Raw genomic sequence first — 50,568 nt, forward strand, 5'->3', positions numbered from 1 at the left:
CTCAGCCCCGGGCCCGGAGCCGGTCGGTGCTGTCCTCGCTCGGCTGGACGACGACGAATCCCTGGCCGGAGAACCCGATCTGGTACGCCTCGCCGCTGCCCCGCCCGATCATGGAGGAGGCCTTGAAGCTGCGCTTCCCCTTCATCTTGAGACCGGTGGACCAGGCGACGAGCGCGTCCGGGTCGACATAGGTCTCGTCCTCACCGCTGCCGCAGTCGACCACGATCGGGGTGCCGCGGGAGGTCAGGGCGACCCATCCGGTGCCGGAGACACCGACGTTGAACAGTCCCTGCCCGGCGAATTTGGCCATGCCCTTGACCCGCTGGACGCCCCACTGGAGATGGGCGTCGAAGGCGAGCAGGTTGGTGCCGTTCACCGAGAGGGCGTCGTTGTCGAGGTTGAGGCAGACGACGTCGGCGCCGTAGTCGGCGAGAAAGAGCAGGCCGTCACCGCTGCACTTCATCAGCGGGGCACCCTCGCCGGTGAGCCACTGCGACGCCATCTGACGGACGGCGGGCGGGTTCGGCTCGTACTGGACGAAGCCCTCGTACGCGACCATCGAGCCGGTGCGTGCGAAGAGGTCCTGGCCGCTCTGCATGGCGACCTTGAGCATGCTGCGCCCGTGGTTCTCCATCCGGGCTGCCATCGGGGCCGGGGCGCAGCCCGCGATCAGTTGCTGGTCCATGACGGGCTCCTTCAGACCTCGTAGGGCTGGACGACGATGAAATTGCCGGGGGCTCCGCGGAACTGGAGGTTCACGGTCTCACCGCTGTGGCCCGGGTAGGCGTGCCGGCTGATCCGCACCTGGCTGGAGATGATCACCTGCGCGGCCGCGGACCAGGCGACGATGGCGTTGCTGTCGGCGAAGGTGGTGGGGGTGACCGGCAGGACCACCGGAACCCCTTGGGTCTTCACCACGACGGTGCCGGTGCCGTGGAACTGCATGGTGAACAGGGCACCGCCGGGGATGCCGTGGCCCTCGATGCGGCGCACCTCGTGCTGCAGGGTCTCGTCGAAGGCGAGGACGTTCTCGGCGGAGACGCAGATCGCGTCGCCCTGGAGCTCGATCGGGTGGATGTGCGCGCCGTTCTCGGCGAAGAACACCTGGCCCCGGCCGGAGCAGCGCATGAGCTGCATCTCCTGGCCGGTGGCATTGCCGATGACCCGGCCGCGGAAGCCCGCGCCCTTGTAACCGAAGTCGACCTTGCCCTGGTACAGCACCATGCTGCCCTGACGGGCGAGGACGGGCTGCGCGTCGGCGCCGAGGTCGACCCTGATGAGCTGCTGGTTCTGCAGGGCCCAGCGCTGGCCGGTGGGTGCCTCACGGAACTTCTGGAGCCCCGCACCGAGACCGGGGCCACCGCCGGCCGGCGGCATGCCGGGCACCTGGCCGGGCAGGCCCGACGCCATGGGCTGGGCGGGCTGTCCGTAGGGAGCCGGAGCGGGGACACCCGGCTGACCGTAGGGGGCCGGAGCAGGAGCGCCGGGCTGACCGTACGGGCCCGGCTGAGCGGGGAACTGGCCGGGCACACCGTGCGGGGCCTGGGGAGCCATCGGGGTCTGGGGAGGTTGCGGGGCCTGGGGAGCCTGCGGTGCCTGGGTGGCGCCCGGCGCCTGGCCGTACGGCTGCTGCCCGGGGTACGGCCCGGGCTGGGCGGGCGGCGGAAGCTGGTCGCCGGGTGCGGTGTGGCCCGGCGGCGATGCCAGCGGAGCGGCCACGGTGGGGGCTGCGTGCACCGGCTGGGACACGGGCGGAGCGGCGGGGGCCGGATCGGGCTGGGTGGGGGCGACGGGGGCGGGTGCAGGGGCAGGAGCCGGAGACTGAGCCGGGGCCGGGGCGGGGGACGCCGGTGGGGCGAATCCCGGTGCGGGCGCGGCGTCCTGCGGCGGCGCGAAAGCCGGTGCGGCCGCGGGCTGCTGCTCGGGGGACTCCTCCTCCAGCACCTCGCCGCCGAAGTGCTTCAGCAGCGCCTCCAGACCGCCGTCGAAGCCCTGGCCGACCGCCGCGAACCGCCAGCCGTCCTTCCGGTAGAAGTCGCCCAGCATCACCGCGCGTTCGGTGCTGAACTCCGCTCCGGTGAAGGAGTAGCGGACGACTTCCTCGCCGCCTGCCACGATGCGGATGTAACCCGGCCCGACCTGCGACATCTGCCCGGCACCGTCGAGTGTGGCGGTGAAGGAGAGCTTGTGGATGCTCTCCGGGACGGCGTCGAGGGTGACCCGGAAGGACTCGGTGTCCCCGGCCTGCGCCCCGAGCAGCTGTATCGACTCCTCGGGCGACTTGGGCTGGTTGAAGAAGACGAAGTACCGGTCGTCCGACAGCCGTTCATCGGCGTCGATGCCGAAGCAGCTGATGTCGAAGGACAGCCCGGGGCCCGATATCTGAACCCCGATGTACAGATCTGTCCCCGCTGTCAGATCACTGACCCTGGCCTTGTGGCCGCGTTGGAATTCCCTGGCCATACGTAACGACCGTCCCCCATCCGAGCTGTGAAGTGCGTTGCGTCAGGCTAACGGCTCGGGCCGAGAGGGAGCGATCCCTGTGGACAACGGCTGCTCGCCCGCGGCCTACTCGTTCCCGCCCGCGTCCAGTTGCGGCAGCCGGCCGGCCGCGGCCACGCCTTCGAGATAGCCGCGGGCGCGCTCGGTGCGCGGATAGGCCTTCAGCAGTTCCCAGAAGCGGGCACCGTGGCCCGGCACCAGCAGATGGGCCAGTTCGTGGAGGAGGACGTAGTCGATGACGTATCCGGGCATTCCCTTGAGCCGGTGGGACAGCCGGATGCTGCCCTCGGCGGGGGTACAGGATCCCCAGCGGGTGTTCTGATTGGTGACCCAGCGGACGCTCACGGGCCGGGCCCGGCCGTCCAGATACTGGTTCGACAGCTGGTCGGCCCGGTCCGCGAGCTCGCTGTCGCTCAGCAGCCGCTTGCTCTCCTGCGCCGCCAGCTTGTCCAGCATGGTGGTCACCCAGCGCCGCTCCTCGGCCTCGGACATGCGGGCCGGAATCAGGACGATGGTGCGGTCGCCCTCGCGATAGGCGGAGACCGTACGCCGCCGGCGGGCACTTCTGCGGACCTCGACCGGGCCCGTCCCCGAAGCGGGGTCGGTCCGGCCGGAGGGGAGGCGCGGTGCGCTTCCGGAGCGGTGCAGTGGATCGGCGGGCACGTGCCGAACGGTACCGGCTGGACTGGGACGGCGTCTCTCCCCCGGAACGGTTCGCGAAGGATCACCCCACGGCGTGCACCGTTTGAACGACTAATACCCACCGCCTGTGGATAACTTTGCGCGGCGTTCGGCCGGTCACGGCATGCTGTGTGCGGTCGGCCGGGCTTTCGGCCGAGCGATCCGACGGGGGGCGAGTGATGCATCCGATGCTCAAGCCCGCGCTGCGGCGCGGCTGGCGCAACCGCGAGAGCGTCCAGTTCGGTGTGACGCCGGCGCATGCGGTGCTGCTGGGGCCGGTGGACACGGCAACGGGCAGCTTCCTGAATCTGCTCGACGGCACGCGGGGGCTGCCACTGCTGCGGCAGCAAGCCGAGGCCATGGGCCTGACGGCACAGCGGGCGGACGAAGTGGTGCGCCGATTGTGCGCTGCCGGCCTGCTGGACGACCCCACCGCGGACGCGGACGGGACCACCGGCTCCACCGACGGAACGGGTCCTTCCGGCCCTGCGGACCTCACGGACGCAGCGGGCTCCACGGGATACGGGGAGGCAACGGATCGGGGCGGCTCCGCGGACTCCGTGGCCGCTGCGGGCCGCCCGGAGACGGTGCGCTCCGCGGCATGCGCGGACCGTGCGGGCGGGGCGGGCCCCGCGAGCCGAACGGATGCCTCCGGTACGACGGATCGGTGGCGTACCCCGTTGGCCCCACCTCCGGGGCATCCGGCCGACTCATCCTCCAGGAATGGACCCGCCGGCTCGGCCCCCGGGCCCGGTCGGGCCGGCTCAGGTCCGCCCCAGGGGCCTACGGGCTCAACTCCCGCAACTGCTGGTGCCGATGTCACTCATCGGGCCGCATCCGCCCGCAGGCCCGGCGCCGTGAGACGAAGGGCCGGTTCGGCCGGCGCTCCCTCCTCCGGCCCGGCTGCCTGCCTCGACCGGGTCTCGGTCCGGGACCGCTTACGCCCGGACCTGGCCTCGCTGTCGGTGGTGCACCCGGAGCCGGGCGCGGCGGTGCGCCGTATGCGGGCCCGAGCGGCCATACGCGTGCACGTCCGGGGAGCGGGCCGGGTGGGGACCGCGATCGCCGCGGCGCTGTCCGCCTCCGGAGTGGGCGAGGTCGAGGTCACGGACGGCGGCTGTGTCGAACCGTGGGACGTGGGGCCGTCCGGGATCCCCGCCGAAGCCATCGGCGAGCGGCGCAGCATCGCCGCGCGACGGGTGGTACGGGCCTGTGCACCCGGTCCCCGGCCACGACGGTCCGGCTCGGCCGCCGCGGGAGGAACGGGTGCGGGGGCCGCGCTCGTTGTCCTCGCCCCACGCGACGGCCTCGCCGCCTACGCTCCCGACCCGGCCTCCGCCGAGGAGCTGATGGCGGCGGGCACACCCCATCTGTACGCGGGCGTGATCGAGGGGACCGGTGTCGTCGGTCCGCTGGTGCTGCCGGGCGGCTCGGCGTGTGCCCAGTGCCTGGCTCTGGGCCGGGCCGAACAGGAGCCCGCATGGCCCCGCATGCTGGCCCAGTGGCGGTCGGGGCGCACCGGCGCGGCCGCGGTGGCCTGTGACACCGGACTCGCCACCCTGGTCGCCGGCCTGACCGCCTCCCATGCGCTGACCTTTCTCGACGGAAGGCTCCCGGTGTGCGCGGGGGCGCGGCTGGAGTTCGCCCTGCCCGATCTGGCCTGGGAGCCACGGCCGGTGGCTCCGCATCCGAGCTGCGCCTGCGGGGCCCGACCGACCGCCCCGGCGCCGGCCGCGGCAGCCGGATCAGGGGAAGGTGCCTCCGCGGAACCGGCACCGCGCGGGAAAATGACCACGTACCGCGGTGCGCGGCGTGGCCCCGGGGGTAACCCTCCGGGAGAGTGCAGTGGAGTTGGAGGGGCGCATGTCTGATCTTCCCCGCAAGGCGGTCACCCGTACCGCCAAGTTGGCAGCACTGCCCCTGGGTTTCGCCGGACGTGCCACCTGGGGGCTGGGCAAGCGGATCGGTGGCCGTTCGGCGGAGATCGTCGGACGGGAGCTGCAACAGCGCACTGCCGAGCAGCTGTTCAAGGTTCTGGGTGAACTCAAGGGCGGTGCCATGAAGTTCGGGCAGGCGCTCTCGGTCTTCGAGTCCGCGCTGCCGGAGGAAGTGGCCGGGCCCTACCGGGCCGCCCTGACCAAGCTCCAGGAAGCGGCGCCTCCGATGCCGGTCCGGACGGTCCACTCGGTTCTCCAGGAGCGGCTGGGCGAGGACTGGCGGGAGCTCTTCGAGGAGTTCGAGGACAAGCCGGCCGCCGCGGCGTCCATCGGGCAGGTGCACCGCGCCGTGTGGCACGACGGACGCGAAGTCGCCGTCAAGGTGCAGTACCCGGGCGCGGGCGAGGCCCTGCTGTCGGACCTCAACCAGTTGGGGCGTTTCGCCCGGATACTGGGACCGCTGATTCCCGGGATGGACGTCAAGCCGCTCATCACCGAGCTGCGTGACCGGGTGTCGGAGGAGCTGGACTACGCCCTGGAGGCAGAGGCCCAGCGTGCGCACGCGGCGGAATTCGCCGACGACCCGGATGTGGTCGTACCCGATGTGGTGTTCCAGGGGGACGAGGTACTCATCACCGAGTGGATGGACGGGGTACCGCTCTCCGAGGTCATAACCAGCGGCAGCCAGGCGGAGCGGGACCGCGCCGGCCAGTTGCTGGCCCGCTTCCTCTTCTCCGGAACGGCTCGGACGGGTCTGCTGCACGCGGATCCGCACCCGGGCAACTTCCGTCTGCTGGTCGGTGACGCCCCCGACGGCCCACCCGAGAAGTGGCGGCTGGGGGTGATGGACTTCGGCACTGTCGACCGGCTGCCGGACGGCTTGCCTCCGACCATCGGCACCGCGCTGCGGATGACCCTGGAGGGCGACGCCGAGTCGGTCCACGCCATGCTCTGCGACGAGGGCTTCGTCAAGCCGACGATCGACCTTCAGCCGGACGCCGTACTGGACTATCTGCTGCCGATCATCGAGCCGGCCCGGGTGGAGGAATTCACCTTCACCCGCAGCTGGATGCGGACGCAGGCCGCACGGGTCGCCGACCCCAGGTCCCCCGCCTATCAGTTGGGCCGCCAGCTCAATCTGCCGCCGGCCTATCTGCTGATCCACCGAGTGACCCTGAGCACCATCGGCGTGCTCTGCCAGCTGGGTGCTGCCGTACGGCTGCGGGATGAGCTCACCGCCTGGGTGCCCGGATTCGATGCCGAGGAAGAGCCGGCGGAAGCACAAGAGCCGGAGAGCGACGGACTGGATGGAAGCGATCTCGAGGAGGCCTGCGCACAGGGTGGGCAGCCGGAGAACCGAGCGGACGAGGGCACGGCCGAGGCAGCGGACCGCGTCGGCGCCGCAGAGGGCGAACCCGAGGAGAACCGAACCTCCGGGACGGGCTGACCGGCAGGCCCGAGACCGCACCGGGCAGGTCAACGGAGTCGACGCGGCGGACGACGGGTGAACGGCAAGCTCGGCGGGAGGGCTACCCCGAGGGCATCCTGGGGCGTGTCGGGGCGGCACGGGCTGGTCTCGGCCCGCTCTGCCATCGCCACCGTCCACGGCGGCTTCTCACCCGTACGGCGGGCGCCCGGCCGGGCCAACGGCCCGGCACGCCGCGGTCACCACCAGGACGAGTCGAGGCGTCCTTCGATGGCGCGGAGGTTGTCCCGGGCGCAGTCGTCGCAGAAGTAGTGCCGGCTGCCGTTCTCCACGGAGCAGGTCCACGTCACCGGGGGCTGAGGCCCGGCCGCCTCGGTGCCGCACCGGGAGCACACCATGGTCTGCTTCTCGGCACCCTGCTGCGCAGCGTGATGAGTCTGCTGGTTCACCTTTCGACGATATCCCCGTGGAAGGCCCGGGGCAGGCGCAACGCACCGCCGGACCGACCCGACGCCCACCGCACGGCAGGCACACCGCACGGCGGGAAGAGCGCATGGCAAGAAGAGCCCACGGCGGGTGCACAACGCACCGCGGGGCCGGTTCGGCGAACCGGCCCCGCTCAGTGGCATGACGCCGCTCTGGTCACTGCATGACGGCCATGGCCAGGGCACGCCGGGCCCGCAGCGAGGCACGCTCGGCCCGGCGCTGCATGCGGCGGGCGGCGACCAGGCGCAGGGCCGGGCGTTCGGACTCGGCCTCGTGCAGTCGGTCTTGCATATGAGCACGGGCCAGGGCTTCTGGGATGAGTTGCATGTCGCGGGTCCTGTTCTGGCGCGAGGTCTTCACCCCGGCGGCGGTACGGGCTGGGCTTTCGGTGACGGACGGCTCGTGGGCGGACGGCTTCATCGTCGGGACCTGCTTCGTGGGTTCGTGCTTACGGGGACGGTCGATCGTTCCGAGGGTGGTCATGCTGCGACCGGGTTCTTCCGCGGGCGACCACGCGGCCGCTTCCTCGGTACGACGACGCCCTGGACGAAGAGCTCACCGCCCCAGACGCCCCACGGCTCACGCCGGTCCTTGGCGCCCGCGAGGCAGGCCTCACGCAGCGGACAGGTCTGGCAGAGCGACTTGGCGTATTCGACGTCGGCCGGGGACTCGGCGAAGAAGACCTCCGGGTCGTACGAGCGGCAGGGAATGAGCTCACCGAGGCGCTCGATCTGGTCGTCGAGCGCGGTGAGCTGGGTCAGCTGAGTCAAGGGGACCTCCGAAGGGCCGGGCGGCGGGATCACAGGGTCGTGCGGTACGGACGGGGCGTGCGCGGGGCTGGGCACGGGCGGTGTCTTCCTCGTCTGTCGGCCCGGCCTGGTGGGCCGGGGTGTTCGGTCGGTACCGGGTGACTTCCGCATCCGGCGCCGGAGACGTTGTGTTCTCAGGCAACGGAAAGGGCCGCGGATCCCGGTTCGGGTTCCGCGGCCCTGGAAGGTGCCGACCTGATCTTGCGATCAGGCTGGATCTCTCCAGGGTTCGAGGCCACGGAAGGCCCGCATCTTGTGGTGCTCGGCCGCAGAGGTCGTGCCGCCGGCGAAACCGCCGTCGGCCCACTTCTGCTGGAGGTCGGCACCCTTGGCCGTGAAGGCATAGGCCGATGCCTGTGCCTCTACTGCCGCCGGTGCCTGGGTCGGTCGCTCATTGCGCACAGCAATGTGACGCTCGTCGAGACGTGCTTCGGCGCCACCGGACAGACCGGAAATGCTCAGCTCGCGGAAGCCCTGGGGGATACCGGCGAGGAGCGGGACGGACCGAAGCTCGGAGACGCTCGACAGGCAGGAGGCGACGACCTCACGACCGGCCAGGCTGGTGATGCTGATCATTTGGAATCGCCTCCTCTCGGCGTCTCGGGGACTGGTCGGACCAGTCCGTCGGGGCTCAGGACAACACGGCTGCAAGGGCTTGGAGAAGCCCTTGCCTCCGTGTTCGGAAGGCTATGGGGATTCCTGCGGCCCGCGCAAACTATTTTTTCGACGAGTTCGTATCAGTCGTCCGCGACGTCCTCGGAGCTGTGCCGGAGTCGGTCGTCCGGCGCGTCGCCGACGTCGGTTCCGGCGTCCGCGGCAGGGGATTGCGCCGGGGCGTCCCCCGCGCACAGTGCCAGGACATCCGCACCGAACCGGTCGAGCTTGCGCCGTCCCACTCCGGCGATGGTGACGAGTTCCGACGCCTCGCCCGGCACTGCTTCGGCGATGGCCATCAGCGTCTTGTCGGTGAAGACGCAGTAGGCGGGCTGTCCGAGCTCCGCCGCTCGCTCCGAGCGCCACTCGCGCAGGCGCTCGTACAGCGCCTCGTCGAGTTCGGAGGGGCAGCCCTCGCAGCGCATCAGCTTCATCTCACCCGCGTCGGTGAGCGTGCGCCCGCACACCCGGCAGCGGACCGGTCCGCGTTTCACCCGCCTCGACGCGCCGGTGCCGCCCCGCACCACGCCGCCGGCGCTGCCGCCGCGGGACGCCGCGCCCCGTGCGACAGGGCCCCGGAGCTCCTGGACGAAGCGGCTGGGCCGACGGTTCGCGCGCCCGCCCGGCGACCGCGAGAGGGACCAGGAGAGGCCGAGGTGGATCCGCGCCCGGGTGACCCCTACATAGAGGAGACGGCGTTCCTCCTCGATCTGTTCGTCGGTCTTCGCGTAGGTGATCGGCACGATGCCCTCGGTGAGACCGGCCAGGAACACGGCGTCCCACTCCAGGCCCTTCGCCGCGTGCAGGGAGGCGAGGGTGACGCCCTCGACCGTCGGGGCGTGCTGGGCACCGGCCCGTTCGTCGAGCTCCGTGACGAGGTCGGCGAGGGTCGGGGGCCCGGCGCCCGCAGCGGCACGGGCGGCGGAGAACTGCTCGGCCAGCCGGACCAGCGCCGCCAGGGACTCCCAGCGGTCCCGTACGGCGCCGGAGCCGGCCGGCGGCTCCGGGGTCCAGCCCTTGGTGCCCAGCACGGCGCGCACCTGGGAGGGCAGATCGGCCGCGTCCTCCAAGAGGGGGTCGTTGCCTCCCGCCCGCGCGGCCCCCCGCAGGGCGACGCCTGCCTCGCGGACCTCCGGGCGCTCGAAGAACCGTTCCGCGCCCCGCAGCTGATACGGGATGCCGTGGTCGGCGAGGGCCTGCTCGTAGACCTCCGACTGGGCGTTGATGCGGTAGAGCACCGCGATCTCACTCGCCGGGACACCGCCGCCCCCCTGCTCGCGCGGTGTCATCAGCTCCCGGATACGGCGGGCGATGCCCTCCGCCTCGGCCGGTTCGTCGGTGTACTCGGTGTGGACCGGCTCGGGGCCGGGTCCGCGCTGCGAGACCAGCTCCAGGCGGTGTTCGGCGGCCCGCCCCCTGGCGCGGCCCATCAGGTTGTTGGCGAGGTGCACGACCTGGGGGGTGGAGCGGTAGTCGCGGACGAGCCTGACGACGGTGGCGTGCGGGTGCCGGGTACGGAAGTTGAGCAGATGGTCGGGGGTGGCGCCGGTGAACGAGTAGATCGTCTGACCGGCGTCGCCGACCACGCAGAGGCTGTCCCGGTCACCGAGCCACAGGTCGAGCAGCCGCTGCTGGAGCGGGCTGACGTCCTGGTACTCGTCGACGACGAAGTGCTGGTACTGGCTGCGCACGGTGTCCGCGATGTCGTGCCGGTCCTGCAGCACGCCGACGGTCAGCAGCAGCACGTCCTCGAAGTCGATGACGCCGCGGTCCCGCTTCAGCTGCTCGTACGTGCCGTAGATCCCGGCGATCTCGGCGGGATCGCGCGGGGCCTCCCGGCCGGACTTGGTGACGGCGGCGGGGTAGTCCTCGGGCACCGTCTGGGTGACCTTCGCCCACTCGACCTCACCGGTGACGTCCCGCAGCTCGTTCCGGTCCAGGCGGATCCGGCAGCGGGCGGCCGCCTCCGCGACCAGCTGGACCTTGCGCTCCAGCAGCCGCGGCAGCTCACCGCCGACCGCGCGCGGCCAGAAGTACTGGAGCTGACGCAGCGCGGCCGAGTGGAACGTGCGGGCCTGGACCCCGGCCGCCCCGAGCTGGCGGAGCCGTCCGCGCATCTCCCCGGCCGCCCGGTTGGTGAAGGTGACGGCGAGCACACTGGACGGCTGGAGCACTCCGGACCGCACGCCGTAGGCGATGCGATGAGTGATCGCCCGGGTCTTGCCGGTGCCCGCGCCGGCCAGTACGCAGACCGGTCCGTGCAGGGCGGTGGCGACCTCGCGCTGCTCGGGGTCGAGTCCGTCGAGCACCGCGTCGGCCGAGTCGGGAACCGCCGGGAAGAGGGGGGTGAGGCTTCCCGTGCCGGGCGCGGCGGAGGCGAGAGGACCGTTGCTTGCTGTCACCCCGCCATGCTGCCAGGTCGCCCGGAGCGGCCGGGAGGGTTGTCCACAGCCGCAGCCGCCCGGTCGTACCGGGAGCCGAGGGGTGTGGCTGCGGGGCGCGGGGGTGGTGAGGTGTGGGAGATGCTGCGGTGAGCGAGGACGGGGCCTCCCACCCGGGCGGGGACAACGTCCGGCTCCCGGAACCGCCCGATAACCGGACCACCCCCGACCGCCCCACCCCCCGAAGCACGACTCCCTCCACCGACCCGCCCCGCCCCGCATGTGCCGTTGCTCACGGTCCGCCCGCGCGGCGCTGGTCCGCCGCTGATCCGCCGACGCGCCCGGAGCCGCCCCGTCACGGGCCTCTGCCGCGTTCATGCCCCTTCGCGGCGCCGTCGTGTAGCGTCCCGCGGATATCCCGGAGGGGAATGCCCCGCAATGGTTGAGCGTTCCACTACCGACCGTCACATCCGACCACAAGGAGCGCGAGGACCGATGCAGGGCACTGTGACGATGTACAGCACGACGTGGTGCGGCTACTGCCGCCGGCTGAAGAGCCAGATGGACCGCGAAGGCATTGCGTACACCGAGATCAACATCGAGCTGGACCCCGAGTCGGCCTCCTTCGTGGAGAAGGTCAACAACGGCAACCAGCTCGTGCCGACCGTGCTCTTCCCCGACGGTTCCGCTCTCCCGAACCCGTCCCTGGCCCAGGTCAAGGAGAAGATCGGCGCCTGACCGGGAGCGCAGCCGCGCCCCGGACGACCCGGAAGGCGGCGGCCCGGAAGGCGGCGGCCCGGGGTACCCCGAAGCCGGGCCGGGCGGCCGGGCCAACGGCCGCCCCCGGAGCCACCCTCCGGCCGGCACCGCCCCGGGGCCGGCCGGTCGCACGGCGACACGTGCGGACCTCACCGCCTCTCCGCACCTCACTGCCCGTGGGCGGCCCGCTCAGCGCGGGCAGCCCGCGGGCAGCGGCTTTCCGTACCAGAGCTCCACCAGCCGGGCGGCGATCGAGATACCGGACGGCGGCAGCACCTCGCCCGACTCGAACGCCGCGGTCAGCTCGTCGCGGGAGAACCATCGCGCCTCGTGTATCTCCTCGCCGTCGACCTGGATGCGCGGGGAAGTGGCGCGTGCCATGAAGCCGAGCATCAGGCTGGACGGGAAGGGCCACGGCTGGCTGGCGACGTACTCCACCTCACCGACCGTGACACCCGCCTCCTCGTAGACCTCCCGCGCCACCGCGTGCTCGATCGACTCACCCGGCTCCACGAACCCCGCCAGCGTCGAGAACCGGCCCTCCGGCCAGTGCATCTGGCGGCCGAGCAGCGCCCGGTCCTCGGCATCCGTGACCAGCATGATCACTGCGGGGTCGGTGCGGGGGTAGTGCTCCGCGCAGCACGCCGGGCAGCGCCGGACGTGGCCCGCGGCCGCGACCACCGTGCGCTCCCCGCAGCGCGAACAGAAGCGGTGCAGCCGCTGCCAGTTCTCCAGCGCGACGGCGTGCGCCATCAGCGCGCCGTCCCGCTCGGACAGCAGCGCCCCCGCCTCGCGCAGGCCGGCCGGGCGCGCCGACTGGTCCATCCGCCCCGGGAGCCCGTCCTTCTGCAGCGCGAAGTAGCGGACCCCGTCCGCGTCGGTGCCAAGGAAGTAGCGGTGCGTCTCGGTCGGCGGCGCCTCGAACGCAGGTGTCATGACGAGTTCGGTGCGGCCGTCGGGGGTGTCGTCGATCAGGGCCTGCCCACCGGAGACCACGAAGACCCGCGTCGTGGGATGGCTCCACGCCGCGGCCAGCCACGCCTCGTCCAGACGGTGGTGCGCCGCGCGGTCGATACCGCTCGCGCCGGTGAGGCTGATCTGCGGAACTGCGGTGCGGTCGGTCCAGGTGGTCACAGCTGCTTCCAACTCCCCATACGGGACATGTGGTTCGACGGGACTGCGCGTCACCGGCGCGAGGCGCCGGGCGCAGCCTGCGAGCGCCCATTCTCCGCCAGATCGGTCCAGAGGTACGCGGCGGTTTCGACGCCCTTCATCAGCAGGTCCAGCTCGACCTTCTCGTCGGGGGCGTGCCAGCCGTCCGACGGCACGGAGATGCCCAGGAAGAGCACCGGCGCCCCGAGCACGTCCTGGAGGTCGGCGGCCGGTCCGGAACCGCCCTCACGGGTGAAACGGATCTTCTGTTCGAAGGCGCGGCCCATGGCCCGGACGACGGACTGGAGCGCCGGATGGTCCAGCGGGGTGAGGCAGGGCCGGGTGGCGCCCCAGAAGGTGATCTCGTGCCGGATACCGGCCGGGAGCCGCGCCGCGACCCACTCCCGTACGGCCTGCTGGACCTTCTCCGTGTCCATGCCGGCCACCAGCCGGAAGGACAGCTTCAGCTGGGCGCGGGACGGCACGATCGTCTTGCCGCCGGGGCCCTGGTAGCCGCCGCCGATGCCGTTGACCTCGGCCGTCGGACGGGCCCAGATCCGCTCCAGGGTGGTGTGGCCCGCTTCGCCGAGCGTCGCTCCGGAGTGGGCGGTGCGCAGCCACCGCTCCTCGTCGAAGGGCAGCTCGGCGAAGAGCTCCCGCTCCCGGTCGGTCAGCTCGATCACCCCGTCGTAGAAGCCGGGGATCGCGACGCGGCGGTCCGCGTCGTGCAGGGCGGCGGCGAGCCGGGCGGCCTCGGTGGCCGGGTTCGGGACCGCGCCGCCGAAGGAACCCGAGTGGATGTCCTGGGCGGGCCCGTACAGGTCGATCTGGCAGTCCGCGAGCCCGCGCATCCCGGTGCACACGGTGGGGGTGTCCGCGGACCACATGCCGGTGTCGGAGACGATCACGGCGTCGCAGCCGAGCCGTCCGGCGTGCTCACGGATCAGGGCGGGGAAGTTCGGCGAACCGGACTCCTCCTCGCCCTCGATCAGCAGCTTGAGGTTGACGGCCGGGGCGGTGCGGCCGGTGGCGGCGAGGTGCGCGCGGACGCCCAGGGTGTGGAAGAAGACCTGACCCTTGTCGTCCGCGGCGCCCCGGGCGTGCAGCCGGCCGTCGCGGATGACGGGCTCGAACGGTTCGGTGTGCCAGCCGTCCTCGCGGGCGGCGGGCTGGACGTCGTGATGGCCGTAGACGAGGACGGTCGGGGCGTCCGGGTCGCCCGACGGCCACTCGGCGAAGACCGCGGGGGCGGCGGGACCGTCCTCACCGGCCGGCGGTGTCCAGACCTCGGCGACCGGGAAACCCGTCTCACGGAGCTTCGCGGCCAGCCACTCGGCGCTGCGCCGCACGTCCTCCGCGCGGGCCGGGTCGGCCGACACGGAGGGGATGCGCAGCCACTCCACGAGGTCGTCGAGGAAGGCGGTGCGGTGCTCTTCTATGTACGCGCGGACGGCGCTGTCCGGGAAGGTCATGTCTGCGAGCCTATCCGGCCCGGTGAACCGCCCTTCTCACGGTTCCGGCGGGATCCGGCGGCTCATTCCGGGCCCCCGGGCACGGGCTGCGCCGCCCCGCTCAGCAGCAGGCGCTCCAGCGCGGCGCGGTCCGGCAGCCCGGACGGCCGGACCACCTCGCCGCTGCGGACGTGCAGGAACGACGCGGTCACCGCGGACAGCGGCAGGCCGTGCCGTTCGGCCCAGGCCAGGCGGTAGACGGCCAGCTGGAGCGGGTCGGCGGTCCGGCCGCGGCCGGTCTTCCAGTCGACGATCTCGTAGCGGTCGCCGTCCTGCCCGCGCTCCCGGTACACGGCGTCGATCCGGCCCCGGATCAGCCGCCCGGCGAGCGTCAGCTGGAACGGCTCCTCGACCCGGTACGGGGTGCGGTGGGCGTAGGGCGTCCGCTCGAAGGCCTCCTTGAGGGCGGTCAGATCGTGCTCGTCGCTGATGTCCGGGTCCGTGCGGTCGTCGGGGCCGTCGAGGCCGCCGGGGAGCTCGTCGGGGCCGAGCATCGGCAGCGGGAGCTCCTCGAAGCGCGACTCCACCCAGGCGTGGAAGCGGGTGCCGCGGCGCGCGGCGGGCTGCGGGGGGCGGGGCATGGGACGGGCGAGCTCCTGGGCGAAGCCGTCCGGGTCGGCGGCGAGCCGGAGCAGCTGGGACGTGCTGAGCGCCGGGGGCACCGGCACGTCCCGGACGGCCGCGCGGGCCCGCCGCAGCTCGCCGGTGAGGGCCTCCAGGTCCCGGTCCCAGGAGGCGACGGCCCGCGCCTCCTCGGGGCTGAGGGCATGGTGGTCGTCGGGGCCGGGGCCGTTTTCGGGGCCGGAGCCGTCTTCGGGGCCGGGGCCGTTTCCGGGGCCAAGGCCGTCGTCGGGGCCTGGGCCGATTCCGGAGCCGGAGCCGTCATCGGGGCCTGGGCCGTTTCCGGGCCCTGGGCCGTCCTCAAGACCGAACCCACCGTTCCGGACCGGCTCCGGCTCGCGGGCCGCGGTCCGGCGCAGCTGGTGCGGCACAGCGCCGTGGAGCGCCTGCGCGGCGCCCGCCCCGGCATCGGGGGTCGCGGTGTCGACGGTCCCGGCACCGGGGGTCCCGGTGCCGGTAGCGGCTTCGTCGAACGCGAACGGGTCCCCGGCGACGGGTCCGGCATCGGACAGGCCCGCGTCGAAGGGATCGGGGCCGAAGCCATCGGTGTCGAAGGGGTCGGCGTCGAAGGGGTCGGCGTCGAAGGGGTCGGCGTCGAAGGGGTCGGCGTCGAGCGAGTCGGCCTCGAAGGGGTCGTACGGGCCGTCCTCCGGGGGCACCCAGCCCTCCGGATCGTCCTCGGGCGGCGGGGGCCATTCCGGATCGTGCACGCCCCGGGCCCTGACCCCGCCTCCGACACCCGCACCCGCTCCGGCGCCGGCCCCGGCATCAACCCCGGCCCCGACCCCGCCCGCGCCGGGCTCCGCCCCCGGCCCTCCGGGCCCGCGCGCCGCGGGCACGCCCCCCGAGCGGGCGAGGATCCGGTCCAGGTGGGTGCGCACGGCATCGGCGGCCCTGCGGCGCAGTGCCAGCGCCTCGGGGTCCAGCGGCAGCGGCCAGGCGCGGTCCGCCACCGCCTCCTCCAGGGCCGGGTTCTCCGCCCCCTCCTCGGGTGTGTCGGCCCAGGCCTCGACCTCGCCGTGGCCCGCCTCGCAGTGCTGCCGCAGCGCCTCCAGGAAGGCGGACGGGCCCCGTGGCTTCCGCTGCGTCGGTCCCCACCAGTGGCCGGATCCGAGCAGCAGGGAGCGGGGCCGGGTGAACGTCACATAGCCCAGCCGGAGTTCCTCCGTGGCCTGGTGCTCCTTCATCGCCGTCTTGAAGGCGGCCATGCCCTTGGCGGTCCACTCCCCCATCTCCGGCAGGGTGTCGGCGTCGCCGCGCAGCGCGTGCGGCAGCACCTTGGCGTTGGCCGTCCAGGACTCGCGCGCCTGCTCGCTGGGGAACTGCCGCCCCACCAGCCCCGGAACCACGACCACGTCCCACTCCAGCCCCTTGGACTTGTGGGCGGTCAGCACCTTGACCGTGTTGTCGCCGCCGGGCAGGGCGTTGTCCAGGCCCTTCTCGTGCCGGACGGCCGTGCGCAGGAAGCCGAGGAAGGCGAGCAGCGTCGCCTCGCCGTCCAGGGCGGCGAACGAGGCGGCGATGTCGAGGAAGTTGCCGAGGGTCTCCCGGCGCCGGGCGGCCAGCGCGTGCGGGGACGCGGACAGTTCGACGTCCAGGCCGGTGGTGGCCAGCACCCGGTGCAGTACGTCCATGAGCGGGTCGGCCAGGCATCGCCGCAGGTCACGCAGTTCCGCGGCGAGCCGGGCGAACCGGATGCGGGCCGGCGCGGAGAACGGCAGCCCGTCGTCCGGCCCGTCCGCCAGCAGGAAGGTGTCGAGCGCGTCGGAGAGCGAGACGAGCTCGGCCGTGTCCACCCCCGCGACCGCCTCGGCGAGCCGCGCGTCCGGGTCCGGGTCGGTGTCGTCGGTGGCCGTGCGGACGAGGGTCCGGGCGCGGCGGCCCAGCAGGGCGAGGTCCCGGGGGCCGATGCGCCAGCGCGGCCCGGTCAGCAGCCGGACCAGGGGGGCGTTGGCCGTCGGGTCCTGGAGCGCCTCGCACACCGCGACGAGGTCCGCGACCTCCGGCAGGTGCAGCAGGCCGGACAGCCCGACCACCTCCACCGGAACGTCCCGCTCCACCAGCGCGCCCTGGATCTGCGGGAAGTCCCCGGCGGTGCGGCACAGCACCGCGATCTCCCCCGGCGGGGTGCCCGTGCGCACCAGGTGGGCGACGGAGTCGGCGAGCCACGCCAGCTCCTCGGCGTGGGTGGGCAGCAGGGCGCATCGTACGACGCCGTCCCGTTCGGCGCCGGGGGCCGGGCGCAGCGCCTCCACTCCCTCGTGGAGCGAACGCAGCGGGCCCGCGAGCCCGTTGGCGAGGTCCAGGAGGCGGCCGCCGCTGCGCCGGTTCTCGCTGAGCGCGAAGCGCTGCGCGGGGCGGCCGTCGGACCGCGGGAAGTGCGCGGGGAAGTCGTCGAGGTTGGCGACGGAGGCACCGCGCCAGCCGTAGATGGCCTGGCAGGGGTCGCCGACGGCGGTCACGGCGTGCCCCGTGCCGTCGCCGAAGAGTCCCGCGAGCAGCAGCCGCTGGGCGACGGAGGTGTCCTGGTACTCGTCGAGCAGGACGACCGAGAACTGCTCGCGCAGGATCCGGCCCACCTCGGGGTGGCTGCGCGCGAGCGTCGCGGACAGGGCGATCTGGTCGCCGAAGTCGAGGAGGTCCCGGCGCTGCTTCTCCGCCCGGTAGGCGCGGACGAGGTCCAGCAGCTCCAGGCGGGCGCGGGCGGCTTCGGGGGCCTTGCGCAGATCGGCGTTGCCGAGTTTCGCGCCGTCGAGGGTACGCAGCAGCGCCGTGTCGTACGCCTGCAGCCGCTCGGCGGGGACGAGGTGTTCGGAGATCTCGGCGTCGAGGGCGAGCAGGTCCTCGACGAGGGCGGGCAGCGACTTGGTGAGCGCCGGATAGGGCCCCGGGGCGGAGCGCAGCACCTGGGCGGCGAGCTGGAAGCGGGTGGCGTCGGCGAGGAGCCGGGCGCTGGGCTCCAGCCCGATACGCAGGCCGTGGTCGGTGAGGAGCTGCCCGGCGAAGGCGTGGTAGGTCGAGATGCGCGGCTCGCCCGGTACGTCCTCGGCCGGTACGTGCCCGCCCCGCACGTCCTCCGCCGGCGCGTACCCGCCTCGCCCGTCCCCGACCGGAACGCCCCCGGCGGGAACGTCCCCGACCGGAGCAGCACGCTCCGGGGGAACGCCGAGGGATCCCGGGCCGCCTGCCGGAGGGGCCGGCACCGGCGGGAGCCCGTCCGGATCCGTGACCCCCGCGGCCACCAGCGCCTTGCGGACCCGCTCGGCGAGCTCTCCCGCGGCCTTGTTGGTGAAGGTGAGGCCCAGCACCTGGTCGGGTGCGACCTGGCCGGTGCCGACGAGCCAGACGACGCGGGCTGCCATCACCGTGGTCTTCCCGGAGCCCGCCCCGGCGACGATCACCTGCGGGGCGGGCGGCGCGGTGATGCACGCCGTCTGCTCCGGGGTGAACGGGATGCCCAGGAGCTCCTTGAGCTCCTCGGGGTCGGTGATACGCGCTGCCATCCGAGTGAGGCTAACGGCCGCCACCGACATCGGGGGCGGGGCGGGGGCCGGGCCACGCTTGCCGTGGGCATGCTCCCGGCGACCGAGCCCCGCGGCCGCGTCCGCCGGAGCGGTCCGGCTCCCGGGCGGGTCCGGCCGCGGCCGGCCGCGGCACCCGCCCCCGGTCACTCCACGACGTGGCGCCCCTCCGGCTGCGCGGTGCAGGCGTTGCGGAACGCGCAGTGCTGGCAGTGCCGGCCCGTGCTGGGGGCGAAGCGTTCGTCGAGGACCCGGCCCGCCGCGGTGGCGAGAAGTTCGCCGGCCCAGTCGCCGGTCACCGGCTCCTGCGCCTGGACGGCGGGCAGGGCGTCGCCGCCCTCCTTCTTCGGGGCACCGAGGCGCAGATGAACCAGCTCCGCGCCCCCCTGCTCGGGCGTCCGCCCCTCGAACGCGCCGTCCACCGCACCCTCGCGCACGGCGAGCTGGTAGACCGCGAGCTGTGGGTGCCGGGCGACCTCGGGGCCGGTCGGCTTGGCCTTGCCGGTCTTGAAGTCGACGACGTAGGCGCGCCCCGCGTCGTCCGTCTCGACCCGGTCCATGCTGCCGCGGATGCGGACCGAGCAGGAGCCGGCCTCCAGCGTGACGTCGAAGTCGTGCTCCGTCGCGACGGCGGCCCGGCCGGCCCGGTCCATGACGTGCCAGCGCAGGAAGCGCTCCAGGGCGGCGCGCGCGTGCTCCTTCTCCTGCCGCGACTTCCAGGGCGCGTCGAAGGCGAGCGCGTCCCAGACGGAGTCCAGCCGCTCCATGAGCACGGCGAGATCGGCCGGCGTGCGGCCGGAGGCGACCTCGTCGGCGAGGACGTGCACCACGTTGCCGAAGCCCTGGGCCGCGGTCGCGGGCGTGTCGGCCTTCACCTCGCGGCCCAGGAACCACTGGAGCGAGCAGGTGTTGGCCAGCTGGTCGAGGGCGCTGCCGGAGAGCGCCACGGGGCGGTCCGGATCGTGCAGCGGTACCGCGCTGTGCGTCGGCTCGTACAGGCCCCACCAGCGGTCCGGGTCGGCCGCCGGGACCAGGGGCTGACCGGTTCCGTCCGCCGGGCCGTCGTCGTCCCGGAGCGCCGCCAGCCGCGCCAGCCGGCGGGCCGCGGCGTCGCGCAGGGCCGGGGAGACGGCCGGATCGACGGTGGTGGCCCGCAGCTCCGCGACCAGCGCGGCGACGGAGAGCGGACGCCGGGGCCGGTGCGCGACGTCGACCGGGTCGACGCCGAGTTCGGTGAGGAACCGGGACGGCTGGTCGCCGTCGTCGGCGGGGGCCTTGACGGCGGTGACCACCAGGCGTTCCTTCGCGCGGGTGGCGGCGACGTAGAACAGCCGGCGCTCCTCGGCGAGCAGCGCGCCGGGGGTGAGCGGTGCGGCGAGGCCGTCGCGGCCGATGCGGTCCGCCTCCAGGAGCGAGCCGCGGCGCCGCAGATCGGGCCAGAGCCCCTCCTGGACGCCCGCGACCACGACGAGCCTCCACTGAAGCCCCTTGGAGCGGTGCGCGGTCATCAGCCGTACGGCGTCGGGCCGTACCGTGCGTCGGGAGAGGGTGTCGGCGGCGATGTCCTGGGCGTCCAGTTCCTCGATGAAGTTGAGGGCGCCCCGCCCGCCGGAACGCTCCTCGGCGCGCGCCGCGGTCTCGAACAGGGCGCAGACGGCGTCGAGGTCGCGGTCCGCGTTGCGCCCGGCCGCGCCGCCGCGCCGCGCCGCCCGCTCCAGCCGCTGCGGCCAGGAGGTGCCGTTCCACAGCGCCCACAGCGCCTCCTCGGCGGTCCCGCCGCCCGCCAGCAGCTCGCGGGCGTCGCGCAGCAGACCGCCGAGGCGCTGGGCCGCGCGGGCGTACGCCGGGTCGTGCGCGGTGAGCCGCTCGGGCTCGGCGAGGGCCTCGGCGATGAGCACATCGGACGGGCGGGGCACCGTACGTCCGGCCGCCCGCTCCTCCTCGCGCAGCGCCCGGCCGAGCCGGCGGAGGTCGGTGCTGTCCAGGCCGCCGAGGGGCGAGGTGAGCAGACCGATGGCGGTCTCCACGTCCAGAGCGGCGCCCTCCGGTGCGAGGGCCGCGTCCTCGGGCGCGGACGCGTCGACCTCGGGCGCGGGCAGGTCGGCCCCCGGGACGGGCACGTCGGCCTCGGGGACGGGCACGTCGGCCTCGGGCACCGGTGAGTCGTCCATGGGCACGGGCACGTCGACCCCCGGCACGGGCACGTCGGCCCCCGGCACGGGCACGTCGATCTCAGGCACCGGTACGTCGTCCTCCGGCGCGGGCGCGTCGTCCACGCCCCCGGAGCCCACTCCCCCCGAGTCCGAGTCCCCGGTGTCCCCGGACTCGCCACCCCCGTCCGCCGCCCCGGCCCCCCACACCGGCTCCGGACCGCCCCGCAGCGCGGCCGTGGCCGTCGTCTTCAGCGCCGTGAGCAGCGGCCCCACGGCCGGCTCGTGTCGCAGCGGCAGATCGTTGCCGTCGATCTCCAGCGGGACTCCCGCCGAGGTGAGCGCACGGCGTACGGCCGGTATCGAGCGCCCCCCGGCGCGCACCAGCACTGCCATCTCGCGCCACGGCACGCCGTCCTCCAGGTGCGCGCGGCGCAGCAGGTCGGCGATGTTGTCCAGCTCCGCGCCGGGCGTCGGGTAGGTGAACACCTCGGCCCGGCCGCCGTCGCGCACCGCCGCGAGATCCCGGTGGGCCCGCACCGCGTCGGCCGGCAGCCGGGTGAGCGGCATCCGGCGGGTGAGCAGCCGGGTCGCGGCCAGCAGCCCGGCGCCGGAGCGGCGCGAGGTGCCGAGCACGGCGACCTCGGCCGGGGCGCCGTCGGCCTGCCGGAAGGTCTGCGGGAAGTCCAGGATCCCGTTGATGTCGGAGCCTCGGAACGCGTAGATCGACTGGTCGGGGTCGCCGAAGGCCACCAGCGTGCGGCCCGGGTGCGGAGCGCCGCCCCGCACCCCTCCCGGCGGCCGGGTGCCGGAACGCAACCCTCCGCCCGCTACCGCGTTCCCGGCCAGCGCGTGGAGGAGCCGCACCTGCGCCGCGTCGGTGTCCTGGTACTCGTCCACGAAGACCGCGTCGTAGCGCCCCGCCAGGTCCGCCGCCACCTCCGGCCGCCGCGCCAGCAGCACCGCCCGGTGCACCAGCTCCGCGTAGTCCAGTACGCCCTTCATGTCCATGACGTCCAGGTACTCCGCCAGGAACGAGGCGGCGGCCCGCCAGTCCGGCCGTCCCTGCCGGGCCGCGAAGGCGTCCAGCGCGCCGGGGCCGAGCCCCAGCTCCCGGCTGCGGGCCAGCACCGCCCGCACCTCGTCGGCGAACCCGCGGGTCGTCAGGCAGGCCCGCAGCTCGTCCGGCCAGCGCCCGCCCCCGCGCCCCTCCCGCGCCAGCTCGATCTGTCCGGCCAGCATTTCGCGGACCGCGACGTCCTGTTCGGGGCCGGTCAGCAGCCGCAGCGGATCGACGAAGAGCTCCACGTCCTGGTGGGCGCGGACCAGGGCGTAGCAGTACGAGTGGAACGTCGTCGCCTGCGGGCCCGCCCCGCCGAGCCGGGCGGCCATCCGGTCCCGCAGCTCGACCGCCGCCTTGCGGCTGAAGGTGAGCACCAGGATCCGCTCCGGGGCGGTGCCCGAGGCCACCCGCCGGGCCACCGCTTCGACCAGCGTCGTCGTCTTCCCGGTGCCCGGTCCGGCGAGGACGAGCAGCGGTCCGCCGGGGTGCTCAACCACCGCCCGCTGACGTGCGTCCAGAACAGGAGGGTCGACCGGCGCCGGCGGGGTACGCACCAGTCGGTACGCGCCGTGGACCGACGGCCGTACCTGCCCGTGCGGCGCGGGGGACGCGAAGGAGGAGCTCACGTGGATCGCCGGTCCTGGTGGGTGTGCTGGTTGCGGTGCTGGGCGGGCCCGCCCGGTGAACCGTGCGACGGGCCGCGGGGCCGTCACGCCGGTCCCGGGGGTGGGTGTGCTGCGAGCTGACGAGGCTACGCCCTCGCGCGGGCGGCGCGGCACGGGTCCCCGGCGCGGCCGGGACACTCCGCGGGATACTCCGAAGGGGTCCTCGGTCACCTCATCGGAGGTCCGATGGCGGAAGCTGTCAGATATGAGCTTCTTCGTCCGCGCCGTCACCGGCGCCGCCGTCCCAGCGGGCCCGGGCCATGTCGATCCTCGGCAGCCGGCCGGCCGCCGAGGACCCGGCGGCCCGGAGCGGAGTGCCCTCGTCCCGGTAGTGGCCGAGCGCCCGCTGCTCGTGTCCGGGCAGCAGGGCGCCGTCCGCGCGGACGACCCGCCACCAGGGCACCGCGCCGCCGTAGAGCGCCATGACCCGGCCGACCTGCCGGGGGCCTCCCGCGCCGAGCCACTCGGCGACATCGCCGTACGTCATGACCCGGCCCGGCGGAATCAGCTCAGCGACCTCGAGGACCCGCTCCGCGTACTCCGGCAGCCCGGCCGACACGTTCTCCCGACTCATCCGGCCCATCCTGCCGCACCGCACCGACATCGGCACGGGCCGCTCACGGACCGTCCCCGTCGCAGGGCACGGGCCTGCCGCACGGTCCCCACGGCCCCGCAACGCACCCTGATGACCCCCGCAGGGGTCGGGCCATGCCACCATCTTCCGGGCGGTGACTGGTGATACGAGATCAAAAAGAGACGACCGGGCAGCAGAGTGCCGAGCCTCCGCAGGGAGAGGCCCGCACCTCTGACGCGCCGTCGCGCCCGGACACGGCCGCGTCCCCCGCTGACGCCGCCGGGCCGCACGACGACCGGTCGCCCGCCGGGGTGCCGCCGTCCCCCACCGACCCCGCACCGCACGACGCCATGACAGCGCACGACGAGCCGGCACCGGACGCAGAGCCGGCACCGCACGGCGACCGGGCACCGCGTCTTCCGCACGACGGTCCTCCGCACGACGAGGCAGCACCGCAGCAGGGCTCCGGCGCGCAAGGCCACTCCGGCGGCCACTCGGGCTCGCAAGACCACTCCGGCTCGGACGGCGGCTCCGGCTCACGAAACGACGCGGACGACGCCGCCCCGGAACCGAACGGCACGCCCGGGAACGGCCCGGCGACCGGGAACGGCCCGGCAGCCGAAAACGGCGACCCGGCGGCCGGCGGACCGTCGGACCCCGGCGGACCGTCGGACGCCGGCGGCACCCCGCCCCCCTCCGGCACGGGCGGCGCGCCCCCGTCCGGGGACGGCGACGGTGCCGGTCCGCCGCCACCCGGCCCCGGCCCCGAGGGCTGCAACGGGGACAGCGCGCACGTCGACCGGGTCTCCGGCGACGAGCCGCTGCTCCCGGCCCGGGTGCACCGCCCGGCCGACCTGGTCCGGCTGCTGCTCGGCGTCCTCGGCGTCGCCGTCGTCCTGGCCATCGCCGCCTTCGCCCACGGCACCACCGAGGGTCTGGAGAAGGACGTCGGCAAGGGCGCCGGCCAGGCTCCCGCGCTGCTCATCAGCTTCACCGGCTTCGCGTCCAGCGTCGCCGTACTGATCGTCCCCGTGGCGTTCGCCCTGGAACGGCTGATCAAGCGCGACGGGCTGCGGATCGCGGACGGCGTGCTCGCGGCCGTCCTGGCCCACGGCGTGGCGCTCGCCACCGATCTGTGGGTCGCCCAGGCGGCCCCGGCCTCCATCCAGGACGCCCTCACCCAGCAGGCGCCGAACGGTGAGATCACCGACCCGGTGCACGGCTATCTCGCCCCCGTCATCGCCTATATGACGGCGGTCGGGATGGCGCACCGGCCGCGCTGGCGCGTCCTGCTCTGGGGCGTGCTCACCCTCCAGGTGTTCGCCGTCCTCATCGGCGGCTTCGCCACGCCCTTCTCGATCATCCTCACCGTGCTCATCGGCTGGACGGTGGCGTACGGGACGCTGTACACGGTCGGTTCGCCGAACGTGCGGCCCACCGGCCAGAACCTCCTCGCCGGGCTGCGCCGGGTCGGCTTCCGGCCCGTCAGCGCGCTGCGCGCGGAGGAGGACGCCGACGCGGACGCCGAGCGCCAGGAGCGGGGCCGCCGCTACATCGTCACCCTGGAGGACGGCCCGCCGCTCGATGTGACCGTGGTCGACCGGGAGCAGCAGGCCCAGGGCTTCTTCTACCGGGTCTGGCGGCGGCTGGCGCTGCGCGGCATCACCCAGCGCCGCAGCCTCCAGTCGCTCCGGCAGGCCCTGGAACAGGAGGCGCTGCTGGCCTACGCGGCGATCGCCGCCGGCGCCAACGCCCCCAAGCTGATCGCCACCTCCGAGCTCGGCCCGGACGCCGTGATGCTCGTCTACGAGCACGTCGGCGGGCGCACCCTGGACGCCCTGTCCGACGAGGAACTGACCGACGCGATGCTGCGCGGCACCTGGCAGCAGGTGCAGGCGCTCCAGTCGCGGCGCATCGCGCACCGCCGGCTCGTCGGTGACGCGGTCATGGTGGACCACGACGGCGCGGTCGTCCTCACCGATCTGCGCGGCGGCGAGATCGCCGCCGGTGACCTGGTGCTCCGGATGGACATCGCCCAGCTGCTGACCACCCTCGGCCTGCGGGTCGGCGCGGAGCGGTCGGTGGCCGCCGCGGTGGAGGTCCTCGGGCCGGACGCGGTGGCCGACAGCCTGCCGCTGCTCCAGCCCATCGCCCTCAGCCGCGGCACCCGGGCCACGCTGCGGCACCAGGCCAAGGAGCGGGCGCAGCGGGAGCGGGAGGCCGTGCTGGAGGCGTCCCGCGAGGCCCGGGAGGCGGAGGGCGAGGCCGCCGCCGGTGACCGCAAGTCCCTGCGGGCCGAGAAGAACGCCGAGAAGAAGGCGATCGACGAGGCCATCGAGGAGGCCCGCGAGGAGGATCTGCTGGCCCAGATCCGGCAGCAGATCCTGCTGATCCGGCCGCAGGCCACGGTCGAGCCGGCCCGGCTGGAACGGATCCGGCCGCGCACCCTGGTCAGCATCATCGCGGGCGCCTTCGCCGCGTACTTCCTGCTGTCCCAGCTCACCCATGTGAGCTTCAAGGACGTCATCGCCGAGGCGAACTGGGGCTGGGTGGCGGCCGCGCTGCTCTTCTCGGCGCTCAGCTATGTCGCCGCGGCCCTGAACCTGCTGGGGTTCGTGCCGGAGAAGGTGTCGTTCGTCCGTACGGTTATGGCCCAGGTCGCCGGCTCGTTCGTGAAGCTGGTCGCCCCCGCCGCGGTGGGCGGGGTCGCGCTCAACACCCGCTTCCTGCAGCGCGCGGGCGTCCGGCCGGGGCTGGCGGTGGCCAGTGTCGGCGCGTCCCAGCTGGTCGGGCTCGGGGTGCACATCGTGCTGCTGATGATCTTCGGCTATCTCACCGGGACCGAGCGCACCCCGTCGCTCTCCCCGTCCCGCACGGTGATCGCCGGGCTGCTGACGGCGGCCGTGCTGGCGCTGATCGTGACGGCGGTCCCGGCGCTGCGGAAGTTCATCTCGACCCGGGTCCGGTCCCTGTTCGCGGGTGTGGTGCCGCGGATGCTGGACATCATGCAGCGGCCGCAGAAGCTGGTCACCGGCATCGGCGGCATGCTGCTGCTGACGCTGGCCTTCGTGATGTGCCTGGACGCCTCGATCCGCGCGTTCGGCGGCGAGCTGAGCTACGCGAGCCTGGCCGTGGTCTTCCTCGCGGGCAACGCGCTGGGGTCGGCGGCGCCGACGCCGGGCGGTGTCGGCGCGGTCGAGGCCACGCTGACGCTGGGACTGATCGCCGCCGGGGTGCCGAAGGAGATCGCCACCCCCGCGGTGCTGCTGTTCCGGCTGATGACGTTCTGGCTGCCGGTCCTGCCGGGCTGGCTCTCGTTCACGCACCTCACCCGCAAGGAGGCCATCTGAGGCGGTGCCGGCAGGGCGCCCGCCGGGCCCGCTGGGGCCGGGTGCGACCGCCTTACGAGTCGTCCGACGCCGGGTACGGGCGGGCCACCGGGCGCGGGCCCGGCCCCGCGCACTCCGGGCACGGCCCGAGGCCCCGGGCGTGCCGTGCGACGGCCGGCCACCCGGCCGTTCCCGCACCCGCCGCGCCCCGCCGAACGGCCCCGGCGGCGGGGATCCGGTCGCCGGGCCGACGCCCGTCCCGGTGACCTAGAGTTCTTGAATGGCCAATGTGCACATACGGGCGGTGTCCCGGGCGGCACGATCCATACGGGCGCGGTCCCTGCGGGCGCTCGCCCTACGGGCGCGGCCGGAAGGCCCTCAGCCGAAGCGGCCGGAGTCGAAGCGGCCGGAACGGGAGGGCGGGCCCGGCCGCCCCGCCCCGATGACGGACGGCGCCGACGCCCCGCCCACGCGGCCTCAGTTCTCCCGGCCCCCGTCCTCTCGGCAGCGCTCCCGGCGCACCCGGATCCTGCGGGCGGGCGCACTGGCCGCCGCGGGCACCCTGGCCGCCACGGCCACCGCGGCGTGCGGCAGCGGGGACGCGAGCGCCCGGTCCGGCCCGCTCACCGAGCAGCGGCTCGACTGGGAGAGCTGCCCCGCCCCCTCCACGCTCCAGGGCGCCGGCGCGGGAGCACCCGAGCCCCTCCCGGACGGCGCCGCGTGGGAGTGCAGCACCCTCCAGGTGCCACTCGACTGGTCCAACCCGGACGGCAAGCGCATCGACGTCGCCCTGATCCGCGTGAAGGCGAAGGACCAGGACCGGCGGCTCGGCTCGCTCGTCTTCAACTTCGGCGGCCCCGGCGCCTCGGGCGTGGCCACGCTGCCGTCCGCCGCCAAGGAGGACTACACCACCCTCCACTCCCGCTACGACCTGGTCAGCTTCGACCCGCGGGGCGTCGGCGAGAGCGAGGCGGTGCGCTGCCTCGACGACAAGGGCCTGGACGCCCTGTACGCCACCGACAGCACCCCGGACAACGCCGCCGAGGTACGGACCGGGCTCGCCGACGCCAAGAAGTCCGTCGCCGCCTGTGTGCGGAACTCCGGCGCCGTCCTGCCGCATGTGGGCACCGAGAGCGCCGCCCGAGACCTGGACCTGCTGCGCGAGGTCCTGGGCGACGACAAGCTGAACTACTTCGGCATCTCCTACGGCACCGAACTCGGCGCCGCCTACGCCCATCTGTTCCCCCGGAAGGCCGGACGGATGGTGCTGGACGCCGTGGTCGACCCGACCGAGAACCCGGAACAGGGCGCCCTCGGCCAGGCCAAGGGCTTCCAGCTCGCGCTGGACAGCTTCCTGAAGGACTGTGCGCAGAAGGCGTCCTGCCCGACCGGCACCGACCCGGAGCAGGGCGAGCAGCGGATCAAGGATCTCCTGAAGCAGCTCGACTCCACGTCGCTGCCCACGGAGGACGGCCGCCGCCTCAACCAGACCCACGCCCTCAACGGCATCGTGCAGGCCCTCTACTCCCAGGACCTGTGGCCGTATCTGAAGCAGGGGCTGGAGGAGGCGCAGAACCTGCGGACCGGGAACCTGCTCCTCGCCCTCTCCGACTCGCTGACGGGCCGTGACCAGCAGGGGCACTACAACAACATCCAGTCCGCGAACACCGCGATCGTGTGCGCCGACGACAAGCGCCGCTACACTCCCGACGAAGTCCGGGCGAAGCTGCCGGAGTTCCGCGCGGCGTCCCCGGTCTTCGGCGACAACCTCGCCTGGGGACTGCTCCAGTGCACCGGCTGGCCGGTCACCGGGAAGGCGGACGGCGTGGACGTCTCCGCTCCGGACGCCGGCCCGATCCTCGTCGTCGGCAACACCGGCGACCCGGCCACGCCCTACGCGGGCGCGAAGCGGATGGCCGAGGGACTCGGCAAGGGCGTCGGCATCGAGGTCACCAACAAGGGCCAGGGCCACGGCGCCTACGGCAACGGGAGCTGCGTGACGAAGGTGATCAACGCCTATCTGCTCGACGGAAAGGTCCCCCGGAACGGCACCGTGTGCCCGACGTGACGGGGTCCCCGGAGTGACGGGCGCCTGAGGCGACGGGCTCCCCCGCAGGACGGACTGCTCGCCGGACACGCCGCCCCGGACCCACGACGGGCCGCCCACCATCGGTGGGCGGCCCGTCGCCGCGTTCGTACCCCGGCCGCTCGGCCCCGGCAGCTCGGCCCCGGCAGCTCGACCCCGGGGGCGAGGCCGACGGAGCCGGGTGCGGCAGCGTCGTCCAGTGGACGTGCCTCGTCCAGTGGACCGGCTTCGTCCAGTGGACCGGCTTCGTCTAGTAGACCGGCTTCGTCGGCTCGATCTGGTGGACCCAGCCGATCACGCCGCCGCCCACATGGACGGCGTCCGCGAAGCCGGCGTTCTTCAGGACCGCGAGAACTTCCGCGGAGCGGACACCCGTCTTGCAATGCAAGACGATCTTCTTGTCCTGCGGCAGGTCCTGGAGGGCGTTGCCCATCAGGAACTCGTTCTTCGGGACCAGCCGGGCGCCCGGGATCGAGACGATCTCGTACTCGTTCGGCTCCCGGACATCGATGATGTCGATGCTCTCGCCGCTGTCGATCCACTCCTTGAGCTGCGCCGGAGTGATGGTCGACCCGGCCGCGGCCTCCTGGGCCTCGTCGGAGACGACGCCGCAGAACGCCTCGTAGTCGATCAGCTCGGTGACCGTCGGGTTCTTCCCGCAGACCGCGCACTCGGGGTCCTTGCGGACCTTGACCTGCCGGTAGGTCATCTCCAGGGCGTCGTAGATCATCAGGCGGCCCACCAGCGGGTCACCGATGCCCGCGAGCAGCTTGATGGCCTCGTTGACCTGGATGGAGCCGATCGACGCGCACAGCACGCCGAGCACGCCGCCCTCAGCGCAGGACGGCACCATGCCCGGCGGCGGGGGCTCCGGGTAGAGGCACCGGTAGCAGGGGCCGTGCTCGGACCAGAAGACCGAGGCCTGACCGTCGAAGCGGTAGATCGAACCCCAGACGTACGGCTTGTTCAGCAGCACGCAGGCGTCGTTGACCAGGTACCGCGTGGCGAAGTTGTCGGTGCCGTCGACGATCAGGTCGTACTGGGAGAAGATCTCCATGACGTTGTCCGCCTCGAGGCGTCCCTCATGGATCACGACGTTCACATACGGGTTGATGCCCAGCACCGAGTCACGCGCCGACTCCGACTTGGGGCGGCCGATGTCCGACTGGCTGTGGATGATCTGGCGCTGCAGGTTCGACTCGTCCACCTCGTCGAACTCCACGATGCCGAGCGTGCCGACGCCCGCCGCGGCGAGGTACATCAGCGCCGGCGAGCCGAGGCCGCCTGCGCCGACGCACAGCACCTTGGCGTTCTTGAGCCGCTTCTGACCTTCCATTCCGACATCGGGAATGATCAGGTGGCGGGAGTACCTGCGGACCTCGTCGACGGTGAGCTCGGCAGCCGGCTCGACCAGGGGTGGCAGCGACACGGGGACTCCGGATCAGTAGGAGTACGGGTTGGTCTTCCCGTAACACTGCCACGCTCCGCCTCATTCCGAGACACCAGGTCCGATACGCGAGACGATGTCGTCCCAGTAGCCGGGCAGCGCCTCCCAGGGGGCGACGCCGTCCCCCCGGTCGGTGCGGTCCGTGAAATAGATGGTGCCGGCGCCCTGCCAGCGGGCGATGCGCATGGCCTCGTCCAGGTGGGTCCGCGGCACACCGTGCACCAGGTGGCAGAACCGCTCCGGAGGGTGCTCCGCCGTCCACTCCGCCACCTGTGACCAGCGGTATTCGGACCAGGGGCCGGAGAACGTCACCAGTTGGTCGGCGCAGTGGGCGTACCCCCGGTGCGGGTGTCCGCCGTGGCAGGACACCACATGGGCGCCCTCCAGGACCGCCCGGAGCGCGGTGACCAGCCGCCGGGTCTCCGGCAGCTCCGCCGGACCGGAGGGACAGCGCTGCAGGGAGAAGCCGGCCACCTTGTACCAGTCGACGAACCGGTGGGCCTCGGAGACCAGCTCGCCGAAAGGGCGGGTGCCGTACCGCAGATCCAGGTGGCCGAGGACCCGCACACCGGCGTTGGTCAGCCGGCCCGCCGCCTCCAGGCAGTGCGGATCGGGCAGCACGCCGGGCCCGCGGTCGACGTCGAGCACCGCCCAGTGCAGCGGGATCCCGGGCCGGGCGAGTTCGGCCCATTCGACCGGCGCCACCAGCGGATGGGCGTAGCCGGGCACCCCGAATCCCAGCCCGGTCCCGCCCGGCGCGCCCGGTCGGCGGCGGCCGGTGGAGATCAGATGCGACATGCCGCCTCCATCCAGATGTCGGCGAGGGACTCCTCCAGGTTGATCCGGGGGCGCCAGCCGAGCCGGTCCCGGGCGGTGCGCACATCGGCCTGCTGCCAGGAGCCGCAGCCGTCCGGATAGGGGAAGGCGGGCTGGAGACCGAGGTGGTCCCCGCCGGGCCCGGCCAGGCCGCCGCGCGGATGGCCCGGTTCCAGCTCGTGCACCGCACCGCCGTAGCCCGCGACCCGGCCCAGCAGAGCGGCGGCGTCCCGGAGGCGGACGGCGCGGCCGGTGCCGATGTTCACCACGCCCTGGGCCGCCGAGAGCGAGGCGGCGTGCACGGCCCGCGCGACGTCCCGGACGTCCACGAAGTCGCGCTGCACGCCCAGCCCGCTGAGCTTCAGCTCGCTGTCCCCGGCCTGCATCGCGCGGCGCATCGCCTCCGCGAGGCGGCCCAGCGGCGACCCGGCCGGGGTGCCGGGTCCGGCGGGCGAGAAGACCCGCAGCACCACGGCGTCGAGGTCGGAGCCGAGCACGAGCTCGGTCGCGGCGAGCTTGCTCACCCCGTACGGGCCGCCGGGGCGCGGTACGGCGTCCTCGGCGGTGGACGAGCCGGACTGCGACGGCCCGTACTCGGACGCGCAGCCGATCTGCACCAGCCGCGCGCCGCAGCTGCTGCGGCGCAGCGACTCGCAGACGGTGGCGACGGCGACCGTGTTGTGCCGGGTCAGCTCCCGGGCGCCGCCCCGCACGGCACCCGCGCAGTTGATCACCACGCCGGGGTGCACCGCGTTGAGGAAGCGGGTCAGCGCTCCGGGGCTCCCCGAAGCGAGGTCGAAGCGGACGTCGGCGTCGTCGCCGCGGCCGAGCGCGGTGAGCTGGACGGCCGGGTCGGCGAGGAGCCGGTCGGCGACGTGCCTGCCGAGATACCCGTTCGCACCGAGCAGCAGCACTCTCATCGTGCTGCCTCCCGCTGTGGACGGGACGGCTCCCCGGCGGGGCGCGTGCGGAGGTCGGTGGCCCTGCGGCGGTGGCATCGGGCCTCCGCCGTGGGGAGCTGTGCTCTCATTCTCGTTCTCCTAGGGGGAAGGGCCGGAGCTGTGGGGTGTGCCGGTTCAGGGCTCCGAGGGGTGTGCCCGTACGGCCCCGCGGGCGGTGCCGGACGCCGGCCGTGGGCCGTGGGCGGCGCGAAGTCATGCGCCGTGGGCGGCGCGGTGCCAGGCGCCGTGGGCGGCGCGGGCCGGGCGGCGTAGCGCTGCCGCGCGGGTCCAGCGGCGGGCGCACGTGCCACTGCGGCGGCGGAGCACCGTCGCGGGCGGGCGGTGGTGCGCGGGCCGGGACGAGGGGTGGTGCGGCGGGGGGTCACCGCGGCACCGTCGGCGTGCCGGAGTGGGCCGAGGCCCTGGTCAGGGTGGCGGCGGCGTGCACCAGCAGCGCCGCCGCCGCGAGCGAGCAGCCGGTGAGCGTTACGACCCCGGGGCCGTACGCCCGCACCGCGGCCTCCACCGGGGCCGCCAGGGCGGCGCAGCCGGGGAGCCGGGCCGCCGCCACGGACCCGAGCGCCGCGATCTCCACCGCGCAGGCGGCGGCGAGACCGGCGGCCCCGGCGGACGGACGGCCGTGGACGGTCGTCAGCCGGGCGACGAAGACCAGCACGCCCAGGGCGGCGGCCGGTGCGAGGCCGCCGGCCGGCCCCTCCGCCCCGAGGACGGCACGGGCCAGGACGAGGAGGGCCAGCAGCGCGCCCAGGAAGAGCCCGACGGTGACGGGCAGCAGCGGACGGACCCCGGCCCGGAAGTCCGCCAGCCCACGGCTGGCCGCCAGCTTCCGCCGGGCGCGGACCCCGAACCCGTGCGCGCACTCGGCCGCGGGGAGGACAGCGAAGGTCAGGGCGAGGGCGGCGGCCGCTGCCGCGGTGCCGGGCCACAGCCCCGACGTGCCGCCGCCGGCCAGTCGGCCGAGCACCGCCTCGCCCAGCAGCAGATGGCCGCCGAGCCAGCAGGTCCACAACGCGCCGCCACTCCCGGTCCGGCCGCGGCGGCTCAGCGGACCACGGCGCAGACACACCCGCAGCGCGATGGCCACCGCCATCGCGCCGAGGAGCCCCGCGCCCAGCCGGGAGACCGGCCCGGCCGGTTCGAGCAGGCCCACCCCGGCGACCGCGACGGCGCACACGGCGCCCGGCAGCAGGAACAGCGCCCGCATCGCGCCGGGGAGACCGCCCTCCCCGGCGGGGTCCGGGTCCGGTGCGCCCGCTGTCGGCGCTCCGGCCACCGGGGTGTCGGCGGCGTTGCGCGGCACACGGGCGTACAGCTCCTCGGCGAGCGAGAACACATCCCGGTGCCGGAAGCGGGCGGCGGTCCGGTCCGTGACCCCGTGGGCCTCCAGACCGGCGGCGATCTCCAGCGGATCGACGGCCCGGGCGCACAGCTCCCGGTGCCGGTGCAGCAGCGCCTTCACCGGATCGGCGGGCCCTCGACGGGCCGCGGGCCGCGCCGCCCCTCGCGCGGGAACGGCGCGGGCCGAGCCCGTGGCGGCCTCCGTGCCGACCCCGCCGCCGCCCGCCCCGGCACCGCCCGCAAGAACATCGCCGGGGAGGTCCGGGGAGCCCTCCTCAAGGGCAGCGGGACGGCGGGCGGGGCCCGCGGAACCGGGCGATCCGAGACCCGCACCCGATTCCGCACCCGGGCCCCCGTCGAGTTCCGGTTCCGGTTCCGGGATGCCATCAACCGATGCCCTCTCGCCCCCGGTTGCGCCACCGATTCCGAGCGCCTGGCGGGCTTCATTCACCTGGTCGGCTCCAAGCGCCCGGCCGACTCCGATTGCCCCCTCGTCAAGAGGGGCCCCATCAGCCCCGGTTGCCCCGCCGCCTCCGGTAACGCCTCCGCTTCGATGCTCCCCACCGTCTCCGCTCGCCCCGCCGATTCCGGTTGCCCCATCGGTTCCGCTCGCCCCGCCGATTCCGCTTGCCCCGTCGGTCCGAGCTGCACCGCCGGTCCGGGCTGCACCGCCGCTTCCGGCCGATCCATCGCTCCCGGCTGATCTGCCGCTAGCGGCTGCCCCACCGGTCACCGCCGCCCCGCCGTCGGCCGCGGCCGGTCCACCCGCGCGCGGCCCGGGCACCGGCTCCCGCCGCGACACCTGTTCCGGCCCCTCCGGCGGGACCTCCTCCGGCGTCCCGCCCTCGCCCGCATCGGGTGTCGCGGCGTACGGCGTTCCGGGGCCGGTCGGCAGCTCTGTCGTCCCGGGCGTGGTCATGACTCGGCCTTTCCGTGCCGGCCCGTCTCCGCGGGGGCACCGTCGTACGGGGTGTCCGCGGCGTACCGGCCGCTCTGCGCGCCCGCCCCGTGGGAGGCGCCGCAGAGCGCTCCGGCGGCATCGGGCCGAGCGGCGGCAGCCCCGGGCCGGGCGGCGGTGTCCCGTTCACCGGCGGGAAGGGTTCCCGGGGCCGCCCAGCGCGGCAGGGGTACGCGGCCGGCGGCCGCCCAGCGCCCCGGGACGTGAGCCTCCGCGGGCCGGGTGAAGGGCTGCGGGGCACCGTGCCCGCCGTCCTCCTCCCGCCGGACCGGGCTGTGCGACATCAGCTCCAGGTAGATGCCACGAAATGCCGCGACGTTCTGCTCAACGGTGAAGAGTTCGAGTGCCCGCGCCCGCGCCGCGGCCCCGAGCCGGGCCCGGCGCCGCGGGTCTCGCAGCAGTGCCACGCACGCGTCCGCCAGCGCGCGCGGATTGCGCGGCGGCACCACCAGGCCGGTGCCGCCGATGACTTCGCAGACCGCTCCGACGTCGGTGGAGACCGTCGCCCGCCCGCAGAACATCGCCTCGACCAGGCTGACGGGGAAGCCCTCGACGACGCTCGACGACAGCACCACGGTGGCCGACGCGTAGGCGTCCGTGACCTCGGGCACCTCCGGACTGCCGGGCTCCTCGAAGGAGACGGGGCAGTCGCCGACGCTCCGCGCGTCCCGGGCCTCGTCGGGGAAGAGCTGAGCGGCGAGCACCCGGCAGTGGGCCGCGTACGTCTCCGCCTCCGCGCCGCGCCCGGGCGCGCCCACGATCCGCAGCCGCGCCCGCGGGACCGCCGTCCGGATCCGCGCGAAGGCGTGCAGCAGCGCGATGAGGTCCTTGGCGGGCTCGATCCGCCCCACCCAGACGAGCGTCGGTTCGTCCTCGCCCTCACCGGCCGCCGGGAAGCCGGCCTGCCGGCCGGCCGACGTGCCGCCGGACTCCTCGCCGACCGCCGCGAACCGCCCCGCGTCCATGCCGGGATGAACCGTCCGCACCTTCTCCCGGGGGGCCCCGCACCGCTCCTGCCAGCGCCGGGCGTGGGTGTTGCCGGGGGTGACGAGGGACGCCCTGCCGTACACCTCGGCGGTCAACTGCCGCTGGAAGGAGGCGATCAGGGCCCGCACGGGCACGGTGAGGGGCGCGGTCGCGGAGCCGAGATAGTACTCGCGGAGCCGGACGCCGTACTCGGTGACCAGCAGCGGCACCCCGAAGAAGCGTTTGGCCAGCAGCCCGGGAAGGGCGGCCGCACCGCCGGACGTGGCGTGGCACAGATCGACACCGCCGAGCCCCTGGTCCCCCTCGCCGTACCAGTCGAGGGACAGCGGGCGCAGTGCGCGCTCCAGGACCTCCGACACGGTGAGGAGGTCGGACAGCTTCACTCCTTGAGCGCCGCGCAGCGCACCGGGGGCCCGGCAGGCGGTCTCCAGGGCCCGGACGGCGGCCTCGGAGCGGAGCGCCACCGGCAGCCCGCCGCGCCCCCGGGCGAGTTCGGCGAGCCCGTACAGGCCTGCGGCGAAACGGTCCGCCTGTCCCTGCGCGCCGTCCTCCGCGCCGCAGACCGCGGCGGCCAGTTCGCCCATGTGGCCGGCGAACCCCCGTCTCTCGCGCCGGCCGTACGCCCGCCCGGCCGCCCGCGCCGTGGCGCCGCCGGGCCGCCACTCCTCGTCCGTCCCCCAGAGCGGTGCCGTCCGCACCCGGTCGACCTGGGGCGGCAGTTCGACCCAGCCGGCCGACTCCTGACGCTCGCTGCGGCTGAGGGCGTAGATCTCGAACTCGTGCTGCGTGAGCCCGCGTACGAGCCGGTCGCACCACAGCCTCGCCTTACCGGTCGCATACGGGTACCCACCCTCCGTAAGCAGCCCAACGCGCATGTGTGCACCCCCGGTTCTCCGTGTTGTCGCCGCCGACCGGCAGCGGAAAGACCGTATGCGGGCATGCCGGTGGCGCGATGGACGGTTGTCCATCGCGCCACCGGAAGGGGTGAACGCTCGTGACTTTCCCGGCACGGCGGCGTTGGGACGCGCTAGGGCCGGGACGCGCCAGGGCCGCTCCCGTCCGCCGCCGGTGAGCACGCCTACGGGCCCCTGGGGTTCCGTACGCCTGCGGGGCAACGGGAGTCCGGCCTCCGGCACCGGAGGCGCCCTCGGGCGCACGGGAGCGCGCGGATGCGAAGGGCCGACCGACGAACCGGAGAAGCGCCGCGCACAGTCGGTGTACACGCGGTCGAGGCCCACGCGGTCGAGGAGTGGCCGACACGGCCCCGCCCCGGCCCACGCCATGCCCCGACCGGAACCACCGCGGGCCCGTCCGCCCGCGAGAAATCAGCTCCCGGCCATCATCCTCCGGGGGATCATCCCCCGGGACTCACCCCACGGGCCTCACTCCACGGGCCTCACTCCCGGGGCTCACCCCGCGGGACTCGCCCCACGGGCCTCATCCCTCGGGCCTCATCCCTCAGGAAAGGGCCAGGCGTTCGGCTTGCACACCACGCCGTCCGTGGCCAGGAACTTCGTCTGCTGCATCATCACCGGAGCGAGCGCGCCCTTCTCCTCGCACGACTCGTGGTTGCGCCCCAGCCGGTGGCCCACCTCGTGATTGATCAGCATCTCGCGGTAGGAGAACATCTTGTCCCCGTAGGTCTTGGCGCCCTGGGCCCACCGGTACGCGTTGATCATGATGCGCTCGGTGGACGCGGCGTCGCAGGAGACGTTGTCGATCGTGGTGTCCAGGCCCGCCTTGGCACACCAGGTCGCGGTGGTCCCCGGGCTCGCCAGCGTGATCACCCAGTCGGCGTCCTTGCCGGAGACCCGCTCGAAGGTGCGGGAGTCGCCGTGGCCCCAGCTCCGCTCGTCGTTGAGGGTCCGGTGCACGGCCCGCGCGAAGAGTTCCCGGTCGAGCGGGAGGTCCTTCTCCACGTCCACCCGGTACTTGATGACCTGGCCCTTGCCGGGCGCGGTGTCGCGCCCCGGCACGGCGACGAAGTCCCCGGATCCGGCGAGCCGGGCGTCCAGCGGGTAGCGGACCGCCATCCGGTCCCGGTACGAGGCGGCGGCCGCCGGCTTACGGGCCGGTGCGGGGCGCTCCTTCGAACGGGACGCCTCGTCGGCGTTCTTGCGTGCCAGGTCGTTGGCGGCCTGCGGGGTGGCGCTGTTCCGGCCGCCGTCGGCGACCTGTCCGGCCACCACCACGGCGAGCACGGTGGTCACCGCGGCGGCGGTGATCCCGGCGAGGGTGCGGCCCTTGCCGCCCCGGCCGTCCCCGCCGCGCTCCCCGGTCCGCCGGACCTCGGCCGGGGGCTCGTCGTCGTCCCCGCCCTGGCCCGCCGCCCGCTCCTCGAACGGCTCCTCGGAGGCCTTGGTGGCCGCCGACGGCGCTCCCGCGGCGAAGACGTCGTCCTCGAAGGCGTCGAGATACTCCTGGCGCGGCTTCGGTACGAGGCCACTCGCCCCGGCTCCGCCGCCGGCTGTCGCCGTGCCGCGGCCCTGCGGGGCCGTCGCGGCACCCGCGGCCCGCGCCTGGGGGCCGGGCCGGCCGGCCGCCGGACCGGATGCCACCGGACCGGACGTCGTGCCGCCCGGCATGCGCTGCCGCGCCCCGTACGCCGGTCCGTTGCGCGGGGCCGAACCGGGCGAGGCGTCCGCTCCGGGGCGCCGGGCACCGGCCACCGGGGTGCCCCGCGGCGGGGTTCCGGCGGCGGGCGGCGTGCCCCAGGCCCCGCCGCGCTCCCGGTGCTCGGGGTGGCCGCCGCGGGTGGGCGGCATCCGCGGAACGCCCTGCGGCGGGGTGCCGGACAGGGTCTGCGGCCGGGGGAAGCCGCCGGTGTCCTCGGTGCCGGAGTGCCCCCGCGCGGGGGCGGTGTGCGGCCCGCCGCCCGGTTCGGCGACCCGGCGGCGGCGCCCCGGGCCGGGGCCGGACGCCTGCCCGTCGGCCGGGCCGGACTCCTGCGCACCTGTCCCCGTGGTTCCGGCCGGTTCGGTACGGCCGCGACGGCTATGACGTCCCACGCGTCGACTCAGCTCCTGCCCGATTCGGCGGCGTTCTCGCTCAGCAGCTCGCGGAAACCCCGCGCCACCGCCTCCGGATATTCCATCATCGCGACGTGCCCGGCGTCCGGCAGGGTCAGCAACCGGGAGTCGCGGAAGGCGAGGGAGGCCCGCCGGGCCATCCGGAAGGACACCAGCCGGTCCCGGCCGCCGTACACCAGCAGCGTGGGCGCGAGCACCCGTTCGGCCTGCCGCCAGAGGGAATGCTGGCCGCCCGCGGTGTACGCGTCGACGACGCCGCGGGCCGAGCGGGTCATCACGTCCCAGAAGTAGGGGAGCCCCAGCCGGCGCTCGTACTCGGCCACGGCGGCGGCGAAGCCGTCGGGATCGACCAGCCCCGGGTCGCCGTAGCAGAGGGCGAGCACCTCGCGGGTCCGCCGCTCGGGGGTCCAGTCGCGGGTCATCCGGGCGAACAGCGAGGTCACCCCGGGGACCGCGAGCAGGGCCGTGGGCAGCGCGGAGAGCTGCGGGCGCAGCTCGGGCAGCGCGGGCGAGACCAGCGTGAGGGTGCGCACCAGGTCCGGCCGGACCGCCGCGACCCGCGTCACCACGGCGCCGCCGAGGGAGTTGCCGATCAGATGGACGGGCCCGCGTCCGGCGGCCTCCAGATGGCGGATGACCGCCCGGGCGTGGCCGGTGAGTGAGAAGTCGCCGTTGTCGGGCGGCGGCGAGTGGCCGAATCCGGGCAGGTCCAGGGCCTCGACGTCGACGTCCGCCTCGACCGCGGCCATCAGCGCGGACCAGTTCACCGACGAGCCGCCCAGCCCGTGCACACAGAGCGCGGGCGGCAGCCCGGGGCGGGCCGGCGGGCGGGAGCGGACGGTGAGCCGCAGCCCCGGCAGGGTGACCGATCTCAGCTCCTCCCCGGAGCCGACTCGCACGCCGTCGTCCGGGGTTACCCCCGCGGCGGTCCGGGTACCCGGCAGCTCGGTCGACGACATGCGGGCAATGTTACGAGACGATCACGCGGCGGTCCGTGTGTTCGCAGTCACACGAAGGCATGGCATCGCGGACCGCTGCTTCCCTCACCCGGCCCGGACCGGACCCGGCCGGCCGCCCGCGCCGGACCCCGCAGGCGAGGAGGACTCATGCCGGACACCGGCGGGCGGGCGACAGGACCTGGGGGCGCGCCGCCCGGGCCGTGGGCCCCGGCCGATCACGAAGAGGGGCCCCTGGCCCGTGTAGAGGGCGCTCGCCCTGGAAAGGGGGGCCGGCATGACTGCCGATCCCAGTGATCCCGAGAACTTCGAGCCCGGGAACGATCTGTCCGAGTTCGCCATCGAGGCCCCCGACGCCGACACCGCCGACCAGCACCTCGACGTGGTCCCACCGGACGAAGACGTGCCGCCGCAAACGGACTTGGAGGTCGATCCGGCGGATGCCCTGGAGCAGTCCCGGGTGGTGCACCCCGGGGAGGACGAGGACGACTACTCGTGACCTGTCCCTTTTGTCGGCCGTTCGACCGACCGTGCCTACTGTCCGGTCCGTGAAATTCTCGGCCCGCACCGCGCGCGTCCGGGTTACCCAAAAGTACGATGGCGGGCGCGGTGCACACTGCGTCGCCGCGCACTCAACCACCTATGGGAGGCGGCGTGACAGCCATCGAGCAGACCGAGGCGCGCCCGCGAGGCACGCGCCTGCCGCGCCGAGCCCGACGTAACCAGCTCCTGGGCGCGGCTCAGGAGGTCTTTGTCGCACAGGGCTACCACTCGGCGGCGATGGACGACATCGCCGAGCGGGCCGGCGTCAGCAAGCCGGTGCTCTACCAGCACTTCCCCGGCAAGCTGGACCTCTATCTCGCACTGCTGGACCAGCACTGCGAGTCGCTGCTGCACGCGGTACGGGCGGCCATCGCCTCGACCAGCGACAACAAGCTGCGCGTCGCGGCCACCATGGACGCGTACTTCGCCTACGTCGGGGACGAGGGCGGTGCCTTCCGTCTCGTCTTCGAGTCCGACCTCACCAATGAGCCGGCCGTCCGCGACCGGGTCGACAGGGTGAGCCTGGACTGCGCGAAGGCGGTGTGCGAGGTCATCGCCGAGGACACCGATCTGCCGCCCGAGGAGTCGATGCTGCTCGCCGTCGGCCTGTGCGGCATGGCGCAGATCACCGCGCGCTACTGGCTGGGTTCCGGCCAGAAGCTGCCGCGGGACGCCGCGGCGAAGCTGGTGTCCTCGCTGTCCTGGCGCGGCATCGCCGGTTTCCCGATGCACGGGGCCGCCGCGCAGAAGTGAGCCGTGTTCGCTGCCGGCGTGCACGGACGGCGGCTTCACGGTCCCCGCACCGGGCTAATGTGTGCTGCGTACGGCGCGGCCCACCGCGCCCCTCCCTGAGCACAGCCAGGGGGAATCCCGAACCGTCGGAGGGACGAAGCCGTGGAGGTCAAGATCGGCGTGCAGCACGCACCCCGCGAGATCACTCTGGAGAGCGGGCAGCCTGCCGAAGAGATCGAGCGCGCGGTGGCCGATGCGCTCGGCGGCAAGGCACAGCTGCTGAACCTGGTGGACGAGCACGGCCGAAAGGTCCTGGTTCCGGCCGACCGCCTGGCCTATGTGGAGATCGGTGAGCCGACCGCCCGCAAGGTGGGCTTCGGCACCATCTGAGGCCGGCGCGGACACACCGCACCCGGCGGACGGCGGCTCGGGGCCATCACGACCCCGGGCCGCCGTCCGTTTTTCGTCCGCGCCCCTGAAGGTCGCTCCGCCGCGCGCCCCTCCCGCACGCCGGCCGCCCCGCTGCGCACGGCCATCCGGAGGATTACCTTCCGCAGGGTGGGGGTACGACCGCCGTGGACCGGTTTGCACCTGCCTGCCACCTGTAGTAACGGGAGGGATTTTCACCATGTTCTGGGAAGCGCTCGGCTCAGTGGTCATCGGTCTCGCGATCGCCTACGCGAGCACCCGCCGGCTCCCTGAGCGGCTCCCGGCCCCTCCGCTCGTGTTCGCCACCGGCGCCGTCGCGGCGCTCTTCGGTGGCCTGGTCACGCACACCGCGGTGGGCGGCGGTCATCCTCTTGCGACGCTCGTCGGCGCCGTGGTGATGTGCGTGGCGCTGCTCTCGCTGCTGATCCGCCCATCGGGACGGCTGCGCCGCTCAGCGGCGGCCTGACGGCTCACCGGCCGCCGGGCCGCTTTTTTGCACGGCCCGGTTCCGGGTCCCGGGGCCACAGCCCCGGAACCCGGGGTGGAACGTCAGGCCGCGAGGCCCAGGGCGGCCATCCGCTTGGTGTGCGCCTCGGTGATCCGGGAGAACATCTTGCCGACCTCCGCCAGGTCGAAGCCGTCGGCGACCCCGCCGACGAGCATCGTGGAGAGGGCGTCCCGGTCCGCGACGACCCGCTGCGCCTGGCTGAGCGCCTCGCCCATCAGCCGCCGCGCCCACAGCGCCAGCCGGCCGCCGACCCGGGGCTCGGCCTCGATCGCCGCCCGCACCTTCTCCACCGCGAACGACGCGTGCCCGGTGTCGTCGAGCACCTGGAGGACCAGCTTGCGGGTGTCGGCGTCCAGCCGGGCCGCCACCTCCCGGTAGAAGTCACTGGCGATCGAGTCCCCGACGTAGGCCTTGACCAGGCCCTCCAGCCAGTCGGACGGCGCGGTCTGGCGGTGGAACTCGTCCAGCGCGGCGGCGAACGGCGCCATCGCCTCGGTCGGCTGCGCGTCAACGGCCGCGAGGCGGTCCCGCAGCCGCTCGAAATGGTGGAACTCGGCCGATGCCATCTTCGCCAGCTCCGCCTTGTCCTCCAGCGTGGGCGCCAGCTTGGCGTCCTCCGCGAGCCGCTCGAAGGCCGCCAGCTCGCCGTAGGCCAGCGCACCGAGCAGGTCCACCACGGCGGCGCGGTACTGCGGCTCGGCGGATGCCGTGGCCCAGTCCTGGGCGGCGATCCCGGTGGGCTGCGCGGCGGGGTCGGGGGTCTCGTCAGACGTCTCCATGGAGCGCACAATAGCCCGCCCGGCTCGGCGGGGAAGGCCCTGGTCAGACACGCGCGACGGACACCGTCCGACGATTCGCACAACACGGATGCGCGAATCCGGGGTACAGTGATAATGCACCCGCCGATGAGTCGGTGGGTCATCGCATGAATGCGGATGCCCGGTCGGAGGCCCGATCGGCTCCGACCGACAGGCCCTCCGTGCGGAGCGTGGGCAATTCACGCACTGCCGACAGGGGTCCCGCTCGCGGCGCGAGCGGATGCGCGAGAGCCCAGTGGTCCTGCGCCATTCGGCCACCCACGGCCGGTCGATCCCGGCGCGGTACGACCCTCCTCGCCCCTGTGCGCCGCGTCTCACAGAAGAGGCAAGCATCCTGACTACGTTCCGAGACCTCGGGATCCTCCCCGAGACAGCCGAAGCCCTCGAGGCCGTCGGCATCACGTCCCCCTTCCCCATCCAAGAGATGACGCTCCCCGTGGCCCTCGCCGGCAACGACGTCATCGGCCAGGCCAAGACCGGAACCGGCAAGACGCTCGGTTTCGGCCTTCCGCTGCTGGAGCGGGTCACCGTCCCCGCGGACGTCGAGGCGGGCCGGGCCCGGCCCGAGCAGCTCACCGACGCCCCGCAGGCGCTCGTGGTCGTCCCCACCCGCGAGCTCTGCCAGCAGGTCACCAACGACCTGCTGACGGCGGGCAAGGTCCGCAACGTCCGGGTGCTGTCCATCTACGGCGGCCGGGCGTACGAGCCGCAGGTCGAGGCGCTCAAGAAGGGCGTCGACGTGATCGTCGGCACCCCCGGGCGGCTGCTCGACCTCGCCGGACAGAAGAAGCTGAGCCTCGCCTCGGTCCGGGCCCTGGTGCTCGACGAGGCCGACGAGATGCTCGACCTGGGCTTCCTGCCGGACGTCGAGAAGATCATCCAGCAGCTGCCGGCCAAGCGGCAGACCATGCTGTTCTCGGCGACCATGCCGGGTGCGGTGATCTCGCTGGCGCGGCGCTACATGTCCCAGCCCACGCACATCCGCGCGACCTCGCCGGACGACGAGGGCCAGACCGTCGCCAACACCACGCAGCACGTCTTCCGGGCCCACTCCATGGACAAGCCCGAGATGGTCGCGCGGATCCTCCAGGCCGATGGCCGCGGGCTCGCGATGATCTTCTGCCGGACGAAGCGGACCGCGGCCGACATCGCGGACCAGCTCTCCCGGCGCGGCTTCGCCTCCGGCGCCGTCCACGGCGACCTCGGCCAGGGGGCGCGGGAGCAGGCGCTGCGCGCGTTCCGCAACGGCAAGGTCGACGTGCTGGTGTGCACCGACGTCGCCGCCCGCGGCATCGACGTCGAGGGCGTGACCCATGTCATCAACTACCAGTCGCCCGAGGACGAGAAGACCTATCTGCACCGCATCGGCCGGACCGGCCGCGCGGGTGCCTCGGGTACCGCCGTCACCCTCGTCGACTGGGACGACATCCCGCGCTGGCAGCTGATCAACAAGGCGCTGGACCTGCCGTTCAACGACCCGGCGGAGACGTACTCCACCTCTCCGCACCTCTACGAGATGCTGAGCATCCCGGAGGGCACCAAGGGCATCCTGCCGCGGTCCGAGCGGACCCGCGCCGGTCTCGGTGCCGAGGAGATCGAGGACCTCGGCGAGACCGGTGGCCGAGGCCGCCGGGGCGGCCGTGGCGCCGCCGCCGAGGAGGAGCGCCCCCAGCACACCCGGACCCCGCGCCAGCGCCGCCGGACCCGCGGAGGTGTGCCCCAGGACGCCGCGACGCCCGCCGACAGCGCCGCGACCGCCGGGGAGACCGCTTCGGACGCCGCGGAGCCGGAGGCCGGGTCCGCAGGGCCGCGGACCCCGCGCCGTCGGCGCCGGACCCGCTCGGGCACGGGCTCCGCACCGGAGGCCGCCGAGGCCGCGGTCGACACGGCGGAGGGCGCCGAGGCCAAGCCGGCCCGTCGCCGGACCCGCTCGGCCGCCTCCAAGGCCGCTGCGGAGACCGCCCCGGCCCCGGTGGCCGACGGGGAAGCCGCACCGGCTCCCAAGCGCCGTCGGACGCGCGCCGCGAAGCCGGAGGGCGAGGTGGCCGAGGCCGCCGCGCCGGAGGCCGGTGAGGCGGCGGGCGACGCCGCCAAGCCCCGCCGTCGCCGCCGGACGCGCTCCACGGCCGCCAAGGCCGAGACCGCGCCGGAGAGCTGACACAGCAGTACGGCGGACGGCCCGCACCCCACCCGGGGTGCGGGCCGTCCGCCGTTCCGGATCCGCCGCGGCACAGCTCCTCTCCGGCCGGCCACCAGTCCGGTTGCCCGGTCATCCGTCCGTTCGGCGGATTCCGCACGCCCGTCGCGGCGGTGCCGCCCGCCGGATGCCGGGACGTCAGGGACGGCCGCTAGCCTCAACCGCATGAGCAGGCCCCCCTTCCTCGCCCTCCCCCCGTGCGCCCGGGCCCACCGACTCGGCACCGCGCGCGGTGACTTCGCGGTGCACGACGCCGCGCCGCCGGCCGGCACCCCGCAGCTCGGCAGCGCCCTCCTCGTGCCCGGATTCACCGGCAGCAAGGAGGACTTCATCGCACTGCTGGAGCCCCTCGCCCACCGCGGCTTCCGGGTCGTCGCCGTCGACGGGCGCGGGCAGCACGAGTCCGGCGGACCGCGCGACGAGGGCGCGTACGCGCAGGCGGAGCTGGCCCGGGACGTCCTCGCGCTGGCCGCGGCGGTGGGTGCGGACGGCGGACCGGTGCACCTGGTGGGCCACTCCCTGGGTGGCCTGATCGCCCGTGCCGCGGTCCTGGCGGACCGCACACCGTTCGCCTCGCTGACGATCATGAGTTCCGGGCCGGGGGCGATCTGCGAGGCCCAGCAGGCCCGCACCAAGCTGCTGGTCGACGCGTTGCTGGTGTGGGACATGGAGACGGTCTGGCAGGCGATGCGGGACCTCGACCCGCCGGAGGCCGCGGGGGACGCGACCCCGCCCGCGGTGCGGGAGTTCCTGCACCACCGCTGGCAGGGCACCGTCCCGGAACAGCTGATCGCCACCGGGAAGCAGCTGATCGGCGAGCCGGACCGGGTGGACGAGCTGGCCGCCGTGCCGCTGCCGAAGCTGGTGCTCTCCGGTGTGGTCGACTACGCCTGGCCGGTGCCGCTGATGGACGCCATGGCGGACCGGCTGGCGGCCCGGCGCGCGGTGATCGACGGCGCCGAGCACTCCCCCGCCGCGGAGCAGCCGCAGCCGACGGCGGAGGCCCTCGCCGCATTCTGGGAGGACGACGGGGCCTGGGAGGGCGCCGGGGCCCGGGAGGGCGTCGGGGCCTGACAGCGCGCCTGAGAACCCGGAGCCGTTCCCGGGCACCGCGGAGCCCGGCCCGGCCCGGCCCGACCCGGACGCCAGGGCACCTGTCAGAGCAGCTGGGCCTGGAGATGGTCCCAGAAGCCGTCGCGCAGCGCCCGCCGCAGGTCGGAATGGCCCCGCAGGGAGTGCTGGAGCAGCCCCTCGGCCTCGTTCAGCAGCTCCTGGTCGGTGGAGCCCGGAAGGTAGGGGTGACCGGGCAGCAGCTCGGCCAGGGTGTCCCGGCCGCGCTCCCCCAGCCAGCGGGAGGCCACCCGGGCGCCGACGAAGCGGACGTCCTCGCGGCCGGGCGCGGGAGCGCCCTCGCCGCCGGTGTCCGGAAACGTCTCGTACGCGGCGGACCGCCGGGTCACGTACGGCTTGCAGAAGTCGAGGTCGAAGGTGCGCTGGCTGTCGACCTCCCAGAGCAGCGGGTCGGCCTGGTTGCGGCCGCCCGTGGCCTCGATGCCCCACAGGTGCACCCGGGCCCCGTAGCTCTGTGCCGCCTCGACGGCGGAGACCAGGTCCTCGTCGCCGCCGATCAGCACCGCGTCGCTGATGGCGCGGTGGCGGGCGAGGGTCTCCAGATCGGTGCGGATCAGGGAGTCGACGCCCTTCTGCTGGTTGTTGGCGTTGAGGTTGCCCAGCCGGACCTTGACGTCGGGCAGCTCGGCGATCCGCTGCTGCTCGGTGGTGTGGAGGCGGCGCCGGGCGCCGTCGTACCAGTAGACGCGGAGCAGCCGGCTGTCCGGGAAGATCGTCCGGGCCTTGTCGATGAACGCGTCGATGAGCCCCTCGGCGTCGAGCTCGAAGGCGCGCCGGTCCTCGGTGCCGGCGGCGAGCCGCCCCATGGCCGCGTACACGTAGCCGGCGTCGGCGAACACCGCGTGGATCGAGGGCGTGGTCGAGACCTTCGCCAGCACGCGCTGGAGCAGCTCGTTCGTCCGCTCGATGCCGGCGATGACCGCGGCGGGGTCGATGGGCCTCGGGGGCTCTGCGTCGCTCATAAGGGACTCATTCTCCGGGTGCCCGGAGAGCGGTCACAACCTGCGGTTCTACCCGCCAGTAGTTAGTCATGCGAATATTTTCCTTAGCGTAGGGAATGTTTGCAGGGTGCACCTCGGTTGTACCGGGCGGCACGCGGGACACCGAAGTCACGCAATCCACTCTTAACGGTCAGGCAATGACCGTGTCGAATCGCGGGCCCATCGTGGAATGAATCCCGCACCAGAGTTCTCCTGCAGGAGGATCAGACGAAGGGAGAAGCCATATGCGCTTCGAGATCATGCACCTCGACGACGTCGACGGCACCGCCGTGGACAGCACCGTCGTGGACGCCGCCTCCGTCAACCGGATAGTGCAGCAGGCCGCGGCGAGCGGCACGCGCATCTACATCCGCCCGGCCGATACCGCGGCCCGGTAGTACTTCTGCCCAGCGCCCCCGCACACACCGTGCGGGGGCGCTGCGCTGTCCGGGGCACGCCCGGCCGGTGTCAGGCGCCCTGGATGAACTGGGTGACGCCGTTGGCGATCTGCTGGACCGCGATCGCCGAGAGCAGCATGCCGGACAGCCGGGTGACCAGCACCACACCGCCGTCCTTGATCAGCCGGATGATCAGCAGCGAGTACCGCATGGTCACCCACAGCACGATGTGCATGGCGAGAATGGCCGCCCACACCGAGAGCTGACCGCTGACGTCGTGGGCCCGCTGCACCGCCAGGATCACGGTGACGATGGCGCCCGGTCCGGCGAGCAGCGGCATGCCCAGCGGTACGAGGGCCACATTGACGTCCTTGGTCTGCGTGGGCTCGTCCGTCTTGCCGGTGAGCAGGTCGAGGGCGACGAGCAACAGCAGCAGTCCGCCCGCGACCATCAGGGCGGGCACGGAGACGTGCAGGTAGTCGAGGATCTGCTGACCGCAGATGCCGAAGACGGCGATGACGCCGAAGGCGACGAGGACCGCCTGGAGCGCCATCCGGCGCTGGACCTTGACGGCCCGGCCGGAGGTCAGCGCGAGGAAGATGGGTGTGATGCCGGGCGGATCCATGATCACGAAGAGCGTGACGAAGACGGAGCCGAACAGAGCGATGTCGAACACGGTGCAGCCTTGCGGGGAGAGTGGTACGAGAAGCGGCGGGAGCCGTAAAGGACGGTCGGGGTGCGGGGCGGGTCAGCCACCCGTGCCGGGCACGGGGAAGGCACCGGTCGCCCGGCGCACGATCTCGCCGTAGATCTCGGGGTCGGTGGTGTACTCCCCGAGGCGGCAGGTCTTGCGGCTGCCGTGGTAGTCGCTGGATCCGGTGGCCAGCAGGCCGAGGTCGGCGGCGAGGCCGCGCAGCCGGGCCCGGGTCGCCGGGTCGTGATCCATGTGGTCGGCCTCGACGCCGTCCAGCCCCGCCGCGGCGAGCTCCGCCAGGGCACTCTCGGGGACGCAGGCGCCGCGCTTGACGGCCAGCGGGTGGGCCAGGACGGTGACCCCGCCGGCCGCCTTGACCAGGCGGATGGCGTCGAACGGGTCGAGCTCGTGCTTCTCGACGTAGGCGCGTCCGCCGGTCGCGAGCCAGTCCGGGGTGAAGGCGTCCGAGACGGTCGGCACGACGCCCAGCTCGACCAGGGCGGTGGCGATGTGCGGCCGGCCGACGGCTCCGTCGCCCGCGATCTCCGCCACCCGCTCCCAGGTGATGCCCACGCCCAGCTCACGCAGCCGGGCGACCATGGCCTGCGCCCGGGGGACCCGGTCGTCCCGGACGAGCTCCCGCTCACGGGCGAGGTCGGCCTCGTCGGGGTCGAAGAGGTAGGCGAGCATGTGGAGGCTGATGCCGTCGCGCCCGTCCGCCTCCGGCGAGGCGGGGGTGAGCCGGCAGGAGAGCTCCGCGCCGGTGACCAGCGTCAGGCCCGGGGGCAGCGCGGCCTTCGCCGCGGCGTGGCCGCCGACCGTGTCGTGGTCGGTGAGCGCCACGACGTCGAGTCCGGCCGCCGAGGCGTTCCGCACCAGCTCGGCGGGGGTGTCCGTGCCGTCCGAAGCGGTGGAGTGGGTGTGCAGGTCGATACGCACGCGGCACGCCTCCGGGTTTCGGTCTCGGACGGGGGGACGCTCCAGGATAACGGGGCGGGCGCACCACCCCGGACGGAGCGGTTCCGCACCGCCCGGGACACCGGGACGAGCCCCTTTCGGAACCCGTTTCCCAGCGACCGTGAAGGTGCGGCAGCCGCACTCGGCAGTCCGGCCTTCGGAAGGCGGTCCGGGCGCGACGGGCCGCGACGGCAGGCCGCCAACGGCTCCGGACCGGCCTCAGGGGTCCCCGCATGTACGCGCCCGGGTCGGACGCTCATAGCGCGAGAACATCGGACGCCCCCGAGCAGGCGCCGGACTGCGCGCCGGCGTCAGGAGAGGATCCGGGGCGAGAGCGCCCCGCACGGCACGAGGTCGATCTCGGCGCCCGCCTCGCGCAGATCGGTGAGCACCAGCTCGTCGTAGAGCAGCAGCCCGGACAGCTCCGGCCAGACGATCGCCCACAGCCACAGGCCGCGCGCCTCCCCCGCGAAGACCGCCCGGTCCCCGGGGACGCCGCCGACGTGCCAGAGCGGTGTGGGCCGGCCGGCGGCCAGCAGCTTGGCGTCCGGCGGCTTGTCGACGCAGAGCCGCGACCCGGGGTCGGGCCCGGGGATGCCGGCGTACCGGGCACCCAGCCCGACGCCCAGCTCCTCGGCCACCAGGATCAGTTCGCCGACTCCGCCCAGCGGTCCGGGTCCTGAGCAGGCGACAGCCGTGGCCCGGCCGCCGTTGCGGTCGTCACCGGCGCAGGCGACTCCGGTGAACAGCCAGCCGATGGGCAGCGGCCACGGCATCCACACCGGGACATGGGTCCGGCCCACGACCACGCCGAGCGCTTCGACGCTCGGCGGGACGACGGGTTGCAGAGGGTGCACGGTGCCGTGAATGTCGCACTGCCACGAATCCGCGAAGAGACCGGGTGCCCGGACCCGGCCACCGCACTTCGGGCAACTGGGTTCGCCCCTCATAGGCCCCAACGGTCCTCCCCGGCCGTCGCCGCGTCAAGGACGATCACCCGTCCGGTTGCGGCGGCGTCGGAGCGATTTGCGTGTAGCTTGCATTAATTAGGTTATCTAACCTACTGTGTGTACCGCACAACGATATTCCGTCGAGCCGGAGGGCGTGGCAGACCATGCAGCAGAGCGGAAGCAGCGGCGGCGCCGTGGAGGACCCCTTCGAGGCCGGCCGTCCCGGCATCCTGCGCCAGCCGGGGGCCGTCTGGGCCACGGCCGGCGCGGCCGTGGTGGCGTTCATGGGCATCGGCCTGGTCGACCCGATCCTGCCGTCGATCGCCCGGGGCCTGCAGGCCACGCCGAGCCAGGTCTCCCTGCTCTTCACCTCGTACTTCCTGATCACCGCCGTCGCCATGCTGCTCACCGGCTTCGTGTCCAGCCGGATCGGCGGCCGCCGCACCCTGCTGGCCGGCCTCGCGCTGGTGGTCGTCTTCGCCGCGCTCTCCGGCACCTCCACCTCGGTCGGCGAGCTGGTCGGCTTCCGCGCCGGCTGGGGCCTGGGCAACGCGCTCTTCGTCTCCACCTCGCTGGCGGTGATCGTGGGCGCGGCGTCGGGCGGCAGCGCGGCGGCGATCCTGCTCTACGAGTCCGCGCTCGGTCTCGGCATGGCCTGCGGACCGCTGCTGGGCGCGGTGCTCGGCGACCTGAACTGGCGCTACCCCTTCTTCGGCACCGCCGCGCTGATGGCCATCGGCTTCGTCGCGATCACCGCGTTCCTGAAGGAGCAGCCGCGGCCGGCCCGTCGGACGTCACTGCTGGACCCGGTCCGGGCGCTCGGCCACGGCGGGCTCGCCTCGGCCGCCGCCTCGGCGTTCTTCTACAACTACGCCTTCTTCACGGTGCTGGCCTTCACCCCGTTCGTGCTGAACATGACCCCGTACGGCTCGGGCGCGGTCTTCTGCGCCTGGGGTGTGCTGCTCGCCGTCTTCTCCGTGCTGGTGGCGCCCCGCCTCCAGGAGCGCTTCGGCTCCCCGACGGTGCTGGGCGGGTCCCTCGTGCTGTTCGCGGCGGACCTGCTGGTGCTCGGCTACGGCGACCGCACCACCGCCATCGTCTGCACGGTGCTCTCCGGCGCTCTCATCGGCCTGAACAACACCGTCTACACGGAGCTGGCTCTCGGGGTGTCCGACGCGCCGCGCCCGGTGGCCAGCGCGGGCTACAACTTCGTCCGCTGGTTCGCGGCCGCCGCGGCGCCGTTCCTGACGCCGAAGATCGAGGAGTGGACCGACATCCACATGCCGTTCGTGGTCGCCGCGGGCGCGGCGGTCGCGGGCGCGGCCGTGGTGGTGGTCCGGCGCCGTTCGCTGAGCCCCGCCGCGGAGGAGCCGCGGCCGGCACACGAGCGGGAGGACGCGGTGCCCGCGGCCCAGCCCGCCTGACGCCCCG

The 50,568-nt window shown here is 74.0% G+C and carries 38 protein-coding genes and 1 pseudogene; 14 read left to right on the forward strand and 25 right to left on the reverse strand.

What is annotated here, in order from left to right; translation table 11 throughout:
- Position 1: 1 nt before the first annotated feature.
- From AC3EQ1_RS16435 to AC3EQ1_RS16445, 3 genes are all read right to left on the reverse strand, one after another.
- Positions 2-685 carry an AIM24 family protein gene (locus tag AC3EQ1_RS16435; RefSeq protein WP_388860545.1) on the reverse strand — a complete coding sequence of 228 codons (684 nt, stop codon included), beginning with the start codon at positions 683-685 and terminating at the stop codon, positions 2-4.
- An 11-nt stretch (positions 686-696) separates the two neighbouring features.
- Entirely contained in the window at positions 697-2,463 is a 1,767-nt protein-coding gene (locus tag AC3EQ1_RS16440) for a TerD family protein (RefSeq protein WP_432095052.1), read from the reverse strand.
- Between the two features lie 105 nt (positions 2,464-2,568).
- Positions 2,569-3,165 carry a M48 metallopeptidase family protein gene (locus AC3EQ1_RS16445; RefSeq protein ID WP_432095053.1) on the reverse strand — a complete coding sequence of 199 codons (597 nt, stop codon included), beginning with the start codon at positions 3,163-3,165 and terminating at the stop codon, positions 2,569-2,571.
- Positions 3,166-3,362: 197 nt separating this feature from the next.
- On the opposite strand from AC3EQ1_RS16445, the pseudogene AC3EQ1_RS16450 reads away from it, so the two are divergent.
- The 3 genes and pseudogenes from AC3EQ1_RS16450 to AC3EQ1_RS16460 all read left to right on the forward strand — a co-directional run.
- Positions 3,363-3,626: pseudogene (locus AC3EQ1_RS16450) on the forward strand (ThiF family adenylyltransferase); the annotation flags it as partial.
- A 414-nt stretch (positions 3,627-4,040) separates the two neighbouring features.
- Positions 4,041-5,054 carry a ThiF family adenylyltransferase gene (locus AC3EQ1_RS16455; RefSeq protein ID WP_432095085.1) on the forward strand — a complete coding sequence of 338 codons (1,014 nt, stop codon included), beginning with the start codon at positions 4,041-4,043 and terminating at the stop codon, positions 5,052-5,054.
- Positions 5,047-6,567 (forward strand): ABC1 kinase family protein, encoded by a 1,521-nt coding sequence (locus AC3EQ1_RS16460; protein ID WP_432095054.1) that lies wholly within the window; start codon positions 5,047-5,049, stop codon positions 6,565-6,567. Before AC3EQ1_RS16455 ends, AC3EQ1_RS16460 begins: the two co-directional genes overlap by 8 nt.
- 218 nt (positions 6,568-6,785) lie before the next feature.
- On the opposite strand, the gene AC3EQ1_RS16465 is transcribed toward AC3EQ1_RS16460, so the two are convergent.
- From AC3EQ1_RS16465 to AC3EQ1_RS16485, 5 genes are all read right to left on the reverse strand, one after another.
- Positions 6,786-6,995, reverse strand: a complete 210-nt coding sequence (locus AC3EQ1_RS16465) for a hypothetical protein (protein ID WP_388860737.1) — start codon at positions 6,993-6,995, stop codon at positions 6,786-6,788.
- Positions 6,996-7,188: 193 nt separating this feature from the next.
- Positions 7,189-7,515: a hypothetical protein gene (locus AC3EQ1_RS16470; protein WP_432095055.1), complete on the reverse strand. Its 327-nt coding sequence runs from the start codon at positions 7,513-7,515 to the stop codon at positions 7,189-7,191.
- A complete protein-coding gene (locus AC3EQ1_RS16475) occupies positions 7,512-7,877 on the reverse strand; it encodes a WhiB family transcriptional regulator (RefSeq protein WP_432095056.1) in 366 nt (121 codons plus the stop codon). The genes AC3EQ1_RS16470 and AC3EQ1_RS16475 overlap by 4 nt, the downstream gene beginning before the upstream one ends.
- Before the next feature lie 171 nt (positions 7,878-8,048).
- The gene (locus AC3EQ1_RS16480) at positions 8,049-8,417 is read right to left on the reverse strand and encodes a hypothetical protein (protein WP_432095057.1); all 369 of its coding nucleotides are present in this window, start codon (positions 8,415-8,417) and stop codon (positions 8,049-8,051) included.
- Positions 8,418-8,578: 161 nt separating this feature from the next.
- A complete protein-coding gene (locus tag AC3EQ1_RS16485; protein ID WP_432095086.1) occupies positions 8,579-10,804 on the reverse strand; it encodes an ATP-dependent DNA helicase UvrD2 in 2,226 nt (741 codons plus the stop codon).
- A 567-nt stretch (positions 10,805-11,371) separates the two neighbouring features.
- On the opposite strand from AC3EQ1_RS16485, the gene AC3EQ1_RS16490 reads away from it, so the two are divergent.
- On the forward strand, positions 11,372-11,614 hold the full coding sequence (locus AC3EQ1_RS16490) for a mycoredoxin (protein WP_351514773.1): 243 nt from the start codon (positions 11,372-11,374) through the stop codon (positions 11,612-11,614).
- A gap of 210 nt (positions 11,615-11,824) precedes the next feature.
- Here the strand turns inward: AC3EQ1_RS16490 and nudC are convergent, their stop codons facing one another.
- The 5 genes from nudC to AC3EQ1_RS16515 all read right to left on the reverse strand — a co-directional run bounded on the left by nudC (position 11,825) and on the right by AC3EQ1_RS16515 (position 22,901).
- Positions 11,825-12,769: an NAD(+) diphosphatase gene (gene nudC, locus AC3EQ1_RS16495; protein WP_432095058.1), complete on the reverse strand. Its 945-nt coding sequence runs from the start codon at positions 12,767-12,769 to the stop codon at positions 11,825-11,827.
- 50 nt (positions 12,770-12,819) lie between these two features.
- Positions 12,820-14,259: a dipeptidase gene (locus AC3EQ1_RS16500; RefSeq protein WP_432095059.1), complete on the reverse strand. Its 1,440-nt coding sequence runs from the start codon at positions 14,257-14,259 to the stop codon at positions 12,820-12,822.
- A 62-nt stretch (positions 14,260-14,321) separates the two neighbouring features.
- On the reverse strand, positions 14,322-18,422 hold the full coding sequence (locus tag AC3EQ1_RS16505; RefSeq protein ID WP_432095060.1) for an ATP-dependent helicase: 4,101 nt from the start codon (positions 18,420-18,422) through the stop codon (positions 14,322-14,324).
- Positions 18,423-18,586: 164 nt separating this feature from the next.
- Positions 18,587-22,279, reverse strand: a complete 3,693-nt coding sequence (locus AC3EQ1_RS16510; protein WP_432095061.1) for an ATP-dependent helicase — start codon at positions 22,277-22,279, stop codon at positions 18,587-18,589.
- A 238-nt stretch (positions 22,280-22,517) separates the two neighbouring features.
- A complete protein-coding gene (locus AC3EQ1_RS16515; RefSeq protein WP_432095062.1) occupies positions 22,518-22,901 on the reverse strand; it encodes an MGMT family protein in 384 nt (127 codons plus the stop codon).
- Positions 22,902-23,242: 341 nt separating this feature from the next.
- Here AC3EQ1_RS16515 and AC3EQ1_RS16520 point away from each other — a divergent pair, with 341 nt between their 5' ends.
- Both AC3EQ1_RS16520 and AC3EQ1_RS16525 read left to right on the forward strand, forming a co-directional pair.
- The gene (locus AC3EQ1_RS16520; protein WP_432095063.1) at positions 23,243-26,242 is read left to right on the forward strand and encodes a flippase-like domain-containing protein; all 3,000 of its coding nucleotides are present in this window, start codon (positions 23,243-23,245) and stop codon (positions 26,240-26,242) included.
- A gap of 421 nt (positions 26,243-26,663) precedes the next feature.
- Positions 26,664-28,289, forward strand: coding sequence for an alpha/beta hydrolase (locus tag AC3EQ1_RS16525; RefSeq protein WP_432095087.1), 1,626 nt, complete (start codon positions 26,664-26,666; stop codon positions 28,287-28,289).
- 268 nt (positions 28,290-28,557) lie between these two features.
- Here AC3EQ1_RS16525 and moeZ read toward each other — a convergent pair whose 3' ends face one another.
- The 7 genes from moeZ to AC3EQ1_RS16560 all read right to left on the reverse strand — a co-directional run bounded on the left by moeZ (position 28,558) and on the right by AC3EQ1_RS16560 (position 38,803).
- Complete coding sequence (gene moeZ / locus AC3EQ1_RS16530; protein WP_432095064.1) at positions 28,558-29,736, reverse strand: adenylyltransferase/sulfurtransferase MoeZ; 1,179 nt, start codon at positions 29,734-29,736, stop codon at positions 28,558-28,560.
- Positions 29,737-29,796: 60 nt separating this feature from the next.
- Complete coding sequence (locus AC3EQ1_RS16535) at positions 29,797-30,552, reverse strand: spherulation-specific family 4 protein (protein ID WP_432095065.1); 756 nt, start codon at positions 30,550-30,552, stop codon at positions 29,797-29,799.
- Positions 30,540-31,490: an NAD-dependent epimerase/dehydratase family protein gene (locus AC3EQ1_RS16540; protein ID WP_388860496.1), complete on the reverse strand. Its 951-nt coding sequence runs from the start codon at positions 31,488-31,490 to the stop codon at positions 30,540-30,542. The genes AC3EQ1_RS16535 and AC3EQ1_RS16540 overlap by 13 nt, the downstream gene beginning before the upstream one ends.
- Before the next feature lie 403 nt (positions 31,491-31,893).
- Complete coding sequence (locus AC3EQ1_RS16545; RefSeq protein WP_432095066.1) at positions 31,894-32,991, reverse strand: hypothetical protein; 1,098 nt, start codon at positions 32,989-32,991, stop codon at positions 31,894-31,896.
- Positions 32,992-33,785: 794 nt separating this feature from the next.
- Positions 33,786-35,690, reverse strand: a complete 1,905-nt coding sequence (locus AC3EQ1_RS16550; RefSeq protein ID WP_432095067.1) for a DUF3492 domain-containing protein — start codon at positions 35,688-35,690, stop codon at positions 33,786-33,788.
- Between the two features lie 576 nt (positions 35,691-36,266).
- Entirely contained in the window at positions 36,267-37,823 is a 1,557-nt protein-coding gene (locus AC3EQ1_RS16555; RefSeq protein ID WP_432095068.1) for a DUF3152 domain-containing protein, read from the reverse strand.
- A gap of 8 nt (positions 37,824-37,831) precedes the next feature.
- Positions 37,832-38,803 (reverse strand): alpha/beta fold hydrolase, encoded by a 972-nt coding sequence (locus AC3EQ1_RS16560; protein WP_432095069.1) that lies wholly within the window; start codon positions 38,801-38,803, stop codon positions 37,832-37,834.
- Positions 38,804-39,077: 274 nt separating this feature from the next.
- Here AC3EQ1_RS16560 and AC3EQ1_RS16565 point away from each other — a divergent pair, with 274 nt between their 5' ends.
- From AC3EQ1_RS16565 to AC3EQ1_RS16580, 4 genes are all read left to right on the forward strand, one after another.
- A complete protein-coding gene (locus AC3EQ1_RS16565) occupies positions 39,078-39,299 on the forward strand; it encodes a hypothetical protein (RefSeq protein WP_432095070.1) in 222 nt (73 codons plus the stop codon).
- Positions 39,300-39,454: 155 nt separating this feature from the next.
- The gene (locus AC3EQ1_RS16570; RefSeq protein WP_432095071.1) at positions 39,455-40,096 is read left to right on the forward strand and encodes a TetR/AcrR family transcriptional regulator; all 642 of its coding nucleotides are present in this window, start codon (positions 39,455-39,457) and stop codon (positions 40,094-40,096) included.
- 141 nt (positions 40,097-40,237) lie between these two features.
- On the forward strand, positions 40,238-40,465 hold the full coding sequence (locus tag AC3EQ1_RS16575) for a DUF3107 domain-containing protein (protein ID WP_432095072.1): 228 nt from the start codon (positions 40,238-40,240) through the stop codon (positions 40,463-40,465).
- A gap of 238 nt (positions 40,466-40,703) precedes the next feature.
- A complete protein-coding gene (locus AC3EQ1_RS16580) occupies positions 40,704-40,970 on the forward strand; it encodes a hypothetical protein (RefSeq protein ID WP_432095073.1) in 267 nt (88 codons plus the stop codon).
- An 83-nt stretch (positions 40,971-41,053) separates the two neighbouring features.
- Here AC3EQ1_RS16580 and AC3EQ1_RS16585 read toward each other — a convergent pair whose 3' ends face one another.
- Complete coding sequence (locus AC3EQ1_RS16585; protein WP_351514736.1) at positions 41,054-41,791, reverse strand: ferritin-like fold-containing protein; 738 nt, start codon at positions 41,789-41,791, stop codon at positions 41,054-41,056.
- A gap of 463 nt (positions 41,792-42,254) precedes the next feature.
- Between AC3EQ1_RS16585 and AC3EQ1_RS16590 the strand changes: the two genes are divergently transcribed.
- Together AC3EQ1_RS16590 and AC3EQ1_RS16595 are read left to right on the forward strand one after the other, a co-directional pair.
- Entirely contained in the window at positions 42,255-43,988 is a 1,734-nt protein-coding gene (locus AC3EQ1_RS16590; RefSeq protein ID WP_432095074.1) for a DEAD/DEAH box helicase, read from the forward strand.
- Between the two features lie 204 nt (positions 43,989-44,192).
- Positions 44,193-45,101, forward strand: a complete 909-nt coding sequence (locus AC3EQ1_RS16595; RefSeq protein ID WP_432095075.1) for an alpha/beta fold hydrolase — start codon at positions 44,193-44,195, stop codon at positions 45,099-45,101.
- Positions 45,102-45,184: 83 nt separating this feature from the next.
- Here AC3EQ1_RS16595 and AC3EQ1_RS16600 read toward each other — a convergent pair whose 3' ends face one another.
- Positions 45,185-46,120, reverse strand: a complete 936-nt coding sequence (locus tag AC3EQ1_RS16600) for an NYN domain-containing protein (protein WP_432095076.1) — start codon at positions 46,118-46,120, stop codon at positions 45,185-45,187.
- A gap of 263 nt (positions 46,121-46,383) precedes the next feature.
- Here AC3EQ1_RS16600 and AC3EQ1_RS16605 point away from each other — a divergent pair, with 263 nt between their 5' ends.
- Entirely contained in the window at positions 46,384-46,536 is a 153-nt protein-coding gene (locus tag AC3EQ1_RS16605; protein ID WP_351514972.1) for a hypothetical protein, read from the forward strand.
- Positions 46,537-46,606: 70 nt separating this feature from the next.
- On the opposite strand, the gene AC3EQ1_RS16610 is transcribed toward AC3EQ1_RS16605, so the two are convergent.
- The 3 genes from AC3EQ1_RS16610 to AC3EQ1_RS16620 form a co-directional block, all read right to left on the reverse strand.
- Entirely contained in the window at positions 46,607-47,212 is a 606-nt protein-coding gene (locus tag AC3EQ1_RS16610) for a MarC family protein (protein ID WP_432095077.1), read from the reverse strand.
- A gap of 72 nt (positions 47,213-47,284) precedes the next feature.
- Positions 47,285-48,169 (reverse strand): PHP domain-containing protein, encoded by an 885-nt coding sequence (locus AC3EQ1_RS16615; protein WP_432095078.1) that lies wholly within the window; start codon positions 48,167-48,169, stop codon positions 47,285-47,287.
- A 329-nt stretch (positions 48,170-48,498) separates the two neighbouring features.
- A complete protein-coding gene (locus tag AC3EQ1_RS16620) occupies positions 48,499-49,137 on the reverse strand; it encodes a DUF6758 family protein (protein ID WP_432095079.1) in 639 nt (212 codons plus the stop codon).
- 164 nt (positions 49,138-49,301) lie between these two features.
- Between AC3EQ1_RS16620 and AC3EQ1_RS16625 the strand changes: the two genes are divergently transcribed.
- Positions 49,302-50,561 carry an MFS transporter gene (locus AC3EQ1_RS16625; protein WP_432095080.1) on the forward strand — a complete coding sequence of 420 codons (1,260 nt, stop codon included), beginning with the start codon at positions 49,302-49,304 and terminating at the stop codon, positions 50,559-50,561.
- Positions 50,562-50,568 lie beyond the last annotated feature (7 nt).

The organism is Streptomyces sp. bgisy100 (genome assembly GCF_057709105.1).

Excerpts from the sequence above, each read along its gene's own strand:
- AC3EQ1_RS16435 (WP_388860545.1), bottom strand. The coding sequence starts at position 685 with ATGGACCAGCAACTGATCGCGGGCTGCGCCCCGGCCCCGATGGCAGCC.
- AC3EQ1_RS16440 (WP_432095052.1), bottom strand. The coding sequence starts at position 2,463 with ATGGCCAGGGAATTCCAACGCGGCCACAAGGCCAGGGTCAGTGATCTG.
- AC3EQ1_RS16460 (WP_432095054.1), top strand. The coding sequence starts at position 5,047 with ATGTCTGATCTTCCCCGCAAGGCGGTCACCCGTACCGCCAAGTTGGCA.
- AC3EQ1_RS16470 (WP_432095055.1), bottom strand. The coding sequence starts at position 7,515 with ATGACCACCCTCGGAACGATCGACCGTCCCCGTAAGCACGAACCCACG.
- AC3EQ1_RS16480 (WP_432095057.1), bottom strand. The coding sequence starts at position 8,417 with ATGATCAGCATCACCAGCCTGGCCGGTCGTGAGGTCGTCGCCTCCTGC.
- AC3EQ1_RS16490 (WP_351514773.1), top strand. The coding sequence starts at position 11,372 with ATGCAGGGCACTGTGACGATGTACAGCACGACGTGGTGCGGCTACTGC.
- AC3EQ1_RS16500 (WP_432095059.1), bottom strand. The coding sequence starts at position 14,259 with ATGACCTTCCCGGACAGCGCCGTCCGCGCGTACATAGAAGAGCACCGC.
- AC3EQ1_RS16505 (WP_432095060.1), bottom strand. The coding sequence starts at position 18,422 with ATGGCAGCGCGTATCACCGACCCCGAGGAGCTCAAGGAGCTCCTGGGC.
- AC3EQ1_RS16515 (WP_432095062.1), bottom strand. The coding sequence starts at position 22,901 with ATGGGCCGGATGAGTCGGGAGAACGTGTCGGCCGGGCTGCCGGAGTAC.
- AC3EQ1_RS16520 (WP_432095063.1), top strand. The coding sequence starts at position 23,243 with ATGACAGCGCACGACGAGCCGGCACCGGACGCAGAGCCGGCACCGCAC.
- AC3EQ1_RS16525 (WP_432095087.1), top strand. The coding sequence starts at position 26,664 with ATGACGGACGGCGCCGACGCCCCGCCCACGCGGCCTCAGTTCTCCCGG.
- AC3EQ1_RS16535 (WP_432095065.1), bottom strand. The coding sequence starts at position 30,552 with ATGTCGCATCTGATCTCCACCGGCCGCCGCCGACCGGGCGCGCCGGGC.
- AC3EQ1_RS16540 (WP_388860496.1), bottom strand. The coding sequence starts at position 31,490 with ATGAGAGTGCTGCTGCTCGGTGCGAACGGGTATCTCGGCAGGCACGTC.
- AC3EQ1_RS16550 (WP_432095067.1), bottom strand. The coding sequence starts at position 35,690 with ATGCGCGTTGGGCTGCTTACGGAGGGTGGGTACCCGTATGCGACCGGT.
- AC3EQ1_RS16560 (WP_432095069.1), bottom strand. The coding sequence starts at position 38,803 with ATGTCGTCGACCGAGCTGCCGGGTACCCGGACCGCCGCGGGGGTAACC.
- AC3EQ1_RS16565 (WP_432095070.1), top strand. The coding sequence starts at position 39,078 with ATGACTGCCGATCCCAGTGATCCCGAGAACTTCGAGCCCGGGAACGAT.
- AC3EQ1_RS16580 (WP_432095073.1), top strand. The coding sequence starts at position 40,704 with ATGTTCTGGGAAGCGCTCGGCTCAGTGGTCATCGGTCTCGCGATCGCC.
- AC3EQ1_RS16585 (WP_351514736.1), bottom strand. The coding sequence starts at position 41,791 with ATGGAGACGTCTGACGAGACCCCCGACCCCGCCGCGCAGCCCACCGGG.
- AC3EQ1_RS16590 (WP_432095074.1), top strand. The coding sequence starts at position 42,255 with ATGACGCTCCCCGTGGCCCTCGCCGGCAACGACGTCATCGGCCAGGCC.
- AC3EQ1_RS16595 (WP_432095075.1), top strand. The coding sequence starts at position 44,193 with ATGAGCAGGCCCCCCTTCCTCGCCCTCCCCCCGTGCGCCCGGGCCCAC.
- AC3EQ1_RS16600 (WP_432095076.1), bottom strand. The coding sequence starts at position 46,120 with ATGAGCGACGCAGAGCCCCCGAGGCCCATCGACCCCGCCGCGGTCATC.
- AC3EQ1_RS16605 (WP_351514972.1), top strand. The coding sequence starts at position 46,384 with ATGCGCTTCGAGATCATGCACCTCGACGACGTCGACGGCACCGCCGTG.
- AC3EQ1_RS16620 (WP_432095079.1), bottom strand. The coding sequence starts at position 49,137 with ATGAGGGGCGAACCCAGTTGCCCGAAGTGCGGTGGCCGGGTCCGGGCA.
- AC3EQ1_RS16625 (WP_432095080.1), top strand. The coding sequence starts at position 49,302 with ATGCAGCAGAGCGGAAGCAGCGGCGGCGCCGTGGAGGACCCCTTCGAG.